Raw genomic sequence first — 57,671 nt, 5'->3', positions numbered from 1 at the left:
TTCCTGCCCACTCGGGCCCCACTTCCAGCCATGGCCGCCACCCCTGCCCCCCCTGTAGACAAACACAATTTCACGAATATTTTTAGTTTTCCAATATGCAAAAGGGAGCATCCCGCATGTGTCTTTCTATGGATGAACTATTTTGAAAAATGTATTTTTACTGGGCGGATATATTAGTTTATTTTAATTGGTACAACTCAGGTCTCAAGGGGGAATCGGGTTCATAGTACGTTTGCTAAGAAAATTTAAAAAGCAGGATTATCATATATTGGCACCGTGCTTTATACGACATCGTGTCGCGTGTCGCACTTGCGCCGCCGTCCTAGCGGCGCATGCCAATATATTGATAATCCTGCTTTTAATTTTCTAAGCGCACTCCCAAATCACCCAATTCCCCCTGAGCCTGAGTTGTACTAAATATAGTTTTTGATGTCCGCCCATAAAATACTTTTTTCAAAATTGTACAGGTCCATGATTTTCATCAGAAAATCATGAACCGGACATAGACCAATATTTTCTGAAAGAAAATATTGCCTGGCAAAGCCAGGTTCTTGTGGGCTTTTCATAAAGCAGCCCACAAGAAGTCACAGACATGAGAAAGACACATGCTAATAAAAGATGCGAGTCTTTGCATATTAGGAAAACAAAATATTCTTGTGAAGTGTTTGTCTACAGGGGGCAGGGGTGGCGGCCATGGTGGAACGCGGGGTCCGAGTGGGCAATATACCAAAATGGCAAGCAATAAAAAACGCTCCACAAAGGGAGCGCTTAAGAGCAATTTATTATGCAAAGAAAAAGTAGTAACAAGCCTGAAGCCAAAGGGCTGTAACTGCAAGTACGCTTACGATGATGGCACCTACGGCTCTAATGATGCAAGCTGTATCTTCTAGTGCAATAGAACGCTTTGCATAAGTTGCATTTTCTACGATAAAACCGATGAAAAATAATGTTGCTAAACTAAAAACTACTAACATAAGAATGCTTAACATAAAATAACCTCTCTACTTTCACACAAAAAACAACGGTCTATATGATATACAGTAGAGAGGTTATATTCAATTGTTATTATTCACAGATTTTTAACAATATTTTCACATTTTATAACAACATTAGATAACTACACTGAAAGCTTGTTGTCCATAATCCATGCTGTTATAAAGTACATAACTAATGATAATAGTGCGTAGATTACTATGTTAATTATATTATATGATATAGAAATGTACGAAGAGCTACTACCTGGATGAGCAACATTAGCAACTACATTGCTAACTACAATTAAGATTACAATGAAGATAATAAAGCTGAGAATCGAGCTGTGCTTTCTTCCATTTAATAATGTAGCTGCAATTACTTCTGCGAAGAATCCAAGTGTGATTACAAATAACCAAGAAACAAGCATTGAGAAGAGGCTAGTTATTACTACACCACTATCAAGTCTAACTAAGTCAGAGAAAAAGTATCCCAATGCATCAAACATTTCTTCTAATTCACCATATTTTGCTGAAATAAGTACTGCATCAAGCGCTCCAAGAGCGATGAAGAAGGATCCACCAATTATGATAGATGCACCGCTTTCGATAACCTTTGATCCAAGAATCTTGTAGCTGCTGTTAGGTGTCATAAAAAGCATATAGCTTTGTTTTGTATTTAAATCCTTATGTAGTAATCTAATTCCATAGATACCAATAAGTATGATGGCTACAAATGATTCTAAAACTAAAATGCATGTAGAAATTGCAAATGTATCTTCACTTTCTGTGTATAATCCAATTAAAACAAATGCCTCAATAACAGCTGTTATTGCGAGAATAATCATTTTTATTCCAAGTGTTTTACGAAATTCATATTTTAATAGCTTTCCCATTTTTGACCTCCCTTATCTAGCGTATACTTCACGATACTTGTCTGCAATAGATACTCCTGAGCCTGATCTCATAAGCTCCAAGTCATAGATACCCTGTAGCTTTGCTTCCTTAATAAAAATGGCTCTATCTACTACTGACTCAAGTTCTTCTACCAAATGACTAGAAATAATAAGAATATTATCCGGAGAAGTCTCTGTGAGAACAGCCTTCATAACCTGGTCGCGTGCTAATAAATCAATTCCATTTAAAGGTTCATCAAGCATGTAGATTTTTGAGTTACGTCCCATTGTTGCAGCAACTTTAAGCTTGGCCATCATACCTGAAGAAAGGTTTTTAAGTTTTAAATCCATGGATAATTCCATCAGATCAATCAATCTAGCATATTTATTAAAATCGAAATCTCCAAAGAAATCCTGATAGTATTTGCCAACATCTAAAACTGTCATCCAATCATAAAAATATGGCTCAGTAGACATGTAGGCAATTTCCTTACGAGACTCAATACTAACAGGAGCCCCCTTGTATAAAATTACTCCGCTGGTTGGTTTGATAAGACCTGCAACCATTTTCATCCATGTGGTCTTACCACTTCCGTTAGGTCCAAGTAGTGCATAAATATGTCCTGGCTCTAAAGTCATAGATACATTATCCACTGCCACTTTGTTAAGAAACTTTTTCGTTACATTAACACTCTCTAGCATTTCATCATCCTCCTAAATTAAGCAAATGTCATTTGCTTCGTTAATCATTTCAATTGCTTCTTCCTTGGTTATTCCAAGCTCCTTTAGGCCAATTAAAAACCTGTGCAAGGTTTCATCAGCCATTTGTTTTCTGCACTCAATTATTTTTTGGTGGTCTTCTGTGACAAAGGTACCCATACCTCGTTTTGTAAAGCATATTTCCTGACGTTCCAATTCCTGATAAACCCTAGCGGCGGTATTAGGATTTATAGTGTATTGAATCGCCAAATCACGACCTGATGGTAGCTTGTCTCCCGCTTTTAGCTTGCCATTGATAATGTCAAGCTTTATTGCATCAACAACCTGCAAATAAATTGGCGCGTTTGTTTCATACTTTAACATTTATAACTCCTCTTAATAACAATACCCTAGTGCACTATATGAATAGTACACTAGGGTATTAAAGTTGTCAATACAATTTTTAAAATTTTTTCAGATAATTAAAAAACCGGCTACAGGCCAATGTTTTTAGAATAATGATTTAACTGTAGGATAAAGCTTCTTAAATTCCTGATATCTCTCTTCGTATTTACGAATCAATTCTGGATCAGGCTCTATAGTTTCCTTTACTCGTACTATCGCCTGGCACGCTTCCTCAACGGAAGCGTACGTTCCGCAACCAACTGCTGCAAGTATAGCACCACCAAGTCCTGGTCCTTCCTCATTCTCGAGAATATCAAGCTTAAGATTCATAACAGAAGCTATAATCTGCTGCCATAATGGAGATTTAGCGCCACCACCGCAAATCTTAGAGCGCTCAATCTTGATGCCCTGTGAACGAGCTACCTCAAGGGAATCACGAAGTCCAAAGGCAACACCTTCAAGTACTGCCTGTGTCATGTCCTCACGTGTTGTATCCATAGACATGCCGATGAACATAGCACGAGCATCAGGATTGTTGTGTGGGCTACGTTCTCCCATAAGGTATGGAAGGTAAAATACATGATTCTCTCCAAGATTTTTGATACCAGCCTGTTCTGCAGGGTAATCCTTTGTTTTAAGGATTTCATCCATCCACCACTTATTGCATGATGCTGCTGAAAGCATACATCCCATAAGGTGATATCCACCATCAGCATGGTCAAATGAGTGAAGTGCATTTGCAGGGTCTACTGTAAAGTTCTTGCTAGAGATAAAGATTGTACCTGATGTACCGATTGAAAGGTTACATTTGCCCTCTCCAACTGTGCCTGTACCAACAGCAGCTGCAGCGTTATCGCCGGCGCCTGCGATAATCTTTACATCATTAGTAAAGCCAAGCTCTGATGCAACCTCTGGTTTGATTGTGCCTACTACCTCGTAGCTTTCATAAAGCTTTGGAAGCTGAGCTTCTGAAACATGGCAAATATCCATCATTTCCTTGCTCCAACAACGATTCTTTACATCCAGCAAAAGCATGCCGCTGGCATCAGAATAATCTGTGCAGAAGCTTCCTGAAAGCTTATAAGCAATGTAATCCTTTGGAAGCATAATCTTTGCAACCTTTGCCCAAAGCCCTGGCTCATTTTCCTGCATCCAAAGAATCTTTGGTGCTGTAAATCCTGCAAATGCAATGTTTGCTGTATACTGAGACAACTTATCTTTTCCTATTACAGTGTTAAGATAATCTGTCTCTTTTCCTGTACGTCCATCATTCCAAAGAATTGCTGGGCGAATCACATTATCATCTGCATCAAGAGTAACAAGACCATGCATCTGGCCACCAAATGAAATACCAGCAACTTTTGTCTTATCAACCTCTGAAGTGAGCTCCTTAAGTCCTGCAATTACCTGAGTCCACCAATCCTCTGGCTTCTGCTCAGACCAACCTGGATGTGGAAAGCTAAGGTCATATTCCTTTGAAACGATTTTCTCGATTTTTCCGTTACCTTCCATGAGAAGGAGTTTTACTGCGGAAGTACCAAGATCTACACCAATATAATACATTTTCCATTCTCCTTTTTCGTAAAACCACGCCTCAAGGCGTTATCTACTATAATCTTGTATAAATAAAAAGTGACTGACTCAAAGTCTTGGCAAGCGCGAGCAGGGGTGCTAAAGGTCCTGTGGACCTTTGTTAAGCACCGACCGTAGTGAAACGGAGACAGTATCGTACCGAGCTAGGAGGGCGCCGCATAGCGGAAAGTTGCCTAGCTCGAGTACGAGGGGTGCCCTGCGGGAGCATGAAAAACTACACGTCAGTCACTACTCAGTTTAAATTATCTCCAAGGATTCTCTGTAGGGTAACGTACGCCTGCAGGCTGGTTGTATCCGATTTCGTCTACGTCCACTCCGATGTACTTGAACACTTCGAAGAGTGACTTTCCGTAGTGACCAAATGCAACAGCTCCGTGATGTGGGAATCCCTTCTCGATTAACCAGTGACGATAGAATCTACCCATCTCAGGAATTGCAAATACACCGATTGAACCAAATGACTTTGTTCGAACATCAAGAACTTCACCCTGTGCAATGTAAGCACGAAGCTTGTTGTCAGCTGTAGACTGAAGTCTGTAGAATGTGATTTCACCTGGAGCGATATCACCTTCAAGTGTTCCGTTTGTAACCTCTACAGGAAGAGTACGTGCCATAATCTTCTGGTTTCTCATCTCGCAGAATGCAAGCTTTCTAGAGCATGTATTTCCGCAATGGAATCCCATGAATGTATCCTCAAGTGTGTAATTTGTCTTACCCTTGATTTCCTCATTGTACATATCCTTTGGTACTGAGTTGTTGATGTCAAGAAGTGTTACAACATCCTCTGATACAACTGTACCGATGAACTCTGAAAGACATCCGTAGATATCAACCTCACATGATACAGGGATTCCTTCACCTGTAAGACGAGAGTTTACATAACAAGGAACGAAACCAAACTGTGTCTGGAATGCAGGCCAGCACTTACCAGCGATTGCTACGTATTTACGATATCCCTTGTGATCTCTTACCCAATCCTTAAGTGTAAGCTCATACTGAGCAAGCTTTTCAAGAACCTCTGGCTTCTTATTTCCAGCGCCAAGCTCCTTCTCCATATCTGCAACAACCTCTGGAATACGGCTATCACCAGCGTGCTTGTTGAATGCTTCGAAAAGATCAAGCTCTGAGTTCTCTTCAATTTCAACACCAAGGTTGTAGAGCTGCTTGATTGGTGCATTACAAGCAAGGAAGTTCATTGGACGTGGACCAAAGCTGATAATCTTTAAATCTGAAAGTGCGATAACTGCACGAGCGATTGGCTCAAAGTCATGAATCATGTCAGCGCAATCCTCAGCATCACCGACTGGATACTCAGGGATATATGCCTTAACATTTCTAAGCTGAAGGTTGTAAGATGCATTAAGCATACCGCAGTAAGCATCTCCTCTACCATCTAATAAGCTATTGCCTGTCTCCTCTGCTGCTGCACAGAACATCTTAGGTCCATCAAAGTGCTTTGCAAGAAGTGTCTCAGAGATTTCTGGACCAAAGTTTCCAAGATATACACAAAGTGCATTACATCCAGCCTTCTTGATATCCTCAAGAGCCTGTACCATATGAATTTCACTTTCTACTATACATACAGGACACTCATAGATATGCTCTGAACCATACTTCTTTGTATATGCTTCGATGAGCGCCTTTCTTCTGTCTACAGATAAGCTTTCTGGGAAGCAGTCACGAGAAACTGCTACTACACCAATTTTTACATTTGGCATGTTTGTCATAGTTATTACCCTCCTTAATACTTTCAGTTGTTAAATCTCAACAAATTTTTCCTGATTTGTAAAATTATAATAGCAAACAAAAACATTTGTAGACTTTTAAATCTTTACTATGTGATGTCATTTTTTTGTCCTAATAAAAATTAGGAATAAACCATAAAGCTACACACAATGTGTAATATTGTGTATTTTTTTAGCAATATCTATTGACTTTTGTATGCTTTATCTATAGTATTTTGGTTTGTGGGAACCACAAGGAGGACATATATATGAAAAATTTATCTAGAATCTTAGTAGCATCATTAATGGCCGCTGTACTTTTAGTTGGATGCGGAAAGCCAAAGACATTAGAGGCTTATTTCGATGAGCATGATGATGAGTGGCAGGAAATCACTGAAACATACGGTGATATGTGTGACATCGAGGTTGAGGAAAACACAATGACTTATACTTTCGATATCGGCGGTTCATATGAGGGCGAAGAAAAGGATGCACTTGCAGAGCAGTTAGAGAGCACAATGGACAGCATGAGTTCTACATTCGAATCTTCAAAAGAGTTAATCGAAAAAGAAACAGATGTTGATGTTGAAATGGTTATCGTATACGTTGACGGTGACGGAAACGAAATCTACAGCGCAACATTCTAATTTAAAAAAGTTTGAGCATCGCAAATTGCGATGCTCTTTTTTTACTCAATATTATAATCTGCTAACCTATCTGAAATACCATTGAAAAACTCTGCCTGGTCAAAAGAGAGCTTTATGATATCCTGGGCTTCATACATTTTTCTGCCCTTTTCCAATTTATCCTTTTTAGAAGCACATTCATGTTCAGAAGGGACGTAAAGGAAATTAATATCCATTCCATCCTCAAGATAATCTATACTGCTGTTAATAAATATCTGTCCCGGAGCGTCATTCCTATTGTGAATGGCTTTGAACTTACCTGAATAATATTTTGCAGGCAAATTGTTGTCCTGATAAATACATACTTTTTCTAGGCCTTCTTTTTTGAAAATATACATTGCTAATAATGCCGCAAGCTCTTCTCCAGCAACATTTGATTGTCTAAAAAAGTCTTTGTATTCAATAGCTCTGTCCATTACATATCTATATAAAGTAATTGTTTTTTGCTTTAAATTACACAGTACAACTCCATATACTATTTTTGAGCTAGCGTATTCAAGGTTTTCTCCTTCAATTCCCAAATCAATAATATCATCGCCAGCGCCCTTATTTCCGCCGCCATCAACAAAAGCTACAGCATCAAACTCTTTGGCTATATCATCAAAAACAGCTGTTTCGTTAAGATTCATGCCATATTTACGAGCCAAATTCTGAACATCATTTCTATTGGCAAAATCCCGTACATCCACAGGGTTAGAATAGGCATTTTGAAGCATTTCATCTATCAATCTGCAGGTGTCCACCCATCTATTTCTAACCTTATCCGACCGAATGGAGCATTGTTCAACCCTTCCTTCAGGATTTTTACCAATATCCACTTTTACCTTTTTTAAGTTTTCTAAAGCTTCCTTAGGTGAAACTATATTAACATCAACGTTTCCTGCTGATGCCTTTGCAGGCTTTTTTACTCCAGAATCGACTGCTGCATCATTCATGAATGCCTCCGCCTCTTCTCTAGAAGTAAATCCTTTATATTTAGCGCCTGAATATCCTTTTATTAAAGGCTCCACCTGACTCCATTCACAACAGTAAATCCCAGGCTTCTTACCAACCTTTACAGCATAATACTTTTTTGCCATATTTAATCCTCGCTTTTATTTTTTCTGTATTCACTAGGCAAAACACCATATTTATCTCTAAAAGCATTTGAAAAAGCTTTAGAATTTGGGAATCCATTACCAAGAGCAATGTCCACTATCTGTCCACCAGTCTCCTCTAGCTCCCTAACTGCATGTTCTAGTCTAATGCTTAAAAGATAATCCTTGAAATTAATCCCAGCATCCTTTTGAAACATTCTAGACAAATAAGATGGAGAATAATTAAACTGATCAGCCATCATTTCAAGGGACAAAGGCTCAGCATAATGATCCTTCATATATCTAGTAATATTTGATAGTTTTTTCAGCTGTTTATTGCTGTTTAGTATTTCATCATTTACATTGAATTTGCGATATTTGGTAACAAGCAAATATAAAAGCTCGTAGTACAGGCTTAGGACCTGAAGCTTGTTTCCCTCTTCTCCGTTAGAATTAATCAAATACATTTCCTGAAGAAGTGTAAACACACGATGGTCAGATTCTCTGTCCCCATGGGAAAACCATATAAACTGATCATCTGTAAAATAATCAGCGAAAGTATCCTGCGGAATCTGAAGCACAACAGTCCTATTAGGATTCGGGGCAGAAATACTATGAACCTCGTTGCTATTTACAATTACAAACTCACCATTTGAGAGAGGAACCTTTTTGTCATGAAGGCAAAACTCCAAACGACCTTCCCACACCGCAAATATTTCTATAGAACGGTGCCAATGCTTATCTCTAACATAGCCACCGTTAGCCCCCTCAAAAGAAAACAATTTGAATGGCAACCCCGCATCTGTTACCACCACCTCATGCTGATAAGACTTTAAATCCATATCAAATAATCTCCCTATAGTAGCGAAAATCACCATCTGGCTCAGAGCCAATCTGATAAAAACCTAATTTGGTCAGCAAACCTCTACTGGCCTTATTATCAGGATCACATCGTGCGATTAAGCTAGTAAGCCCATACTTTTCTCTAGCGATTTTGATTATGCATGTGCAAACTTCGTAAGCCAGTCCCCTTCTCCACATATCAGAGGCAATGCAAAAGCCCAGCTCAGCCTGATTTTCCTTTTCACAGGTCTCACGCACCTCAATCCCAGCTCTACCTATTAGTTTATTGGTAGTTTTATCGAAAATCAACCACATTCCAAAACCATATAATTTATATACATATTCGATGTAGTTTTCCTCATATTGGCGCTCTCTTTCGTACTCAAAAAGAGGTTCCATATATTCGGTGATTCCCGGCTTATTATATAGCTCAAACAAATCATCCAAATCTTTCATAGCAAATTCTCTGATATAGGTTCTTTCAGTTTGGGCTATATCAAGAGGAATCCCCATATATCTACGATAAATATTTTCGAACTCGATATCATCTACATCATCCACATCCATAAGAATATAATCGCATTTTAGATTAGAAACGCTATCATGCTCAAAAGCAGCAACCGGTAGCTTTCTCCTGAGGCATTCATCAATAACAGCCTGGCTATCTGTTATTACCAATGTTCCACTGGGATAGTCAGGCTGCAATAGTTCTTTTTTAGTTATTCTTTGAATGTCCTGCAAATAAGTCAAGCTATTCTCCAACTTTCGCTAATCTCTGCTTCTGCTATTAACAATCAAAACCAATCTAGCAAGCTGTAAAATTGTAGTAAATAAAGCTGCTACATATGTAAGGGCCGCAGCCTTTAAAACCTTTTTAGCTCCTGCATGCTCTTGGCCTTCTAATATATTGTACTGATCGAGAATTCTAAGGGCTCTAGCACTGGCATCAAACTCAACAGGAAGTGTAATCAGCTGGAAGAACACTACAAATGCAAAAAGGAAAATACCAAACTGTGCAAGTGGTGTAGAACCAATGAGTAATCCAATTAAAATCACAGGCCATGATACCCATGAACCAATATTAGCAAGTGGAACTGATGCTGCTCGTAAATTAAGTGGGCCATATTCTTCCTGATGTTGAATCGCGTGTCCACACTCATGAGCTGCTACTCCAATAGCTGCTACACTAGTCTGACCATAAACTGCATCAGAAAGTCTAAGCACCTTTTCCTTTGGCGAATAGTGATCAGTAAGGTTACCACGAATTCTTTCTATTCTAACATCATAAATTCCAGCAGAATGCAAAATCTGCTCTGCAACCTGGTTAGACGTAAGACCACGATAGTTTCTCATTTTATTATATTTACTAAATGTACTCTTTACGTTAATTGTAGCAAGACCACTAATCAATGCTCCCACTAATACAAGTAAAATAGTCCAATCAAATCCATATCCGTAACCGTATCCATAACCGTAATACATTTTAAGTCCTCCTTATGTATATGAACCTTTTCTATACATAGTATATAGCTTATGACCTTGGATTACTAATAAAAAAATATTAAATATCTATAAAAAAATCCTGCCCCATTTGGAGCAGGATGAAAAAAACTTTGCTACGTAACATCAATTCGGCAGGTCATTGTATAGACTTTTCCATTTGATTTTTTCATTCGAACTGTAAGCGTTGCCGTTCCCTTACCAGCAGATGTTATTACTCCATTTGAATCAACTGTAAAAACACTTGCATTCGAGGACGTATAAGTCACATTATATTCCTTATCAGTGCTATTTAAATAATCGGTGTTCAACGCCACTTGAGCAGATGAACCTGAGGATAATTCATAGGATGCATCATCAGGCAAATTAATATTGCCTATATTAGTAGCATTGTTGGCATAACTTCGACTACTTCCACCGCTAGCTTTCTGAGTTGTAGAGGTAGTTGCTGCAGTACTTGTAGTAGTGCTAGCAGTTGTAGTTGTATCACTTGTTGAATTAGTAGTTGTTGTATCCGCCGTAGATTTTGTGCTAGCTGTATCAGTTGTTGTAGCAGTTGTGCTTGTACTATCCGTGCTACTATCAGTTGTAGCTTCAGGCTCTCCTAGCTGAATGTACATAGCAGGTCTGATTCCAGTTCCCATATAGAAAAACTGTCTATCGACAAGCTTTGTTGTGTCATTTACATATAGACCTTTAGCTGGGTCATCATAAGAATTAGTTCTAAGTGGCCACTGGGCGGTGGTTTCAAATTTTATTTTATCAAGATTATCAGTAAATTCATCCGATGAAAGGAAGAAAATATAGTCATTGGTTGGTGTTTGGTTATTATAAATATTCATATTTAGTGAATTCTTTACACCATTTGCCACATAATATGAATCCAATGTTGTGTCATGATAGAAATTCATAATACTCTTTTGAGCATCTGCAGTAGTAAGAGGTGTCTGCTGAATCATGGCACGCTCAGCTTCTGTAAAGGAATTATAGTAAAATACCTGATTTAACCAACCTCTCCAGTAGCTGTCGGCCCATTGTACATATCCTGCCGAAGTACCCGACTGAAGATAACTATTTATAATTGCCTGCTTATAGGAGGTGATAGAATTTGATGTAAGTGTTTTTCTAGCAACAACAAAGGCAATCTTTGTAGTATCGTCATATGTAAGAATGGTCCAGTTAATAATGGTGTTGTCTAGTGTACCAAAAGCTATGTCATCACCCTCAGCATATGTTGAGGAACTGGCCTTTTTCTTAGCATCAGCATTTAAAGAAACACCTATTAACGCTGTACCCATGAAAATCACCAAAGTGAGTGTTAATATACGTTTTAATCTATTTATTGTTTTTCTCATATGCGCACCTCCAAAAAGGCATAAATCTACTTACACCTTCATACTATATGTCGGCACTTTTGAAACTAAGTAAATAGCAAACATAAAATTAAAATGTCACGTTTTTGTGAAACTGGTAATTGTCTGTGTATAAATTCCTTGCTATACTTGATTGCAGTTCGTTTTTTAAGGAGTATGATAATGACTAAAAAAGATATGCTAAAATTATTGCACGATGAAGAGCCTATTCTTCGTGCTGAAATAACTGCTCTTTATTCAGTTCTTGATCACAAATTAGGCTTACACGGAGCTGAACTTCCAATCACCTTTGGCATGGATGAGAAGGCTCTCGGTTCTTACTTACCAGCATCTTATGATAATGAAGAACAATTTCAATTCTCACTCTTTTTCATTGGCTTTTGCATGAATGAGCAAATCAGCAAAAATGATCGCATTAATCTTTACAAGCATGAATACGCACACTACATGGCACACCACCTTAGCATCCCTGACAAATATAATTGGCAGCCAGGTGTACACGGCAGTGCATGGAAGTATTGCTGTTCATTAATTGGTGCAGTTCCTTCTGATTACTACATCGAAGATGCAAGCATCAAAAAGATAGATTATGAATCAGTTCTCACACGTCCAAATGTAGACCACAATCAGGTTCGTATGTTAGATACTTACCGCACACAACGTGCTTACAAAAATATGGAAAATGCCAAAATTAAATACGAAGTTGGTGACACTGTTAGTCATCCAAAATTCGGCGAAGGCACTGTTAAAGAAATCGAGCAGCAGCCATCATCTGTAAGACTTCACATTTTATTTGGCGAAGAAATCAAAATCATTGACCAGAAATGGTTAGTAAAGACTGGATACAAAAAAGTTGCAGAGCGCTAAGCGTTCTGCAACTTTTTTAATACCTCATCAAGAGTTTGCTCTAAATCAAGACCTCCCTCATCAACAATTACATCTGCATATTTTTCATATAGCGGTATGCGTTCATTGTAGAGAGCCTGTAAATCCTGTCCATCCTTTAAGACAACACCACGTCCCTTAAGGCTGCCAAGTCGACTATCAAGAGTTTCATAATCAAGCTTTAGGTATACAACAGTTCCAATTTTCCTTAGATGCTCCATAGCTTCCTTGCCATAAATAACGCTTCCGCCTGTTGCAATAACTGTCTTAGTAGTTTGAATGTTGGCATTTACTTGATTTTCAATTGCCAAAAATCCATCCACACCCTTGCTTGCAATAATATCCTTTAACAGCTGCTTCTCCTGCTTTTGGATAAGCAAATCTGCATCAACGAACTCGTATCCTAACTCCTTTGCAAGCACTACACCAAGTGTGCTTTTGCCAACTCCTGGCATTCCGATTAAAACTATGTTGTCTCTCATGGCCTAATACTCCTGTACAAATTTAAGAAACATTATGCCATAAAGGACTTAGGTCTTTCAATAATAAATAATTAAAAAAATCCTAGGATTGCTCCTAGGATTTAAATCTGTTTATTGCTGTAGTATTGCCTGAACCTGATCTCTCTTTTCAAATAAAACACAACCACCTACATGGTCATCCATTAATATATCTGTATCCTGCAATACCTTGAACAAACGTGAGGAAATAGCCCCCTTAAGAGATGCTTCTCTAACATTTGTATCTGAATAAGGTGAAAATGGACAAGGCTCTGCTCCACCATGAGAATTGATATGGAAGAAGCCTCTACCTGCTGCCACACAGCCTCCTGAAGATTTTTCATCTCCTGGGAAGGAAATAAACACCATTTCCTGATACTGTTCTCTTAGCTCAGCTATTCTCGCTCTAAGCTGCCCCTCTTGCTCCTCTGAAAGCGCCAAATTCTTGCTCTCATCCGACACTGGAACATATTCTACATATATTACAGCCTTGCAGCCATAACCGCCCAGCATTGATACAAAGTCGTCAGAAAGAACATCATCAAAATTTTCGGTAGTTACTGTAACTGAATTTCCAAAAATCAAATGCTTTTCTTTAAACTTTTCCATATTGGAAATTAGTTTGTCGTAAATGCCCTCGCCACGACGATTATCAGTAGCTTCCTTGTGTCCCTCAATACTCATTATTGGAACAAGATTGCGATGCTTATTAAACATCTCAAAATACTCATCACTAATGAATACACCATTTGTAAAGATTGGGAAAAGGATATCCTTGTATTCCGCCGCAGACTTTATAACATCCTTGCGGAGAAGTGGCTCACCGCCAGCTAAAAGAATAAAGCTAATTCCTAATTCTTTTGCTTCAGCAAATACTTTTCCCCATTCCTCACCAGTCATCTGGTCAACTGGCGCACAATCCTTAGTTGCTTCATTTTGTCTAGAGTAGCAACCTGCGCAGTGAAGATTGCAGTTGCTTGTAATGGAAGCAATCAAAAATGGGGGTACGTGTAAGCCCTCATTTTTGTATCTAAGTCTTGTGTTTGATGCCTTTTTAGAGGCTGCCGCAAAGGTAGCCATAAAAATACTCTCAGCTGGGTCCTTTAACGTGGCACGAAGGGAATCCTTCACTATTCGCTCTACGCCCTTTGTCATGTAGCCCTGAATGTCAAAATTTTTATCTTTCATAATTCAAAAAATGTCTGCATACTCTCCTAATAAATCAACATTACCTCTCAGTGAATCCGCCTCTGTTATTTCTCGAATAACCTTGCAAGGAACACCTGCAGAAAATGTCCCTGAGGGAATATCCTTTGTTACCACTGAACCTGCACCTATGACACAATCATCTCCTATGCTAACACCTGGACATACTGTGACATTTGCACCGAACCAACAGTTATTACCAATTGTGACCGGCTTTGCATAGCAAAAGCCCTTTCTCATTCCATTTGGTAATTCTCTGGCCTTTCTCTCCTGGGCAATCATTGGATGAACGGGAGTAGCAATTGTAAGCCCTGGGCCAAAATTATTGTTATCTCCTATGGTCACTGATCCATCATCCTGAATAGTAGTATTAAAATTGAAAAAGCAGCCTGAGCCAATATGAGTATGACGACCATAATGTATGTAAATTGGTCCTTGAAAGAAATTTTTCTCTCCCATATCCGGAAACAAAGCTCTAAGAATCTCGTTCCTTTTTTCGGTCTCATCCTCATGAAGAATATTGTAATCCATGCTGAGATTATGTGCTTTTAGCTTCATCGCTACCAGTTCTGAATCACCAGGTGTGTACAGCTTCCCGCTGAGTATCTTTTCTTCCTCATTCATATTGCTCTGTGCCCCCTATTTAATACCTACTCTTTTGCAATATCTATTGTGCACAATTATATTTTATCACGTTGATTTATTTTTTCAAGTAAGAAAAACTGTTTATTCTGACTACAATTTAAATATTCTATCTACCGCCTGCATTACTCTGCTTAAATTTCTGATGTCCTCTACAACATCACCAGTCTCTAGTGAATGATTAGCATTAGGAATTATGGCATAAGTAAGCGACATCTGATCACACAATTGCTCAAGCATCTCTGTATCACAGAGGGGATCAGCACTACCATGGAAAATAAGTCCTTCGCAGGCACCTAAAAATGCAAATGTCTCTGGTATAGGTGTATAAACAATCATTTCAGCGTCAATTTCGTATGTCATAGCATATTTAGCCATAAGGGCTGTGCCAATGCTTTTTCCCACAAAAATAACTCTATCATACTGCTCAAAGTTAATATCCTTAAGTGTCTTATCCACTTGCAAAAAAGCAGCATCCAAGGCAGCCATTGCCTTTTTGGCATCAAACTCTCTAGATGATTTAAACTCTGCTATATCGTATTTCACTTCACGAATTTCGTAGTCATAATTCTTTGCTATTTTCTTTGTGTAGTAAAGCAATGGTTTATCACTGTGATACCCAACTCCAGGGAAAACTACTACTAACTTCTTTTCCATGATTTCTCCTATTATTTAAACTATTGTTAAAATCTTAATCTTACTGATGGCATGAACCATGGTGGCAAGTATGACCTGCCTCATGCTCGTGATCATGATGGCTACAGTTAGCCTCACCAACAGCAGCAAGTGTTCCATTAATAAATGAAGCTACTACCTCGTCTGTGTTTCCAGAAGCTCCTGCATAAAGCTTAATGCCAGCCTCCTGAAGTGCCATTACAGCACCGCCACCGATACCACCACAGATAAGTGTATCTACATCAGCGATACGAAGAACACCAGCTAAAGCGCCACAGCCCTCTCCATTTGTGCTAACAATAGTAGAGTTAACTACCTTGCCATCCTCAATATCGTATACCTTGAACTCTTCTGTTCTTCCAAAATGTCCAAATACGTTTCCATTATCATAAGTTACTGCTACTCTCATTATTTTATCTCCTTTTACCTCTACATTTATATCAGAAAACTCTGGATTAGGATTCATCTCCACATTACCACCGGAAATACGAATACGCATTCCATTTACCAATGCTTTTGCAATTTTCCTTCGAGCGCTCTCATACATAGCAGTCACAGTTGTACGTGACACACCCATACTAGCCGCGCACTCCTCCTGATTCATGCCCTCTGCATCCAATAGTCTAACTGTTTCATACTCATCAAGAGATAAGGTCACAGTCTCAAACTCTAGAGCATCTGTATTCTCAGGCACAAAACTATAGTGGTCTGGAAAACTATTAATTTTTCTACGCTTTGGTAATCTAGGCAAAACTATCCCTCCATTTTCTGACATATGTCAGATTAAAATATATCATTTATATTGACATATGTCAAAAACCTTTAAAGCCTTATTACCTATTACAACACGAAAAAAAGAGCCTTCATATTGAAGACTATTTTTCAAACAACTCTGGCTCTGTTTCTTTTAGTATATCTGCTAGTACCTTATAGTCTAGATACTGCATTCCTTCCTTTCCTTGATGTATTTTATTTGAAAGCTTACTACCATAATAGATAGCCATTGCTTTCTCTAGAGAAATATTGTTTTCTTTTGCTATATAAGAAATCAATCTCTCTTCCAAGCTTTCCTGGTATACCTGTTCTAATACTTTATCATCCATTATTTAACCTCATATGAAGAACTATAAGACAAAAGATTATCTATAGCTTTTTGTGATATAAAAGCTATCTGGTCATAAGTTTCATATACCTTGATTTCTTTCAAAGCTCTATCTCTATCCCAGATGCCTTGATGATACATATCTACAACTCTAAAAACCTTATCATCAGCTACTTTTCCAATGATAATATCATATTGTTTATATTCTTCATTTCCATCTCTACATGAGCATACAAAATCTATCCACTCTATCAAATCATCTGGAAATGTCTTTACGTTAAAGGAATCATAATCAGCTTTCAGTTCGTAACAGTTAACTATAGACATTTCCTTATCAAAGATATCAGCCTTTCTTCTAGCCCATTTTTCAGCCTGTTCCTTAACTGTAGTAATATAAAAACCTTTACCAAAATCTAATGGTCTATATGAGTGATTAATATCTGGCTTCTTAATTACATCAATTCCGCCATGGTAAACAATCATATTTTAACACCTCTTGCATTTAAATAATCTGTAATGTCATCAATAACATAGGATGTGCTTTGAGTATGAATTATATCAAAATGCTTAACTAAATAATTATTTATACAATCAACACTACTAAGCATAGTATAAACCTCGGATGGTAGTTTCCCCCACTTATTAGCACAAGCATGAATCATGTAGATTACAAACGAAAAAGATTCTTGATTCATCTATTTAATCTCCTTTGTTAAATTAACTCCTACATAAATAATATAACAGATTCCTACATAAAAGAAAAAGCCTTCAGACATAAGTCTGAAGGCTTTCATTGCTGAGGCTGAGGAGGCTCGAACTCCCGACAACCTGATTAAAAGTCAGGTGCTCTACCAACTGAGCTACAACCCCATATTTAATTAGTTGACTGACCAAGCCGCAATAAAAAAGGCATAGACCAGAAACTGGGCTAGCTGGATTCGAACCAGCGAATGCCAGAATCAAAATCTGGTGCCTTACCGCTTGGCGATAGCCCAACGTGCGATGTTGCTATCGCAACAGGGTGGGTAGAGGGGTTCGAACCCTCGACCTTCGGAACCACAATCCGACGCGCTAACCAGCTGTGCCACACCCACCATATCATTAACTTGTTTAATAAAACAAGAATGTTCGCCTGTCACAAAACAGTAAACTGTTTTAGGCTCAACAATGTCTTTGCGATAGTAGGCTTTCAAAAACATTGTTAAATGTGCCAGAAGGGATTCGAACCCCCGACCCACGGCTTAGAAGGCCGTTGCTCTATCCAGCTGAGCTACTGACACATATTCAGATATCTTAGAAAATAAAAAGCGGGTGATGGGAATCGAACCCACGTATTCAGCTTGGAAGGCTGATGTTCTACCATTGAACCACACCCGCATAACAATTATTTATTTCTAAGTCGGGGTGACAGGATTCGAACCTGCGACCCCCTGGTCCCAAACCAGGTGCTCTAGCCAAACTGAGCCACACCCCGATAGGTTGTTGTCCGCTCGTTTCTGATATCTCGCTTGCGAACAATAAGGAGTATATATGAGAAACAAGCTAATGTCAACAACTTTTTGGAAATTTAATTGTTAGAATTTTGGTCGAAATATCTGATTTTCCGACAAATCATTCGAGGATATGACTAAGTCCTTGAGCTATGATTGTTACTACATGTTCATCTGCAAGACTATAGTAAATTTGCTTGCCTTCACGACGACTTTTTACTAGTTTATTAGAGCGCAAAATTTGGAGCTGATGTGACACTGCAGACTGAGTCATTCCAAGGCTCTCTGAGATATCACAAACACATAACTCTGACTCAAATAAAGCCACAAGTATTCTCACTCTCGTGCTATCTCCAAAAACCTTGAATAACTCTGCAAGATCATATAGCGCATCTTCATCCGGAAGCTCCGCCAAAACCTTATTTACCAAATTTGTATGTACACATTTTTCGTCACAACACTCTGCGTGTTTTACCATTATTTTATTCCTTTCACTCTAAGTGCTCTGATAGCATTAAGCACAGCGATTACCATTACACCAACATCTGCGAAAATTGCAATCCACATATTAGCGACACCGATTGCGCCAAGGATAAGACATGCCACCTTTATACCTATTGCAAAATAGATATTTTCATATACGATTCTCATACATTTCTTTGAAATACCAATAGCCTTTACTATGCTATTAGGATCATCATCCATAAGAACTACATCAGCTGCTTCAATGGCTGCATCACTACCTAATCCACCCATGGCAACGCCAATATCAGCTCTAGAAAGAACAGGTGCGTCATTAATACCATCACCTACAAATATAAGCTGTTCCTTTTCTGACTTTGACTCTAAAAGGCGCTCCACATTAGAAACCTTATCTGCAGGTAATAGCTCTGCGAAGACCTCGTCTAAACCTAATTCTGTAGCCACTATATCTGCAACATTTTTGCTATCACCTGTAAGCATAACTGTTTTTCTAACGCCAATTCTCTTAAGGCCTGATATTGCCATCTTTGAGTGTTCTTTTAGCTTATCAGATATTAATATATATCCACAATAATTTCCATCCATTGCCACATGGATAATTGTGCCTGGCTCTCTAATTTCTTCTACCTGAATGCCAATAGATGTCATAAGCTTTTGATTTCCTACATGGACCTCTGTTCCTGAAACTGTAGCTTTGATGCCGTGACCAGATATCTCCTGTACATCAGTAACTACAGATGTATCGATAGGCTTGCCATATGCTTCTTTTAAGCTTTTAGAAATAGGATGGTTAGAGAAAGCCTCTGCCATTGCAGTTTTCTCCAGAAGCTGGTCCTTAGAAATGTTTTTTGCTTCTATTTTAGTAACTTCAAATACACCCTTTGTAAGAGTGCCTGTTTTATCCATTACAACAATTTTGGCACGAGACAATGCGTCCAAGTAGTTGGAGCCCTTTACCAAAACTCCTGCTCGGCTGGCACCACCAATGCCTGCAAAGAAGGTAAGTGGAATGGAGATAACAAGGGCGCATGGACAACTAATTACCAAGAATGTAAGAGCTCTATAAATCCACTGTGTCCACAATGGGTCAATTCCCATAATCAATCTAACAACTGGCGGAAGCACTGCCAATGCAAGAGCTGAATAACATACTACTGGAGTATATATTCTTGCAAATTTTGAAATAAAGTTCTCTGGCTTAGATTTCTTTGATGATGCATTTTCAACCAAATCAAGAATTTTTGATGCTGTAGACTCTCCAAATTCCTTTGTAGTTCTAATTGTCAAAACCCCTGACATATTGATGCATCCTGATATAACTTCGTACCCTATTTTTGCTGAACGAGGAACGCTCTCTCCTGTAAGGGCTGCTGTATCTAAAGTAGCACTGCCATCTATTACAACACCATCAATAGGTATCTTCTCGCCTGGCTGAACCACTATCTCGCTGCCAATTTCTACTTCGTCTGGGTCAACCTGTTCTAATGTTCCATCAACCATGACATTAGCAAAGTCAGGTCTAATATCCATAAGCTGTGAAATATTTCTGCGGCTCTTGCCAACTGCATAGGATTGGAAAAGCTCTCCAATCTGATAGAACAACATAACCGCTACACCTTCGGTATATTCTCCTAATGCTATAGCACCAACTGTGGCAATTGCCATAAGGAAATTCTCGTCGAAGACCTGCTTATTTTTGATTCCCTTAAAAGCTTTTAGTAGGATATCATATCCCACAGTGAAGTATGGAATCATAAATAGAATAAAGCGCGCCAGCGGATAGTTATCAAGTGGTGACAAAACAAGGATAATCATCAGCACTGCTGCGATCAATATTCTAGTTAATGCCTTCTTTTGTTTTTTATTCATAGTAGACTCCTAATAAATACTAATTAAAGAAAAATCTCGCAATCGTCCTCTACCTTTTTGCAGTTCTTAAGGACCTCAGCCATAACAGCCTTTGCATCAGCGCCCTCTTCGAACTCTACAGACATCTTTAATGCCATAAAATTAACAACAGCATCAGCTACTCCAGCTGTCTTTTTAGCTGCCTCTTCCATTTTGTTAGCACAATTAGCGCAATCAACCTCAATCTTATATGTCTTTTTCATATTTTTCCCTCCTAATATAAATCATATTGTTTGAACGCATGAATAATTGTTCATATGTTTAAATAAAATATAAACCTGCCAACAATATATGTCAACAGGTTTATTGTGAATTTTTTATTAACTACTATTCCTCTATTTCTTCTAGTAAGTATTGATATATAGTAGATGAGAAAAGCTCATATCCTGATTTGTTAAAATGAATTCCATCGGATGTATATAGTTCATTTTGTCCATCTGTTACAGAATATAAATCAATAAATGAAACTCCTTCTTCCTCTGCTAATGTCTTTGCAATGGCACCAATCTCATTTTCCACCACCGAAGGTTGGATGGTATATTCTGCAATATCTGAGCCATCAACTGCGAAGCAATATGGACTTCTAATCAGATATACTGTAGGAGCATTATCAAGAGCTATATAAGACTCTAAAAGCTTACGTAAGCCTGCTTCGTATTCCACCGGGTCCCAATTGCTGATTTTGCTATCATTGGTGCCTAGCATAAGAATTACGATATCTGGATTACTTTCTAGAGACTGAGCATATTCCTCAGATTCCAAATAAGGTAAATCTCCTTGTGCAGAAGCTGTAGCATTTCTCAATCCAAAATTTAAAACTTCATATGAATTTCCAAGCTTTTTCTGCAATTTTGCTGGATAGCTATTGGTCTCGCGAGTTTTTAAAACACCGCTGCCATAGGTCAAGCTGTCGCCAACGCATGCAATTCTCACTTTATTACCCTCACCTAGATAGCCAGTTTTAAAAAGTAACAGTATAACAAGCAATATCGAAACTCCGACTACCACCATTTTTCTCTTGAAAAAACTTCGCGCATATTTTTCCAAAAACATTACTAAAAGTATCCCCTTTATTAAAGGTTTTTGATTAGCTCAATAGCTCTAGCAGTATTCTCTGCTGAACCAAAAGCTGTAAGTCTGAAATAGCCTTCACCAGATGGACCAAATCCAGCTCCTGGAGTACCAACTATTTGAACTTTCTCTAATAGATAATCAAAGAAATCCCATGATGTCATCTTGTCAGGTGTTTTTAACCAAATATATGGAGCATTTACACCACCATATACTTCAAATCCTGCATCCTTAAGACCTGTGTAAATAGTCTTTGCATTGTTCATATAATATCCAACCTGCTCTTTGATCTGAGCCTGTCCTTCTGTAGAATATACAGCCTCTCCTGCACGCTGAATAATATAAGGTGCACCATTGAATTTTGTCCCGTGACGGCGAGCCCACATTCCGTGGAGCGCAACTCCATCGAATACCAAATCCTTAGGTACAACTGTATAGCCGAGACGAACGCCTGTAAATCCTGCATTCTTTGAGAATGAGTGAATCTCGATAGCACAAGTCTTTGCTCCTGCACATTCATATATAGAATGAGGAACATCAGACTCAGAAATGTATGCTTCGTAGGCTGCATCAAAAATAATTAAGCAGCCATTTTTGTTTGCATAATCAACCCAGAGCTGAAGCTGTGATTTTGTAAGTGTTGTTCCTGTTGGGTTGTTTGGAAGACAAAGATATATAACATCTGGAGTCTCCTTAGGAAATTCTGGAACAAATTTGTTCTCAGCTGTTGTTGGCATATAAATGAGGTCAGACCATTTACCTGTAGCTTCATCAAATGTACCACAACGGCCTGCCATAACATTAGAATCAACATATACTGGATAAACAGGATCACAAACAGCAATTTTAGCATCAGCTGAAAATAACTCCTGAATATCAGCAGAGTCAGACTTTGCTCCGTCGGAAACAAAAACCTCATCAGCAGAAATATTGCAGCCTCGTGACTGATAGTCATTTTTTGCAATGGCCTCACGAAGGAATGAGTATCCTAAATCTGGTGCATAACCGTGGAAAGTATTTGCATCAGCCATCTCATCAACAGCCTTATGAAGTGCTGAAATCATAGCTGGAGCAATTGGTTGAGTGACATCGCCAATACCAAGTCGAATAATATCCGCATTTGGATTAGCCTGGTTGTAAGCCGCAACCTTTTTCGCTATGGTTGAGAAAAGATAGCTGCCTGGTAGCTTTTGAAAGTTAGTGTTTACCTTGAACATTGTTGCCTCCTATGTCGCATAAAACGAAAAAACCTATCTCGATACTATTCTTTTGACAATTCTCTCATATGAAAGATTACCGCCAAATAAATCGAGACTTGAACCAACGGTGAAATCCATACCATTATCAGAAAGATAACTAATAAGCTCGATATCACCATAATCTGAAACGCCACCGGCATAAGTGATTGGCACTTTCGTGTAGCCTGCCAAAAGACCAACAAGGTCTCTGTCTATACCACTCTGTCGTCCCTCTACGTCTGCCGCATGAATCAGAAATTCATCGCAATAAAATGCGAGTTTATCTAAGAAATTATATGTAATAATTTCCTTAGAAACCTTTTGCCAACGATCAGTAACAATATAAAATTTATCATCGATTCTGGTGCAGGATAAATCAAGCACCAAATGTTCTCTACCAACTATATGGGATATTTCAGAAAGAGCATCAAAATCAACTCTTCCGTTATTGAATACATAAGAAGTTACGATTACGTGACTTGCTCCCTCTTCAATATACTCTCTTGCATTTTCAGCATTTACGCCGCCGCCGTACTGCAAGCCTCCTGGATAGGCTCTAAGAGCTAAAATAGCCTCGTTTTTAGAAGCTTCGTATTCTGGAGTGCCTATCATGTTAAGGTTAATAATGTGGCCACCTTTGAGTCCATCTTTCTGATAGAGCTTCGCGTAGTAGGCAGCACCCTTGTCTGCCACGAAATTCTCCTTTGGATGGCCATCCTTTTTCCCTAAATCAGAAATAGTCGAACCAACAATTTGTTTCACTTTTCCATTATGAATGTCAATACAAGGTCTAAACTTCATATCCCTTCCCCCAAACATCTAGTAATTTACTTTAGTAAAAACAAAAATCACTTCAAAGTATAGTCAAGGGATGCTGTATTTTCAATAATTGTTTCATAAAAAATCTTTGCTAATTTCACTAAATAATCAGTATCTTTTGCACCTGCTGTTTCATATGGAGAATGCATAGCCAATTGAGCCAATCCAATGTCCACTCCGTTAATCGAAACATGGGCATTTGAAATGTTTCCAAGAGTAGAACCACCAGCTACATCTGACCTATTTACAAAGGTCTGATATGGAACCTTTGCCTTTTTGCAAATCTCTGAGAAAATGCCAAATGCAAGTCCATCAGTCATGTACTTTTGGTTTGCATTGAATTTAATTACGATTCCCTCATTCATGTAAACCTTATTAGTCGGGTCGCTTTTCTCTGAATAATTAGGATGAAGGGCATGGGCATTATCTGCTGATACCATAAATGAATTAGCAATAGCTGCAAGGAGTCTAGAATTGTTGCCGCCAACTGCCTCATTTATCCTTGTTAAAACATCAAATAAGAATGTAGAATCAGCACCCTGCTTTGTACCGCTACCTACCTCCTCGTTATCAAAAGTAGCATGTACCTGAATTGCTGTTTTAGAATTCTTTGCAGCTAACAAGCCAACCATTGAGCTGTAAGAGCACTGCAAATCGTCAAGACGTCTGCAAGAAATAAACTCCTCATCAGCACCCCAAACCTTGCCCGGCTCACGATTGTAAAGGAACAAATCAGAGCCTACGATATCTTCCGCCTTTACCAAAAGAGACTTGGCCACAAGCTCCTTAAGGTTGAATTTCTCATCCATAGAGATAAGTGGGAGCATATCCTTTTGTGCATTGTATTTGTAACCATCGTTTGCCTCTCTATTCATGTGAATTGCAAGGGATGGAAGCATGCACAAATCTCTGTCTAAATCCACTAGGCAAACCTTAAGCTTGCTGTCTCCATTTTTAACTATAGCTCTTCCTGCAATGGAAAGAGGTCTATCAAACCATGGGGCCATCAGCATACCACCATATTTTTCAGTGTTAAGCTTAACATAATGCCCCTCTTTCATCTCAGGCATTTCCTTAATTCTAAATGTAGGGGAATCACTATGGGAGGCCATAATCATAAAGCTGGTATAGTCATTTGTAGGCATTCTAAAGGCAATAATAGAAGAGCCATTTCTTGTAACAAAATAGCTCTTTCCTGGTAAAATCTCCCACTGCTTTGATTCCTGAAGTTCTTCAAAGCCCGCTGTCAAAAAAGCCTGTCTCTGATTCTCAATAGCATGAAACTGTGAAGGACTCTTTTCGATAAAATCAAATAACCCCTTTACTGTCTTATTCATTTTTTCTTTCCTTCTTTCTTTACTGAATATCCAAAGGTACCTTGAGGGCTGGTTAATCCAAAATATGTGCCATGAGAATATGCTAATGGCTTTGAATTTTCCAGCTCAAATTTACCATTTTCATTCATGTATTTTTCGTCTGCATGAACGCACAAAACATCAGCCACAAACATTGTGTGACTGCCATATTCGTGTATTTCTCGCACTTTACACTCAATGTTGACTGGCGATTCAACAATCATCGGAACATTTACTTCATCTGCCTCCACCTTGTGCAAGCCGCATTTTTCAATTTTATTTACATCCCTACCGCTGGTCACACCACAGTAATCAGTAGCAAAGGCTATCTCCTCTGTTGTAAGGTTGATGACGAACTCGCCTGTCTCCTTAATCATTTCATAAGAATGTCTGCTAGGTCTAACAGAAATATAAGCCATAGGTGGATTGGTGCAAACTGTACCAGTCCAAGCTACAGTCAAAACATTATCCTCCCCAGCTTTACTTCTACAAGTAACAAGTACTGCTGGAAGAGGATAAATCATATTACCTGGTTTCCATTTTTGTTTGCTCATTGTATCTCCTAATTATTATGCTCCTCAGTGTTCTCAGCCATCATCTCAGCAAAGGTTCCCATATAAACGTCTCCCTTACCTATGATGTAGCCCAAATCGTCCATAAAAGCCTTTGTTTTTGGGTCGTCCTTAAAATTCATTTTCTGAATTTCTTCGTAGAATTTCTGGCCATATTTAGATTTAATAATATAACCTTCGTCCTCTTCCTCACCGAAGCTACGATTTTTCACGTATTCTCCACGGAACTTTTTATATTCTGCTGCTTTGACGCCATCATATTTCATCTGATCCGTCTCTATAAGACGAATACACTCCAGCATATCCTCAGCATCCTGCAATGCATTATGTGCTACATATCCGCCTAAGCCACAGATTGTTTTCATATCTGCAAGAGATAGGTTTGCATCTAATCCACCTGTGACGTCTAAGCTCACTTCCTTTTGAATGTTTTCAAAGGTGCTTATAAATTTGGCCACACCTCGTTTGAGAGGCTTCTCCAATTCTCTGGATTCAAAGTCTCTCTGGAAACTGTTTTTGTCACCACCCCAAACGCAAATCTTTCCAACCTGCCATTTCTTGATTCTAGAAAGAAGCTCTGTCATAACCTCCTCATAGGAAGGTGCAAATTCAAGCTCTTCGTTTGTAAGCCCTGTAAGCTCCACAATAAGAGGTGGTAATTTGTGACCTCTAGTCAGCTGTATTGTGGAATAATACCTGTCCAACTCCACATGCTCTGGAGTCGTAATAACCACACCAACAGAGATAACATCCTCTATAGAGCCCTTTTTATAGCGCATGCTAAGATACTCAGCATCTAGAAATGCCTGATTCTTTCCCTTAAACCCAGCAGGCGCAGTTTGGCTTGGTCCTTTTTTCTTTGTAGTTGTTTTAGTTTTATTGTCTTTTGTTGCCAAGTTCATCTCCATAAAAGTAATTTGTTACATTCTAACATAAAAAGTTCCCGAAAAAAATGGACGGCAGGTCCGCCGTCCATAAAAATTATCTCACATCCGTTAGTGGAGCAATTTGTTCCAGTACGTTATTCATATCCTCGAACATGAATCCCTTTTCTGTAATCTTAACTTTGATATCTTCAATATCATTTGTAACTGCATCGAAGTAACTTCGTGAGTCCTCAATATTATTGGAAATATCATTGATTGAAGAATTACAATTCTCAAATACTGCCGCCATCTGCTCGCTTTGTTCTGTAACCTCATCAGCTACAACTTTTATCTGGCCTACAATATCTTGAGTTTCAACTACTCGCTCATGAGATGCATCAATTGCTTCTTTTGTATGATCTACAGATTCAACAAGTCTATTATTGTTTTCATCCAATTCCTTCATACTATCAAAGATAGATGTAACAACACTTTGAATCTCTGTAGAAAGGTTTGTAACCTCATCTGCAACTACCGCAAAGCCTCGTCCAGCCTCTCCGGCTCTAGCAGCCTCAATAGAAGCATTAAGAGCAAGAAGATTGGTTTGCTTTGCAAATCCGCCGATTAACTCAACCTTTTCTCTGATATCATCAAAGCTCTTCTGGAAAGCATCAAAAACTTCCTCAACCTGCGCAATTGTATCAGCAACAGTTCCAGAACTGCTATCAACTCTCTCCATTCCATCATGAGAGTCATCTGCTGTTACCTTTAATTTCTGAACAATCTCATCAAAAGCTCTAGAAATTTCTTCTACATTTCTAAACTCTTCCTGGAAATTGGTAACAGATTCAGATATTGAACTGTATTTGTCCTCTACCACAGAAAATGATTCTCTGATAGTCTCAATACCTACGATTGTGTTAGCCTCTTCATCCTGAAGCTTTTCCTTTTGCTCAATGGCAAATCGACCAACCTCACGAAGCGCTTTCATTTTTTCTTTTAAGCCAGCTTTCTGCTCCTGTTTTTCAGCTAAAACATTTACCTGTTCAGCAGCAGCTTTTTTATTTCCAAAAAGTCCCATACCTTTACCTCCAAATTAAGGATTTATTCAAAGACCGCGCAAACCATTGTCTGATTTACATGTTGCTTTTTATACTGTTCTCCACCACCTACAATACCTACATGTGGTCCCAATGCTTTCATGTTACCAATGAGAGTATTTAGATATCCTTGATTCGTGAACAGCAGATGTCTATAAATACAGTTAACTGAGAATATGAATGAAATCTTATTATTCTCATCCTTTATAGCACGTCTTGTATCAGCATTAATTGCATCGTAGTCTTTTAATTCCAAAACCTGGATGGCATCATTTTCATTTATTTTTTTGTAGCAGGTTAGTGAACCATTGTTTCCAACCACGTATGGGCTAGAAATAAATATCTGATCACCAATTACACGTCCTAATGGATTTGTAAGTACATTGTCTACAATCTGGCCTCGGCTAACATCTGCATCTTGGCAATATACATCAGCTGCAGGTCTTCCATCCAAGGTAATAACTTCCTTTGTTGCCAAATTAACCTTTGTTGCTGTATGGATTTTTGCACCTTCCATTGGTCCGAAAATATTCTCAGAATATGTTCTAATTTTTCCGGATTTGTTCTTAATCAGTGCATAACAGCAAGCATCTGGGAAAAGCTCTCCGTTCATCATTACCTTTGGAGTGTAGTTCTGTGGGTAACCGAAAACGGTTCCACCTACAATTGGAATTCTTGCCTTTTCCAAAGCTACATTAAGTGAAGTAACTAAGCGTTCCTCATCATTTGTGCAAAATTCCAAGCAAATAGTGTTGTTATCTCCAGCCTGTACCTTTGAGATTTTCTCCATTAATGTAGGAATATATGCCATTGGAACAGTAGAAAGGTTGCGAACAACTCCGACTTCCACTTCTGCGTCATTGCCAAAGCCTATAAGCATTAGACGTTTATCAGAGGAATCCGTATCATAATATGAAATTGTTCCTGTACCGATTTTCGGTACGTTAGGATACTTACCCTCAAGTAATTCTGTAGCCTTTTCAAACTGATCAAAGGACGATAGCATTATAATTAACTTAGGGTCCGATAATTTTGTGCTGGCCTCTGCGAAAGCTGCAGCAACATCTGGTTTTGTAGAAGTACCTATTGTTATTTGCATAGAACAAACCCCTCCTGTTAGGTATATAATCTCATTTAAACAACTAACATTTTATCACAGGTGTCGTTTATTGTGTGATAATTCACACATTTTTAATGAATAGTACATATATATCCCAAACTTTGTGACAATTCATCGTTCAATGCAAAATATTCACTTAATATTGCGAGCTTTTTATATCAATTCTACCTCTATACTATTATATTTTTCATACCCTTCATGTAGCATATCTGTATCTAATTGACCATTTTCATAGGTAAAGCTATATAGATTATATTGACCATCCATATATTCAAAGTCCTCACCATTGTCCTGATAATGACTGCCCCATGCACAGTCTCCTGCTACTAAAAGCTTCAATTTATCGTATTTTTTCTCACCTACATACTGAACATCCTCATACATAGGAATGATGCTGCCTTCCTTTATGAAAATTGGCATTATATCAAGAGGTGCATCTACAATAATATGTTTATTTCCAGTAATTCTTTCCTTTGTCCAATAATTAATCCAGTTTCCTGCAGGTAAATATACAAGGCGCTTAGTAACACCCTGCTCTACGATTGGTGCCACTAACATATTCTCACCTACTAAGAATTCATTATTAAGATTAAACGTATTCTCGTCATCCTCATAATGAAGCACAAGTGGACGCATTACAGGAAGTCCAGTAATCTGACTTTCAAATAAAAGATCATAAATATAAGGTAAAAATCTGTAGTGGAGTTCTACGTATTTACGATAAATATCCAAAACCTTTTCGCCAAACTGCCAAGGCTCCTGCATTAATTGGCCCTTAGCACAATGATTTCTGTAGAAGGTGCAGAAGGTTGCAGCCTGCACCCAACGAACCAAAAGCTCTGGATTTGTATCTCCACCAAAGCCACCAATGTCAGTACCTGCTATTGTAAATCCACTCATTCCTAGGTTACATATTTGCGGAATAAGCATTTGCAAATGAGACCATACACTTTGATTATCTCCAGTCCATACTGCTGCATATTTTTGAGTTCCAGCATAGCAAGCTCTTGTGATTACAAGTGGTCTTTTGCCTGTTATTTCAGCCATGCCCTCATAGGTGGCCATACTCATAAAATGTCCGTACACGTTATGAGCCTCTTCGTGAGTAGTGAGCCTATCATTAATAGAAAACTGAACGTCGTTAGGTAGTGGTCCATTAAAGCTGGCTGGTTCGTTCATATCGTTCCAGATTCCTTTAACCCCCATATCCGTTAACTTTAGATGATTATTTGCCCACCATTGTCTAACCTCTTCTCTACCAAAATCCGGAAAAACGGATTTGCCTGGCCATACCGTATTTACGTAGACATTGCCATCCTTATCCTTGGCAAAATAACCATTCTTTATTCCCTGGTCATACATAAAATATCCCTTATCTTCTTTTACGCCAGGATCAATAATGCAAATAGCCTTGAACCCTTTCTCTTCCAGCTCAGAAATCAGTTCACCCTTTTTGCCATATTCCTCTTCGTTCCAAGTGAATACCCTATAACCATCCATGTAATCAATGTCATATTGAACACTTTCACAAGGAATCTGATGTTGACGCATTTTCATTGCCACATCGCGAATATCCGCTGCGCTATCATAGCCCCAACGGCACTGATGATATCCCAGTGTCCATAGCTGAGGCAAAGGAGCTCGACCTGTTAAATATGTATAGTGTTCAATTACGTCTGGTATCTTTTCACCAGAAATAAAATACATATCGAAATTGCCGCCATCTGCCCCATAGAAGAAATATTCAGATGACTCCTTGCCCATATCCATATAACTGTGGAAAGTATTGTCAAAGAAAAGACCGTAAGTGTAGCCTGGCCCTTTTCCAATCACAAATGGAATTGATTTATAAAGGGCTGGCATATTTTCATGATGTATTTGAGGAATGTCCGAGTTCCAATTCTGATAAGCATAACCTCTCTTATTTAAGAAGCCTGTTTTATCACCCATTCCATAGAATCTATCTTCAGAATTTAGTTTAAACAATTGTTGCACAACATGCTCTTTTTGCATAAATGCCATCTGATGGCCTTCTGATTCGACTAACCCTAAATCTTCTTCGCTAAGGGCCTCGTATTTCTTTCTGTCGCCATCATAGCTTGATAAAATCTCGTCACCGTATTTATCCGTAAATACGAATTTGAAATCATCGCCTAAGGTAAGAATTACTGCAGGTGTTTTAATCTGAACCTGTCCCTGCTGCTCTATTACGTCAAAATCGCAAGGAACTGCAGGCTCCCCTTCTATAGCAACAGACTCATATTCTTTCATCCAGCAAGGGACAAAGAGTCTGACTATCTCCTCTGTAATAACCTGAACAATTACTTCTTGCTGCTCATATTTAATGAGGACCTGATTATCCTCAGTTGTTGTGCCTAAAACTTTCCCAAAATACATTGTGCCCCCTCCTATTATCTCTATCTATACAAGCATTATATAAATAAAATACATAACAATCAAAAACAATATATTTGCTACAGTAAATACCACCATATACTTCTTTTTATCTGCACCGTCGATGTAGCCATATTGCTTAAAGGAAATCAAACTTGCCATGGAAGCAATTAGCGTTCCAAGTCCTCCCAGATTTGTTCCAATTATCAGTTTGTCAATTTTGTCCGTAAAGCCTGAGCATAGGATTGCAGCTGGCACATTACTAATAATCTGGCTAAGTCCTATAGAAACTGCCACTTCATTTTTAGATACCAAACTATTAATAGCACTGCTAACCTCAGGAATTCTTTTCATATTTCCAATGAAAATAAATAGAAAAATGAATGTAAATAAAAGTGAATAGTCCGGTTTACTCAAAACCTTCCTATCGAATATCAAAGTTATCGCAATTACGATAATAAGCCCCTGTGGGTAATCTATTAATCTAGCCACTACAAGAATAGAAATAAAAAACGTAAATACGTACATTAATATCTGAGCTTTATCTCTTTTTGTTCTCTCGTATGAGGTTTTCTCTTTGAGAACAACTGGCGCTGATTTGACTGCCCAAATAGTTGTGGCAGCAAGCATCACAAAAGCTACCACGCTATAAGGTAGCATGAGCTTAATAAATTTAATCAACGACATTCCTGCTAATCCATACAAATATAAATTCTGAGGATTACCAAGAGGAGTCAACATACTTCCTAAATTAGCCGCTATAGTCTCAAGTACAATAACTATTATGAACAGATCCTTTCGTCCAGAAATAGATAAGGTAACAATTGTAAATGGGACAAAAGTAAGAAGAGCCACATCATTAGTAATAAACATTGCTGAGAAAAAGCAAAGAGCTATTAATACTAAAGTAACTCCTCTGATTGAATTCATTTTTGCCACTAAAAGCTCACCAATCTGCCTAAACACATGAAGTCGTTGTAGGCCTGCCATAGTAATCATAAGAGCCAACAAAATACTTAATGTTCTAAAATCAATATAGCCAATATATTGTTTGTCTGGATGTACGAAAAAGCTGGATATCACAGCCAACACAAAGGCTACACATAAAACTATTTCATTATTGATAAATCTTTTAACTGCTTGCATTTTATTTCTCCATAAATATAAAGGAAAAAGGAGCTCCTTGGAGCTCCCAATTATCGATTATTATAATTCCCTAGACTTGTCAATGCAAACCCTCTCGGCCTCAATTACTGCATTTCTAAATCCAAGTGCCTCTAGTGTGGCAACGGCCTCGATTGTGGTGCCACCTGGTGAACAAACTGCATCCTTGAGTGCTCCTGGATGCTCACCTGTTTCAAGAACCATTTTTGCAGAGCCAAGTACTGCCTGTGCAGCAAATTTGTATGCCTGTGTTCTAGGCATTCCCTCTGCAACCGCACCGTCTGCAAGTGCCTCAATAAACATATATACATATGCTGGTGAAGAACCGCTGATTCCAACAACTGCATCCTGTAATTTTTCAGGAACAATCTCCGCCTCACCAAATGACTCGAAAAGTTTGAGCACTGTCTCAGACTCATCATCTGTTACTAATTCATTAGGGCTAAGTGCACTCATACCCTCACCAACTAAAGCAGGTGTATTTGGCATTACTCTGATAAGTTTAAGTTCCTTACCAAACATACCATTAAGCTTTTCGAGGGACTGACCTGCAGCAATGCTTACTACAACCTTGTCAGAAAAATCCATATCCTTAATACCATCAATAGCTCCAGCCAAATACTGAGGCTTTACAGCAAGGAAAATAATATTTGCAAAATCAACAACATCACGATTATCCGTGCTAGTGTTTACATTATATTTTTCAGCCACATCATCAACAACCGCTTGGAAGATATCGCTAGCCATTACATTTTCAGGCTCAACGACTCCTGCCTTTATCATGCCACCCATCATGGCAGATCCCATATTACCAGTTCCAATAAAACCAATTTTCATGTCGATTTCCTCCATTAATAAAGCCCTAAAATAACACACTTAGTGTATCATTTTAGGGCTTTTTTGTACATGTAACAAATATATAAGCTTCAAAATTTTATTGTGCTTTTAATAGAAGTTTCTCAACATATGCAATTCTCGCACATACTGTAAATACCTCAGCAGCCTGCTCAAGCTCTTCGATTGGAGGAAGAGATGGAGCGAATCGGATGATTGAATCGTTAGGGTCCATGTGATATGGGAATGGTGCACCAGCTGGTGTAAGCTTAACGCCTGCTTCTGCAGCCAAATCCACAATACGTGTAGCAGTTCCCTTTGGAGCCTCAAATGTGATGAAGTAACCACCCTTTGGAGAAATCCAGCTACCGCAACCTGGTTCTGTCAAATCTCTTTCCATTGTTTTGATAACAAGCTCAAACTTAGGACGAAGGATTTTAGCATGCTTTTCCATATGCTTTGAAACAGATTCAACATCTGCAAAGTATCTAGCATGACGAAGCATGTTGATTTTATCAAATCCGATTGTCTGAACTGTAAGTGTCTTTTTAAGTTCCTCACGATTGTTATGATTGCAAGCAATAGCAGCGATACCGCCACCTGCAAATGTAATTTTTGATGTAGATGCAAACTCAAATACAAGGTTTGGATTGTCAGCTTCCTCACACTCGTGAAGGATATTTAAAATCTTGCTCTTTTCTTTGTATAAGTGATGTACCGCATATGCGTTATCCCAAAATACTCTGAAATCCTTTGCAGCCGGCTTGAGATTGGCAATTCTGCGAACAACCTCATCCGAATATACAATACCCTGAGGGTTAGAGTATTTAGGCACGCACCACATACCCTTGATACTGTCATCTGCTGCAACAAGTCCCTCAACTACATCCATATCTGGACCATCCTCATTCATAGGGATGTTTATCATATCAAATCCAAAGTGCTGTGTAATAGCGAAATGTCTGTCATAGCCTGGTACTGGGCACAGCCACTTAACACGGTCTAATTTGCACCATGGTGTGCAACCGTCGAATCCAAACATGTATCCTCGTGAAACTGCATCAAACATAAGGTTGAGTGATGAGTTGCCTCCTACGATAACCTGTTCTGGCTGGCAATCCATAATCTCTGCCATAAGATGCTGAGCCTCTACAATACCCTCGAGCTGACCATAATTTCTAGTCTCAACTCCGTTCATACATTTCATGAGTGATTTACCATCAAGAATATCAAACAAAGGCATAGAAAGATTGAGCTGCTCTACTGATGGCTTTCCACGGCTCATATCAAGCTTGAGCCCTTTTGCCTGCCAATTTTTATACTGGGCAGTGAGCAACTCCTTCTCTGCTGCTAATTCTTCTGGTGACATTTCGCTGTACTTTTTCATTGTTGGTCCTTCCTTAATAAAAATATATTGACGCAAATTATTTTGATGCGTCTTTATCATTTCTTACCTTATCAAGGTAATCATTGATAACTCTCTCATAACCGAGATTGCCTGGCTGGTAAAAATCACCAACTTCTAATCCCTCAGGCAAATATCTCTGATGTGAAAAATGATTAGGAAAATCATGGGCATATTCATATCCAATTCCATGACCCAATTTCCCAGCGGATTTGTAGTGAGCGTCCTGAAGGTGAGTAGGTATTGGTCGCGTGGTATTATTTCTCACCTCAGCCATTGCCAAATCTATGGCTCCGTAGGCCGCGTTTGACTTTGGCGCACAGGCAACGTATGTAGCCGCATGGGATAAAATAATCCTAGACTCAGGCATGCCAATTCGCTCTACTGCAAGAAAAGCTGATGTAGCAACAACAAGTGCCTGTGGGTCTGCATTTCCAACATCCTCTGAGGCACAAATACAAATACGTCTAGCAATGAATTTTGGATCCTCACCGGCGTATAACATCCTAGCCAGATAGTAAACTGCTGCATCTGGGTCCGAGCCTCTCATACTTTTAATGAATGCTGAGATGGTGTCATAATGATTATCGCCATCTTTGTCGTATTTGATTACACGACGCTGAATACACTCACTTGCAACATCTATTGTAATATGAATTTTGCCATCCTCTGAACGGTCAGTAGTAAGAACACCTAGCTCTATAGCAGTAAGCGCTGAGCGAGCATCTCCATTTGCAATATCTGCTAAAAAGTCAAGGGCATCATCATCAATCACTGCGTCAAAGCTACCAAGTCCCTTAGTCTCATCAGTCAAAGCTCTGTTGATCAGTGTTTTGATGTCGCTGGCCTCAAGTGGCTTTAGTTCGAAGATAATTGAACGAGAAAGCAAAGCCCCGTTCACCTCAAAATAAGGATTCTCAGTGGTAGCACCAATAAGAATGATAGTGCCATCCTCAACAAATGGAAGCAGGTAATCCTGTTGACCTTTATTAAATCTATGAATCTCATCTATAAAAAGGATAGTTTTTTTGCCATAGGCTCCAAGAGTCTGCTTCGCAGCCTCAACCACTGCCTCCATATCCTTTTTACCGGAAGTAGTGGCATTTATAGATGTAAATTCTGCTGATGTAGTATGGGCAATTACCTGAGCAAGAGTAGTTTTGCCAGTGCCAGGTGGCCCGTAAAATATTATAGAAGAAAGCTTGTCAGCCTTTATGGCTCTATAAAGAAGCTTGTCCTTGCCTATGATATGCTGCTGTCCTACAACCTCATCAAGTGTGGTAGGACGAAGCCTTGCAGCAAGAGGTGACTCCTTTTTCTTAGCTTCCTGTCTCATGTAATCAAATAGATCCATGTAAAACCTTCCTTGTCTTGATACTCTAATACGCATCCATGATAGCACATCTGTTCTGTATAGGATAGAGTTTCCATAACAAAAATAGTATCAAGAGGTCACTTTACTTTACTAAAGTAATCGCTCTTGATACTATACTATAATTTTTTCAGTATTACAATAAAAAATTTTCGTAGGGCGGACATTTGTCCGTCAGTGAGCATAATTCAAATACAGCCTTATCAATCAGCCTTTCTTGCCATCAATTGTGTTCCGTCTGAATCAATTGTGATGGTTGAGCCTTCACTTATATCTCCAGCAAGTATAATTTTTGCAGCCATTGTCTCCACATTCTTCTGAATGTATCTACGAAGAGGTCTTGCACCATATACTGGATCATAGCCTTGATCGATAACAAACTGTTTTGCTGCAGGTGTAAGGGCAATTGTAAGTTGTCTGTCTGCAAGTCTTACGTTGAGTTCTGCAAGAATCAAATCTACAATTCCACCAATGTTGTTCTTTGTAAGTGGCTTGAACATGATAATCTCATCTAATCTGTTCAAAAATTCTGGTCTGAATGAATTTCTAAGCTCGTTCATTACTAACTCATTTGTGGACTCTGTAATCTCCCCTGTAGCTTCATCAATACCTTCAAGCAGATACTGTGAGCCAAGGTTTGAAGTCATTATAATGATTGTATTTTTAAAATCTACTGTACGCCCCTGTGAATCTGTAATTCGACCATCATCAAGCACCTGCAATAATACGTTAAATACATCTGGATGTGCTTTTTCTACTTCATCAAAAAGTACTACCGAATATGGCTTGCGGCGCACTGCCTCTGTGAGCTGTCCACCCTCGTCATATCCTACATATCCTGGAGGCGCTCCTATAAGACGACTCACACTAAACTTTTCCATGTACTCGGACATATCAAGTCTAACCATAGCATTCTCATCATCAAATAATGCCTGCGCAAGAGTCTTTGCAAGCTCAGTTTTACCAACACCAGTAGGTCCTAAGAATAGGAATGAACCTATTGGCTTACTAGGATCCTTGATGCCTGCCTTTGAACGAATAATAGCCTCAGATACAAGCTTTACAGCATCATCCTGACCCATAACTCGTTTGTGAAGCTCCTCATCAAGGTGCAATGTCTTGCTGCGCTCCGTCTCGTTTAGCTTTGCTACAGGAATGCCAGTCCATCTAGAAATAATACGGGCGATTTCATCCTCTGATACATTTTCATGAACTAAGCTGGCATTTCTGCTTTTTAGTTTTTCCTCTGCATCTGCAAGCTGTGCCTGTAGCTGTGGCAATCTACCATACTGAAGCTTTGCTGCTTCCTCTAAATCATATTTCTGCTGAGCAATCTTGATTTGTCCCTGAACATTATCAAGCTCCTCTTTTGCTTTTGCCACATCCTCAACAAGCTTTTTCTCATTATCCCATGCAGCTTTTTTTGTATTAAATTCATCACGGAGCTCTGACAATTCCTTTTGTAAGTCAGCAAGTCTATCCTGTGAAAGCTTATCAGTTTCCTTTTTAAGAGCAGCCTCTTCTATTTCAAGCTGCATTACTCGTCTGTTCATTTCATCAAGCTCTGCTGGCATTGAGTCAAGCTCTGTTTTGATAAGGGCACATGCCTCATCCACAAGGTCGATTGCCTTATCCGGAAGAAATCTATCCGAGATGTATCTATTTGAAAGTGTTGCAGCAGAAACAAGAGCTCCATCAGTAATTTTAACTCCATGGAACACTTCGTAGCGCTCCTTCAGTCCTCTAAGTATTGAGATTGTATCTTCCACTGTAGGCTCATCCACCATTACCGGCTGGAATCTTCTCTCTAAAGCTGCATCCTTTTCAATGTATTCTCTATATTCATCAAGTGTGGTTGCTCCGATACAATGAAGCTCGCCACGAGCAAGCATTGGCTTTAACATATTGCCTGCATCAAGTCCGCCGCTTCCATTTTTACCTGCTCCAATGATTGTATGAAGCTCATCTATAAATAGGATAATTTCGCCGTCGGAATTTTTAATTTCATCCAAAACAGCTTTTAATCTTTCCTCAAACTCACCCTGATATTTTGCACCAGCAATCATTGAGCCGATTTCAAGAGAGAATACCTTTTTATTTTTAAGTGCGTCAGGCACATCACCTCTGACGATACGCTGTGCCAAGCCCTCAACTACTGCAGTTTTACCTACACCAGGCTCACCGATAAGCACTGGATTGTTCTTTGTTTTACGGCTAAGAATTCTGATAACATTTCTGATTTCCTCATCACGTCCAATAACAGGATCAAGCTTGTTATCTCTGGCTCTTTCCACCAAATCATAGCCATATTTTTCGAGGGTATCATAAGTAGCCTCTGGGTTATCCGTGTTTACTGTTTGATTGCCTCTAACAGTGGCAAGTACAGCAAGGAATGAATCTCTTGTGATGCCAAAGTTCTTAAAAATATTCTTAATTGGGGCGCTAGGCTTTTTAATCATGGCAAGCATCAAATGCTCAACAGACACGTAGCTATCCTTCATAGCCTTGGCCTCGTCCTCAGCATATGTAAGAACAAAATTCAAATGCTGGCCTACTCTAAGGTCGCCACCCTGTACCTTTACTCTAGCGTTAAGAGCTGCATCAACTGCATTCTCAAACTGATTAGTGTCAATGTTCATTTTACTAATCAACGAAGGAATCAATCCATTCTCCTGTTTTAACAATGCCATCAAAAGATGCTCTTGCTCTATTTCTTGGTTACCATATTCCATAGCTATTTTTTCGCAGGAATTAATAGCCTCTATTGATTTCTGTGTAAATTTTTGGATGTTCATATAATCACCTCCTGTCGAAAATTCTCCCTGAATTTTCCATCAGTATTCCTTGTTACTTTTGTTATAAAACAAAAATTAGCACTCGTCAACCACGAGTGCTAATAATTTATAAATATTTTAGATTTTACTTGTCTTTATGATGGATAACCCTTCAAATTACAATCAAAGGGAAAAATCAACATGAGCCACAGTTCCAGCTTGCCCTGTACTTTCCTTCAGATATATACCAGTTTTCCTAAGGACGCCATCAGTCTCACCATCAGCATTTTTAAATGAAAACTCAGTATCTGCATTATGTAAATAAATAGCGCCCACATCAGCCTTCTTTAAATCCAGTAGTTTATCATTTCCATTTTCATCCTTTGTCCATACCTTTAGTTTTGAAAAAATAGAATCATTCTCATCAATCCACCCATTTCTGTCCTCATCATAGGCTGCAAGGTCCTTGAAACCATCACCTGATTTTGTGCCAAACAATTCTGAACCATCATTTATTTTGCCATCGTTATTTTTATCTAATGCAAGGAATCCACTTCCTGCACCTGTAAATGATATTTCATCCTCTTTACCATCAGAGTCCAAATCGAATTTAAATTTCTTATCAGATACAGAGGTGATATTGCTATCCATGTTAATAACCAAAGGATCAGTTAATATTCTTGTGTAGGTTTCGCTGGTAAGGGAGTTTATTTTCTGTGATAGACTTCTTCCTAAAGATACCTCAACATTGAAATTCAAACTTCGTCCATCTGCTGTCTGAACAGTTCCCTGGCTGGCGAAGGTTGTGTTTTCATATTCTAAATGCTCACCTTCTACCGCAGTAACCCTCTGCCAAACTTGGACTCTGGATGCTGCTTCCAAACTTGATAAATTCAAGGTTTTTGCACTTACACCGTTAACATTAAAATGAACGTCGTCACATCCGTCTGCTGCAGCCCCCATTATTCTGCGCTGCCATTCCTTAAAGGCATTTTGTTGTTCTGCCATCTTCTTATCCAATTCACTTTTGGCACCAGGCTTTCCGTTTAGTAAGTCTAAAATTTTTTTAACTATGCTGACCTCTAAATCCTCAAAATCCCATTGACTTCGGCCGCCATTAGCCTCACGAATACGCTTTTCCTGTTCTGCCATGTTGTTAAACATATTCTGTAGATTCTGCTGATTAACCTCTTTTTGCCTCTGCTGGTTTTCCTTTTGATATTGTTCAATTGCCTCTTTGTAGGATTTTTCCCCTTCCTCAGAAATTTTCATAATTGCCCCAAGAGTTTTTTCGTCTACTCTTTGATCAATTGTTGCAACTTCTACATGGGAATACGAGTAAGAATTGTGACTAGATGCCATGTTTACATGGCTGTTTTCAATCTTCATAGCGGACTCCTTTCCACAAATAAAGAATCTAAATGGACCAAACGCGAAGACCTTATACACTTCCCTGTGCCGAGTCTTCGTTTAGTGTATCGGATCATACAAACTTATAATAAATAGTAATATTACATAAAATACATATGCCAATGTAATGCATAATCATGGTACAATAATCCTACTATGAATGAACAAGATACTATTTTATATAACAGAATAATAGAACTATCAAACAGGGCATACCGAAACAATATATATGTATTCAGTGATTTCCTTAGTCTTAGTCAGCAGGATGTATTCTATCAGGCTACAAAAGACAAAGCATTTGCGCCAATTAAGTATGATTTATTCGGCGGATATAGCAATTGCGAGAGAAAAATGGTTCGTTTCGGTAGCGAATATGATTTCGGCTATGAAGTAGAATTTCCTATTAAATGTATAAAGGTTGAACCACTGGCCAAGAAATTTGCCAAGGAATATACACACCGAGATTATCTTGGCAGCCTTATGGGGCTTGGCATAGATCGTAAAAAGTTCGGCGACATTTTTGTAGATGGAATGGAAGCTTACATTTATGTTGATGAATCAACTGCAGATTATTTGTTGGAAAACTTTGTGTCTGTAGGACGTAACTCAGTAAAGTGCTCCTTTTCGCAGTTGCCAGAGTCTTATAAGCAAGCAAATCTAAAGGAAGTTACCATTCAGGTAGCATCACCTCGAGCAGATGCAGTTATTGCAAAGGTTTATAACCTTAGTCGTAAGGATACTATTCCATATTTCACCGAGAAAAAGGTTTCTGTTAATGGTCATATTGTTGAAAATAACGACAAGATTCTTGCAGCTGGAGATACTGTTTCTGTTAGGGGCTATGGCAAATTCAATGTTATAAGTGAGGGAGGCCTTTCCCGCAAAGGCAAGCTAAATCTTAATATAGAAATATTTGGCATACTGCAAAATCGCTAATCCCCACTATCTGTTTTTAGTAGATTTTTATAAAAATATCTAGGTATTGTGTTATTTATAGCAAACCACCACCAAATATGGTATTATTCCATATAGTGGAGGGGGATGCTATGGTTATAAAAGAAATACAATTCAAAACACATCTTAATTATCAGATTCAGGCTAGCTCCAATGAAAAGGATGAAGCCACACTTACCGTTAGCGATGTTGAAAACATCAATCTTCGCAAATGTCGTTTTGATGATTTCAAGGACGCTCTCATTTACATTCGCAACAACAATCCTGAAATTTCATTTAGTGATGCCGTCATCGACACTGTTAAACCAGCGGGATTTTCAGAGGATAAAATTTACAACTTTATTGAGTTAATCGAGTTTGCAAAACATACAGCCATCAGTATAGGAAATATGGCTCTATTTGTAGAGCTTCAAAAACTAGCTAGAGCTGCTGACACTTTCACATTAGAAATACGTCATAAAATAACCAGAAAGCCAACCAATATTATTCCATTTGAAGATTATAATGATTATGAAATAAAAGAGCCTCCTGTTATTACAGATGAGCTGGGAAGCTGTGTAATTGGCGGTGGTAATGATGAACCAGTTAAAATCACTGCCACTTTCCATGAAAGTGCAACACCTGTTACTCCCATAGTTTCCATTAGGGTATTTTCGTTAGCTACTAACTCATATTTACCAAATGTAGATATTATTAATTTAGACACTATATTTAAACCTAATGCTACATTGATGGAGGCCTTTGCTTACCTAAGTTATCAAGATTATCAGAAGCATACCTTTAATCATTCATTTGATCAGCTACTGGCAAATGGTGTCGTGTCAGTTAATAATTTGGAAGATATGTATTCTAATCATTATGACCTAAATTTAGCCGATAACTAGTATATATAATCTGACAATTTATAAACTAAATATTAAATAATTATAAATTATTAGCACTCGCTGTTGACGAGTGCTAATTTTAGGTGTATAACATAATCACAACAAGGGAACAAAAAGAATTGCTTCCAAACCAACAAAGAAAACGGGTTTATTTCAAATCAATTTTTTTTCATATAAGGAGGTAGTTATTATGTTAATGCCTAGTATTTTTTCAAATGATTTTGTTGATGACTTTTTCGGAGTACCACGTGTAACAGGTTTTGGTAACAGAATCGATAGTGATTTCTCACGTATGATGACTACAGATGTAAAAGAAACAGATAACGCTTATCAGGTTGACATGAATCTTCCAGGTTTTGCTAAGGAAGACATCAAAGCTGAATTGAAGGATGGCTATCTTACAATCAAAGCTGAAACAAATCAGAATAATGATGAGCAGGATGATGATGGCAAATATATCCGCAGAGAGCGCTACACAGGTTCTTGCAGCCGTAGCTTCTATGTAGGCGATACAGTTACTCAGGAAGACATTCATGCTGCATTTAAGGATGGTGTTCTTACACTCAGCATTCCAAAGAAAGAGGCAATTCCTCAAAAAGATGAAACAAAATACATAGCTATTGAAGGCTAAGTTATAAATCTAAAAAGTCCCAAAGGTTAATCCTTTGGGACTTTCGTTTTATCCAATAATATCTATATATTCACCGTTCAAGGCTTTGTTCATACTGCGAACCGCACAGAATTTTCCACACATAGAGCAGGTATCATCAAATTCTGGTGCACGATCTTCTCGAATTGCCTTTGCTGTTTCTGGATCAATTGCACATTCCCATTGCTTTTCCCAATCGAAGCACTGTCTCGCCCCAGCCATAGCATTATCAATATCCATAGCGTGTGGCACCTTCTTGGCAATGTCCGCTGCATGAGCTGCAATTTTCGATGCAACAATGCCTTGCTTCACGTCATCAACATTTGGTAATGCAAGATGTTCTGCAGGTGTCACATAACATAGGAACGCAGCACCATTTTGTGCGGCAATTGCACCTCCAATAGCAGATGTAATGTGGTCGTAGCCTGGAGCTATGTCTGTAACAAGTGGTCCTAAAACATAGAAAGGTGCACCCATACATATCTTTTGCTGAATTTTCATATTTGCAGCAATTTCATCCATTGGCATGTGACCAGGACCTTCTACCATTACCTGTACATCCTTCTCCCATGCACGTTTTGTAAGCTCACCAAGTCTAACAAGCTCTTCTATCTGACATACATCTGATGCATCCGCCAAGCAGCCTGGTCGACAAGCGTCACCTAATGAAATAGTCACATCATACTCCCGGCAGATTTCAAGAATCTCATCAAAATATTCGTAAAAAGGATTCTCCTCTCCTGTCATTGTCATCCAAGCAAATATAAGAGAACCACCTCGGCTTACAATGTTCATCTTACGCTTGTGCTTTTTAATTTGCTCGATTGTTTTTCTTGTAATTCCGCAGTGAAGGGTGACAAAATCTACACCATCCTCTGCATGCAACCTAACTACATCAATAAAATCCTTCGCCGTAAGTGTAGCCAAATCTCTCTGATAATGAATAACACTATCGTAAATTGGTACTGTACCAATCATAGCTGGACACTCAGCTGTAAGCTTGCGACGGAAAGGAATTGTATTTCCATGACTGGATAAATCCATTATAGCCTCAGCGCCCATGTTTACAGCAGCCATAACCTTTTCCATTTCTACGTCATAATCCTTGCAATCACGAGATACACCAAGGTTAACGTTTATCTTGGTGCGAAGCATGCTTCCAACGCCCTCTGGATTAATGCATTTATGATTCTTATTTGCTGGAATGGCAACCTGCCCCTTTGCCACTAGCTCTCTGATTTCCTCTGGTTGACGATATTCCTTCTTTGCAACGATTTCCATCTCAGGTGTAATGATTCCCTGACGGGCTGCATCCATTTGTGTTGTGTAATTTCCCATTCTTATTTCCCTTCCATTAACATATGATTAAGTGGACCATGGCCCTGGCCTAAATCCAAATTTGCTCCAATTGCCTTTGATAAATAATCCTTTGCTCGCTGGATTGAATCCTTTAAATCGTGTCCTAATGCCAAGTTACAAGCAATAGCACTTGATAAGGTGCATCCTGTTCCATGAGTATTAGGGTTTTCTATTCTTTCTCCATAAAACCAAGTTAGGCTGCCAGCTTCATACAAAACATCATTGGCATCCTCTATAGCATGGCCTCCCTTTACCAAAACACTACAGCCATACTTTTCTCCAAGGGATTTTGCCACCTGCTGCATATCCTCTTTTGACTTTATTTCCTGGCCTGACAGAGCTTCGGCCTCTGGAATATTAGGAGTGATTACTTTTGCTAGCGGAAAGAGTATTTCCGCCATTTTCTCACTTGTTGAATCCTTCATCAACTTACTGCCGCTAGTAGCAACCATGACAGGATCTACCACTAAGTTTTCAATTCCATATTCTTTTATATTATTTGCAACAATCTCTACCTGCTCAGGAGTAGGCAGCATACCAGTTTTTACAGCATTAGCTGGGATATCTGATAAACATGCCTTTATTTGAGCATCTAAAAACTCAGGAGTGGACTCTAAAATATCGGTGACTCCTAAAGTGTTTTGGGCTGTAAGCGCAGTGATTGCACTCATACCATAAACACCATGAACTGTCATAGTTTTTAAATCTGCCTGAATACCAGCGCCACCACTACTATCGCTACCAGCTATAGATAAAACTACTTTCATAGGTTTCCAAAGGCCTCCTTCATATTCTTAGCTGCCTTCTTTGGAGAATCAGCCTTCATGATTGCAGATACAGCGCAAATACCATCAATATTTATGCCCTTTAAAACACCAAGGTTTTCTGCATTAAGCCCACCAATTGCATTTACCTTTATTGGGACTGCATCACAAATTGCTTTTAGGGTATCTGTTGAGGTAAGAATTGTTTTGACCTTTGTGGTAGTAGGATAAATTGCTCCTACTCCAAGGTAATCTGCTCCGGCTTCATAAGCAGCCTTTGCCACTTCAACTGTTTTTGCTGTTGCTCCTAGGATTTTATCAGGTCCAATTAGTTTTCTTGCAGTAGCTACAGGCATGTCTTCTGCGCCCACATGGACTCCTTCTGCATCAACTGCCAACATAACATCCACTCTGTCATCAATAATCAATGGCACATTGTATTTCTTAGTAATTTCATGAACTGCCTCTGCCAATTCAATATATTCTCGAGTGGTTTTGTTTTTTTCTCGTAGCTGCATTATGGTAGCTCCACCTTGTAGAGCCTGTTCGACTCTCTCCAAAAATTCAGCCATATCATAATTGCTACTATCAGTTATAAAATAAAGTGTTGTATCAAAATCCATTATATTCACCAATCCTATCAATAAGATTTACCATGAATGTCCCGCCCCCTTTTGGAGTACTAGCTTTGCATCCACATTCCTTGAAAAAATCACATGCCTTTTCAACAGATTTCACTGTGTTTTCAAAAGCTAAAAATGTAGCCATTATAGCTCCTAACATACAGCCGGTTCCTGTTACTGTGCCCATTTGTTCACAACCACCCTCTACCGTATATAGTTCATTACCAAAAGCTACGTAATCAATAGGACCTGTTGCAACTACTATACAGTTGTAATACTTAGATACTGCTAAAACCGCTGATTTTACCTGGTTTATATCCAAGTTTATTTCTGAATCAACTCCACTAGCTCTGTAGTAATTGTTATTTATGGCAAGGATTTCAGAGTAATTTCCTTTGATTACTGTGGCAGAATTTTCAGCCATAAGTTTCTCAAAAAATTCTATTCTAAGCTTTGAGCAGGCCACGCCTACTGCATCAAGAACTACAGGGATTTTCTTCTGGTTTGCTACAGCAATAGATTTTTCCATTGCTGCCATTCTTGTATCTGAAATATTTCCAAAGTTTAAAAGTAATGCCTCTGCTGTTTCTGTTATTTCACTAACCTCTAAGGGATGTTCCGCCATAATAGGTCTTCCGCCTAGAGCCAATATGGCATTAGCCGATTGATTCATGGCTATCGGGTTAGTTATACAATGAATTAAAGGCTTTGTTTCTGAGTTTTGTGCCATACACTATCTTCTCCTGAAAGCTTTGATTGAATTTCCCTGAGTGCTCCCATTCTCTGAAGCTGATATAAAAATACAAAAGCAATACTTCCGCCAATTAATGTTCCGCAGATAAATGAAGGTACATAGAATAACCAGCTGAGGCCTTCTCTACCCCAAAGGAATGTCATTACTGGATAAGAAACAATTGCACCAATAATACCTGTTCCAATTATTTCACCAAGAACAGCTGCCCATATTTTTCCTTTTGATACCTTGTAAAGAACTCCAGACAAAAGGGCTCCGAAAACTGCTCCAGTAAGAGCAAGTGGTGGAATTCCCATAAGCGCCATTCTTATAACACCAATCATTACTGCCACTGCAAATGCATCAATAGGACCTAAAAATACTGCTGCCGTAATATTGATTAAATGAGCCATAGGACACATTCCCTCTACTCTTAGTAGTGGTGAGATAACAACTCCAATAGCAACCAACATAGCCATCATAACCATTCGTAATAAATTGTACCTTTTCATTTTTATCCTCCTTAACTGGTCCGTTTGCTTGTAGTCTGAGGATCCGAATTCACATCATTATTTTAAATAACAAAAAATGGAGTACCCAATTTGGGTACTCCATACAACTTCAATGTTTTTCCTATAGTGCGCTACAGGCATCCCTACGTTGGCATTATCCAAATCAGGTTCTCGGTCGAAGGTCACACCTTCCTCTCAGCCTGTATACAAGCTCCCGTTTATTAAATTTTAAACACCTACATTGTATCGTATTTACGAAGTAATGCAAGCATTATTTTTCGAAACTATTTACTTTAAAAATTCAACATGCTTAATCGGACACTTTTCCTTTAGGTCCATAACAAGGCTATTCAAATCATCCTCTGTTTTATCAAACAAGGCAATAATGTATTGGGTCTCTGTATAATGAAGCTTGATATCATGAGCATCAGTGTGCTTTTCAACCACATCCGATAATACATTTTTGATTTCTGCCGCATCAAAGAAAATAACTCTGTAGTCCTTTCCCTTTTTCTCCATTAACTTCATAACATAGCAAAGCATACGAATATGAGATGGATTTTCCACCTTTACATTGGCAAGCATGTCTTTTTGTAGTTTCTTTTCCAAGAGTGCTGAAGTTCTAACAGTTCCTTGGTCATCCACCGCCACACCGCCAATAGTGTATGGCGAAATTTCCTTTGAATCAATTAACCTTACAAATATCTCTGTAATAGCAGGATCAAACTGAGTACCTGAACACTGTATAAATTCCTGTCGAACAATTTCATCTGCCAATCTGTCTCTATATACACGATTAGATGTCATGGCATCATAGCTATCTGCCAGGGCCAATATTCGTGCTATCAAAGGAATGTCTGTATCTGATAAACCATCAGGATATCCTTTACCATCGAATCGTTCGTGATGATATCTAATACCATCTAATAGCCCTTCCACACTTCCGCCGATGGCACTCATAATTTCGTAGCCAATCTCCGTGTGCTTTTTCATCAAACTAAATTCTTCATCGTTCAATCGACCTGTTTTGTTCAAAACACTGTCAGCCACACCGATTTTTCCGATGTCATGTATCAATCCAATATAATGAATTCTTAAAATATCCTCCTCTGTAAAGTCATAATCCGCCGCCATCTCTCTGGCCAATCGCTGTGCATAAAGTCCAACTCTCTCCGAGTGACCACCAGTATATTCATCTCTAGCATCAATGGCTCCAGCAATAGTCTCAATAGTATTGATTGTCATCTTAGTATAGTTAATGGCGCGATTTTCATAACCCTTGACCTCATCATAAACCGTCTGGACAACGGTTCCTCCAATAAGCATCACTATGGCCAAGCAAATCTCTGTACCAGATGTATGGAAATGATTCGTGTAGTAGCTTATCAATTCCCAAGTAGACATTATGATAAAGCAAATCATTCCTACCATTGTAAAAATGTACTCTTTAACTCTACCTGTAATAATGTCGGTGATAATATTTATAATGACCATGATTGCACACAGCATCGTCCATGCGTGAGACAAATGCATGGTTGTATACAAATCAGCTATTCCCAGTGTGTGCAACATGATATTCACATTTATCTGTAGCATAACCAAGGTCTCTAATACTACATATCTGACATGATATACCCTGTGTTGAACCTCATCAAAAAATAGGCAGGCCAATGCTCCCATTAATTCAACAAGTAAATACGAAAAGTACTGGGTCATTGTTGCTCTGTGAAAAATAAACTGCCTAAGCGGAGACTCGCTGATTACCCAGAGTGCTATAGTGATAATTAGAAGACCTAGATTTCTAGGAGCCCTTACATTAAATACATTTTCAATGAAAAGTGCTGCAACAACAAGAACTATACCAATTATCAAAACAAAAAATACAATAACAATAACAGGAATTCCATTTTTAATTATTTCAAACCAAACATTATTTCCATTGCCAATCCTTACCTCATTAATAACTGGGTCATGCTTGAATCTTAAATGCATGACAATAGTTTTGCCGGAATCAGCTGCATCTAGACCGGTAACCACATATGCGCTAGGAATGTAATAGGACATGTTGTCAATCCTATCTGATGAATAGGCACTTCTTAATTCATTATCCACGTAGATAAAGATATCCTCGATGGATGTACGAATCATCAAGCTCATTCCATCGCTTAAGTTCTCAGGGAGTGTATTGTAAATATACACCTCATTTCCCTGTTCAGCCCCAACTGTAATAGGCAAAGAAAACTCGTCCTCAGGATTATCTGCGTACTTCCAGCCCTGATTAAAATCCATAGTTTCAAAAGAGCCCATGGTGGCCTCTTGGGAAGTGCTGTTATCGAAAATTGCAATTGTCATTATTACAATAATCAAGGTCAATATGAATAAGACCATGATTCGAATAATATTTTCTACAGCCTCTATTATTTTTGATTTAGAACCATTCTGAGCTTTCTTTTTATCCATAAAGAACTACTCCTAAAATAAAGTGGTTCATCTGAGAACATCCGTAAGATTAGACACCTTTATATAATATCCTCTTATGCTACTGCCTTTCCTTAAAAGCACTCCGATATCGTAGCAATACAATTCCCCCTTATATTCGTAGGTTTTTCCTTTTGTTGCCTCGATTTTGCCTTCCTGCACATATTTCATCAAGGATTGTCTAAGGAAGGTGTTAAATCGACCGCCATTTCCCGGGATTTTTTTCTCTAATTCCCATGAGTTTAATTCAGGATAAAGCTGTCTAGCTGTATTGTTTGCCCCCATATATCTGAGATTTTTGTCAAACATTATATATCCGTTTTTAATTATCTCATCCTCAAACATATTCTGATTGTAATATACCGAGAAGAAATAAACTCTTATTACGATGGATGAAATAATTATTATAGAAAAAGTGGAAACAAGTGGCATCATCTCATACTTTAGATGCAGCAATCTCTCTAACAGATACAAGCCGACAGTCAATATATCTGTAAACAAAATCATATCCAAATTTCTTCTACTAACTAGTGCTGTCCTTTTGTTAAGGGCATAAATAACAACTACAATTCCCGATGCAGTATAAACTAACACGGAAAGCAGATATAGATCATGAACTGGTCCGTATGTCTTTGTAACATAGCTTCCAGCTTCACCAAAATGTAATTCAATTGACTGATAAAAAATTGTGAGATGACCTGTAGTACATACACAGAAATATATAAGAATTTGTACTCCTATGAGCACGGCTTTTAGAATATTCGGAAATGCAATTCTACAAATATTGCAAATTACTAATAAAACAAGAATTGGAGAAAACAAACCTATGCCATAAGTAATATTATTGGCAAGGATTGCTTCCTCCAAATTAGATGCTTTTGAAAGCGCAAAAAAACCACCATTGCTAACTGCAATAACAACAGACAAAAGTACTATATCAACACTAACTGTTCTCCCGTAAGCAAGTAGAAATAAGAGCACCAGAAGTGTTATGCAAAAGCAACCAAAATAGATAATTTGCAGCAATTTCTACCTCGTTTCTTGCGATATAACGTGTCTGACTTCATTATATACAATAACAGGCTGAAAATCCACAGCATTGTCTTGGCTTTACTTAAGGGACTCTATCTGATTTAGGATATTTTTCTCATTAAATGTAAAGAATATACATGCACCTATGAAGCATGTAATAAATGCGATAAGTGCTGATGTTCTGTAGCTTGCCTCTGTACCAGACACTGTAACAGAGGTAAATACAACAAGCGCTAATGCTTGGCCCATTTTAAATGCAAATGTACGAGCTGCGAAGAACATTCCGCTTCGATCCTCTCCTGTTTGGAGACGAGTAAGTTCTGAAATATCAGCAACACATGCCTGTGGAAGTATACCAAGAATAGCCATTGGAACAGCTGCTGTAAAGGCAACGATAAATCCCCATATCAAACCTTGGCCACATAGTGTTGTAATCAAAAATACCACGCTGTATGCAAAAAAGCCTGTGATGATAAGCTTTTTCTTTCCAACCTTTTTAGCAATAATATTTACTGGTGCATAGAGACATACACTGATAAATGTCATAGTTGCTGTAAGTAAGAATGTGTATGTATCTTCTATTTTCATAAGCTTTGTCTCATAGAAAGCAAGACCTGTTTGGAACAATGTAAGTGCAAAAAAATATATAACATCACTTGCTACAAAGCGTCTAAACTGTCCATTGGAGAATGTCTTTACCAAGGATGTAAATGGCTTTGTCTCGCTAGGCTTGCTATCGATGTAATCACGTTCCTTTATATAGAATGCAGGAATCAACATTGCTATACATGCCACTGTAGCCATGATAGCCACTGCTATTCTGATTCCGCCCTCTAAACCAAATGTGCCTTCAAGAGCACCAGCTAAGTTTGGTAGCATAAACGAAAAGCTCTGTCCAACAATAAATGTAAATGAAATATATGTAGAAACATTAATTCTATGCTGCTGTGTGTCACCAAGCTCTGCGATAAGAGCATTGTATGGTGTGCAGAACATTGTCATGAACAGATAAAATATCATCAACAGGATAAAAAGAGCAAAATCATTTGCAATTACATTACCAGTCTGAGGTATTACGAACAGGCCAATTGTGCAGAGTGAAAATGGAATTGCCATGACACGCATAAATGGAAGTCGTCGACCACCTTTATAGTTACTTCTATCTGACCATCCTGCTATAAGAGGATCTGTTATGGCATCAAATATACGTCCTACCGCAAGGACGAGACCAAACAATGTCAATTTAAATAGTATAGGGTTTTGAGTAATTCCTGAGGCGAAAATACCTGTAGTAGGATTCTTTGCATCTGGTGTGCCGCTGTAGTAATACACCATCCAGTTGGTTACTACTCCTGATAGTAAACTCCATCCAAACTGACCTAGAGCAAAAATCCAAAGAAGTTTGTTAGTGATAGGTTTTAGTTGTTTCATTATTTATTCCCCCTAAATAATACAAAAAGTAGCTCAATACCTTCGTATTTAAGCTACTTTGATTATACCTTATGCGGAACTAGTTTTGCAAATATTAGTTTCCTATTTTCCAGGATGCACAATGTGCATTTCTACATGATTTTGAACTTCTTCACTTGGATTAAAAGAATATACAATTTCAGTAACTATATTTTCAAGTATTGCAAGTGATATATTGTTATCAGTTTCTCTTATATCAAATTGTTCCCCTTTGTAATCAATGTATACAACACATTGATTTTCCACAGCAGAATACTCTGTTTTGATATGGATATAGGGATTTTCATATTTTGGAAAAAGTATCTGCTGCAATGTTTCTTCAATAGCTAGTCTAATTCTATTTTTCTCTATGGATAACACATCATTTTTAATCAGATACATCTCTAAATTTGTATCCATTTCAATGAAATCATAGTCTCTACTATCTATTTCAGTCTCGAATACTCTTAGACCTTTTATAAACCTTCGCGTAAGTTCTTTTTGAGGAGCATCAAAAATTTCTTCCGGTGTACCTTCCTCGTATATTCCACCTTCATCCATGTAAAATACACGATTAGATATAGACCTTGCGAAGTTCATTTCATGAGTAACTATAATCATAGTCTTTCCGCTCTTAGATAGGCTCTTTATTACAGACTGTACTTCTGAAACCATTGTAGGATCAAGGGCTGATGTAGGTTCATCTAGCAAAATCACCTCTGGATCCATGCATAGAGTTCTGGCAATAGCCACACGTTGCTTTTGCCCACCCGAAAGTTCATCAGGATAGGAAAATGCTTTTTCTTTTAATCCTACTTGTTTTAATAGTTCAATTCCCTTTTCGTAAGCTTCCTGCTTATTGCGGTCCATCAAATCCATTTGTGGAATCATCAGATTTTCTATTACAGTCAGATGTGAAAAAAGATTAAAGGATTGAAAAACCATTCCAATCTTCCTTCTCGCCTCCTTCACATCAAAACCTTTTTCTGTTATATCCTGTCCATCCAAAATAATCTTACCGGATGTAGGTTTTTCCAATAGATTAATACATCTTAGAAATGTACTTTTTCCAGTTCCGGAAGGACCTATCACAGCTATTACATCTCCATCATTTATAACAGTATTTACCTCTTTAATAGGTACCACACTTGGAAATTCTTTTTTTAAATTAACTATCTCAATCATCAACATTCACCCCCTTTAATATATCAGCTGTTAGTCGCCTCTTAGGGTCAAAATGTCTACTTAGTCTTCCTACTATAAATTTTATTACTCCTCCAAGTATAAAATACATAATAGCAACAGCTATCAACGGAAAAAATGCTTCGTAAGTGCGTCCCCTTACAATATCACCCATTTTTGTCAAATCTTGCACTGCAATATATCCTACTATTGCTGTTGCCTTTACAAGTGACACCACCTCGGCCTTATATGCAGGTAGAAAGTGTGGTATTGCCTGGGGTAATATAATACGGAAAAAGGCTCTGATATCGCTGTATCCAAGAGATAAAGCTGCCTCCATTTGTCCCTTGTCGATAGCTCCAACCCCCATTTTCAACATTCCAAATACACTGGCTCCAAAAATAAGAGTAAACGCTATAATAGCAACAACTGTTCCACTTAAATCAGATTTTGCGAAAACTATATAATATAAAATCATAAGCAATACCACAACAGGTATTCCTTGAATAAACCATAATACAAATGCCGATACCTTTTTCGTTACCGCGTTTTCTCTGCGACAAATCAAGTATGACAAAAATCCAAGAATAGAGCCAAATACTATTGCAGAAACCGTAATAGTAAGTGTAGTAATTATTCCATCTATAAATAGCTTATAGCGTTTTTCTCTAATAAAAGTCTTTTTAAAACTCTCTTTTACTTTTGAAAAGAATGAATTATCAACTGTGTCTACATCTTTTGCCCTCACAACAAATACAAATGATGCCGGCTGATATTCCAAAAAATCCATACTTTCTTTTCGTTCCTCGGTAATTACGATAGAGCCACAAGCAATGTCTGCCTTCCCCGCTTCTATTGAAGACAAAACTGCTGAAAAATCCATCGGTATAAAGTTTACATGAACATCCAACTCCTTTGCTATAAGAAGTATTGTCTCTATATCAAGTCCTAATATTTCGCCATCCTGTCCCACATAGCTCATAGGCTCCACGGTATCGCAAGCAGCAACATTTACTGTACCATTACTTCCTGGCCAATCCTGAATTGGAATTGTTTTAATACTATCATCAGCACTAGTCCATTTTTCCCACAGTTCTTTCTTTGTTTCATCCGATATACTTTCGTATACCTTTGCCCATTCATCACATCTTTCATCCCCCTTCGCAAAAGCCAATCCGAAGGCAGTTTCTCCCAAATGTTCAGGAAATACTGCAAGTTCAGAATCTCTGTTTGCCACTAAGTCAGCTATAGCATTGTTCATAAGCCCTGCATCAGTTTTGTGTTCTTTGATTGCAAGCATCATATCAGGAGCAGATTGAAAATATGTAAACTCTTTTACATTTTGAACTTTAGAAGAAATCAAACTTTCAAATGGGGCACCTGTCAACATTGAAATTGTTGTTCCATTTAATTCCTCAAATGTCTGATATTCAGGTACAGACTTTGATGAGATTTCATTTGCTGATTCTAAGTCTGCTGTAGGCACTGCAAGTACTACACCACCATAATAAGTTGGCTCTGAAAAAAGCACCTGTTCTTTTCTCTCGTCGGTAACATTCATATCTGTTGAAAAATCGCATTTTCCAGACTGCACAGCAGGAATGCGTCCTGAAAAATCTGTATCCATAATTTCAAGAGCATATCCTCTATCTCTACAAAAACGAACTATCAAGTCGATATCATAACCAACATTTTTTCCATCTTTTATATATGACCAAGGCATATCTGTAGAAGTGGTGACAATCTTTATTGTTCCATTTTCGCCAGTAAGATCAGACATATCAATAGTCTTTTTTTCTTCATCTATTCCTAGCCATATATCTCCAATTTCTTCAAAAGTACCATCCGCTTTGATTTCATTTAAAAAATCATTAAATTCAGAACAAAGCTCTGCACTCTCACTACTATTTTTATTAAAAGCAAAGCTCTGATCCTGTTTTGTAATTTTATCATTTATATAACTTATTTTAGGCTGCTCGTAATTTATTGACCTAATATTAGCTTCATCGGATAAAAATGCATCAATTTTCCCAGTAGTAAGCGCTGTACATAAATCAGGATAGGAATCAAAATACAAATATTCACTGTCTGGAAAATTATTAGCAGCAATATCTTCCATTAGCGTTCCTGTTAAGACACCAATCTTTTTTCCGTTATAATCCTGCCAATGTATAGACATATCATTAGTCTCACCTTCGGCAGATACAATTTTTGAAAAAGTTGGTAACAGTAATACAGCCCCAATAATCATTAAAACTAAATACTTTTTAATTTTCATATCTCTTCCCAGCAACCCCCGTTTTTTTTCAATTTTATATTTTTAACGACATCAATACAATAAATGTCCAATAAAAACACAGAAATATCATAAATATCGTAACGTTCTATAAATAAAAATTTATAATCAATAATTATTACTATTTTATTATTGACATATTGCTTGAACATGTTATTATATAAATAATCATTATTGATTTTGTGATTTTTAAGGCGGTGTTTTATGAATTACAGTAGACAAAGAGAATCCATTAAACAATATTTAATGTCTACCCATGAGCATCCTACTGCTGAGGTTGTTTATCAGCATGTTAGGGAAGAATATCCTAAAATCAGCTTAGGTACTGTATATAGGAATCTTACACTTTTGGTTGAGCTAGGCGAGGCCAAAAAGATTTCAACTGGCGACGGTACCGACCATTTCGATGGTGACACCTCTGCACATAGCCACTATTACTGCAGGTGTTGCAAGCGTGTAATGGATTTGGATATTACACCTAGCATTGAGCAGATTTTGGCAGCTTCAAGTGCTGGGCTAGGTACAGTCGAAAATGCAAATCTAATATTCACTGGCATTTGCAAAGATTGCATTATCAATAACCAAAAACAATAATCATTTTTATTTTTGAAAGGAGATTAATTATGGCAAAATATGTATGTCCTGTATGCGGTTACATTCATGAGGGAGACAATCCACCAGAGGAGTGTCCAGTATGTCACGTAAGTGGTGATAAATTCAAGAAGGTTGAGGGTGAAATCGCTCTCGCTGCTGAGCATGAGTTCGGCGTATACGCTACAACAGTTAAGAATAATCCAGAGATTTCTGATGAAGATAAAAAATACATTTTCGACCAGCTCAAGGCTAACTTTGAGGGTGAGTGCTCTGAGGTTGGTATGTACCTCTGCATGGCACGTGTTGCTCACAGAGAGGGCTACCCTGAGATTGGTCTCTATTGGGAAAAGGCTGCTTACGAAGAGGCTGAGCACGCAGCTAAGTTTGCTGAAATGCTCGGTTCTGAGTTAGAAAAGAATATGACAGACTCTACAAAGAAGAATCTTGCTTGGAGAGTTGATTGCGAGTACGGCGCCACAGCAGGTAAGGTTGATCTCGCTAAATGTGCAAAGAAGAACAACCTTGACGCTATCCATGACACAGTTCACGAGATGGCTCGTGACGAGGCTAGACACGGCAAGGCACTTGAAGGTCTTCTTAACCGCTACTTTAAATAATAAGAAAATACCGAAATAAAAAATGGGGCCTGCACTTTGAAGTGCAGGCCCAGTGTTTACTCTATTTCATCAGAGACATCATTTCCTCTGGATTGTTCAATGCATTCTCGATAATTGCTGCTAGAATGCTAGTATAACCTTTGCCCAAAGATTTGGCTTTTTTAATAGTTTGAGGACTTAATCTAAGAGTAATATTCTGCTTACGATTCTCCCTTTTATAATTTTCAGCATATGTCAGTATTCTTTTAAACTGTGCTAATTGTTCTTCTGTAAATTCTGGTGCATCTTCATCAAATACTATTGGATTTTTAGAAGCTCTCTCCACCTCCATAAGCTGTTCTTTTGAAGGCTTCTGATTATTTTTTAAAACCATTGTTTTAGTTGCCATAATACGCACTCCTTTCTGCTTTGGTAGCAATCCTCGCTGATATGATTCTATATCTTTCACCTCGAATAGTATATATAACTGTCAGCACCTTACCTACCATGCCTATGGTAGCATATCTATCTTCAAAATCACTATGATTTACATCAAAATACTCTAATCTATTTGGATCATTAAACACAAAAGCTGCGGTAGAGAAGGATATTCCATGCTTTCTTATATTTATTTTCTCCTTCTCGTCATCCCACTCAAATATAACCTCTTTCATAATTACAATTTAACATATGCATTACAATATTGCAATACATTTGTGCAATACATCTTGTTAGATAATTTAGTTCATTACAGCAAAAAACTCCAAGCCCACAAACAGGACTTGGAGTTTTTATCTCTTTAGAATTCAATTCAATACTGTTATAGCACTATTTAATTCTGCATAATTCCGCGATACTTTCGATTTGCGAACCATTGTCCAAACTTATCTTCATATCCAAGTTTTTATTTCTTAGTTGCTCTTTTTCTCTTCTTCACTTCTTTTTCCAGACCTTTTACACTTTTAAGATACTCTTCTTCCACCAGAGATAATGTATTCTCCTGAAAAGGAAGTTAATCCCATAAAAGGCTTATTAGCATCTGCTCTTTCATAGATCACTTCTGCCGCAGTATGACCGTGTGCCGCGTAATGAAGCTTGTTCTGAACAATCTTAAAAAACTGTATAGACTCATCACTCTTCGGATTATAATCGACGCTGGTTGCATACAAATCCAGAACCTGACGATAAAGAACCTTTTCTGATGAATGGATATCTCGAATTCTGTCAAGAAGTTCTTTCCAGTAATTACCACCGCCATTTTCCTTTAGACGCTCGTCATCAATTGTGAATCCCTTGATTATATATTCTTTCAAACGTTGCGTTGCCCACTTACGGAAATGCGTCGCTGTTGAAGATTTAACTCGATAACCCAAAGAAATTATCATATCAAGGTTATAAAATGGAAGTTCCCTTGT

Annotated in this window: 55 protein-coding genes, 6 tRNA genes, 2 pseudogenes and 1 riboswitch; of the genes and pseudogenes, 7 read left to right on the top strand and 56 right to left on the bottom strand. The window is 38.2% G+C overall.

Annotated elements, in window-relative coordinates:
* Window positions 1–782: 782 nt before the first annotated feature.
* The 6 genes from E7276_RS06015 to E7276_RS05990 form a co-directional block, all read right to left on the bottom strand.
* Window positions 783–989, bottom strand: a complete 207-nt coding sequence (locus tag E7276_RS06015; protein WP_294214984.1) for a hypothetical protein — start codon at window positions 987–989, stop codon at window positions 783–785.
* A 128-nt stretch (window positions 990–1,117) separates the two neighbouring features.
* Window positions 1,118–1,867: a hypothetical protein gene (locus E7276_RS06010; RefSeq protein ID WP_294214982.1), complete on the bottom strand. Its 750-nt coding sequence runs from the start codon at window positions 1,865–1,867 to the stop codon at window positions 1,118–1,120.
* 12 nt (window positions 1,868–1,879) lie between these two features.
* The gene (locus tag E7276_RS06005; RefSeq protein WP_294214980.1) at window positions 1,880–2,569 is read right to left on the bottom strand and encodes an ABC transporter ATP-binding protein; all 690 of its coding nucleotides are present in this window, start codon (window positions 2,567–2,569) and stop codon (window positions 1,880–1,882) included.
* Window positions 2,570–2,581: 12 nt separating this feature from the next.
* Window positions 2,582–2,950 carry a GntR family transcriptional regulator gene (locus tag E7276_RS06000; protein ID WP_294214978.1) on the bottom strand — a complete coding sequence of 123 codons (369 nt, stop codon included), beginning with the start codon at window positions 2,948–2,950 and terminating at the stop codon, window positions 2,582–2,584.
* A 126-nt stretch (window positions 2,951–3,076) separates the two neighbouring features.
* On the bottom strand, window positions 3,077–4,534 hold the full coding sequence (gene xylB / locus E7276_RS05995; protein ID WP_294214976.1) for a xylulokinase: 1,458 nt from the start codon (window positions 4,532–4,534) through the stop codon (window positions 3,077–3,079).
* 272 nt (window positions 4,535–4,806) lie between these two features.
* Window positions 4,807–6,291, bottom strand: coding sequence for an L-fucose/L-arabinose isomerase family protein (locus tag E7276_RS05990; RefSeq protein WP_294214974.1), 1,485 nt, complete (start codon window positions 6,289–6,291; stop codon window positions 4,807–4,809).
* A gap of 266 nt (window positions 6,292–6,557) precedes the next feature.
* Between E7276_RS05990 and E7276_RS05985 the strand changes: the two genes are divergently transcribed.
* Window positions 6,558–6,935 (top strand): DUF4854 domain-containing protein, encoded by a 378-nt coding sequence (locus E7276_RS05985; protein ID WP_294214972.1) that lies wholly within the window; start codon window positions 6,558–6,560, stop codon window positions 6,933–6,935.
* Window positions 6,936–6,976: 41 nt separating this feature from the next.
* On the opposite strand, the gene E7276_RS05980 is transcribed toward E7276_RS05985, so the two are convergent.
* From E7276_RS05980 to E7276_RS05960, 5 genes are all read right to left on the bottom strand, one after another.
* Window positions 6,977–8,053, bottom strand: coding sequence for an RNase H1/viroplasmin domain-containing protein (locus tag E7276_RS05980; RefSeq protein ID WP_294214970.1), 1,077 nt, complete (start codon window positions 8,051–8,053; stop codon window positions 6,977–6,979).
* 2 nt (window positions 8,054–8,055) lie between these two features.
* On the bottom strand, window positions 8,056–8,892 hold the full coding sequence (locus E7276_RS05975; protein WP_294214969.1) for an AraC family transcriptional regulator: 837 nt from the start codon (window positions 8,890–8,892) through the stop codon (window positions 8,056–8,058).
* Window position 8,893: 1 nt separating this feature from the next.
* Window positions 8,894–9,643, bottom strand: coding sequence for a GNAT family N-acetyltransferase (locus tag E7276_RS05970; protein WP_294214967.1), 750 nt, complete (start codon window positions 9,641–9,643; stop codon window positions 8,894–8,896).
* Between the two features lie 18 nt (window positions 9,644–9,661).
* Window positions 9,662–10,375, bottom strand: a complete 714-nt coding sequence (locus E7276_RS05965; protein WP_294214965.1) for a zinc metallopeptidase — start codon at window positions 10,373–10,375, stop codon at window positions 9,662–9,664.
* Window positions 10,376–10,509: 134 nt separating this feature from the next.
* The gene (locus tag E7276_RS05960) at window positions 10,510–11,748 is read right to left on the bottom strand and encodes a DUF6273 domain-containing protein (RefSeq protein WP_294214963.1); all 1,239 of its coding nucleotides are present in this window, start codon (window positions 11,746–11,748) and stop codon (window positions 10,510–10,512) included.
* A gap of 180 nt (window positions 11,749–11,928) precedes the next feature.
* Between E7276_RS05960 and E7276_RS05955 the strand changes: the two genes are divergently transcribed.
* The gene (locus E7276_RS05955) at window positions 11,929–12,633 is read left to right on the top strand and encodes a hypothetical protein (RefSeq protein WP_294214961.1); all 705 of its coding nucleotides are present in this window, start codon (window positions 11,929–11,931) and stop codon (window positions 12,631–12,633) included.
* On the opposite strand, the gene E7276_RS05950 is transcribed toward E7276_RS05955, so the two are convergent.
* From E7276_RS05950 to E7276_RS05795, 32 genes are all read right to left on the bottom strand, one after another.
* The gene (locus E7276_RS05950; RefSeq protein ID WP_294214959.1) at window positions 12,630–13,133 is read right to left on the bottom strand and encodes a shikimate kinase; all 504 of its coding nucleotides are present in this window, start codon (window positions 13,131–13,133) and stop codon (window positions 12,630–12,632) included. The genes E7276_RS05955 and E7276_RS05950 overlap by 4 nt on opposite strands.
* Window positions 13,134–13,244: 111 nt before the next feature.
* A complete protein-coding gene (locus E7276_RS05945; protein ID WP_294214957.1) occupies window positions 13,245–14,339 on the bottom strand; it encodes a radical SAM/SPASM domain-containing protein in 1,095 nt (364 codons plus the stop codon).
* A gap of 3 nt (window positions 14,340–14,342) precedes the next feature.
* Window positions 14,343–14,981 carry a sugar O-acetyltransferase gene (locus tag E7276_RS05940; protein WP_294214954.1) on the bottom strand — a complete coding sequence of 213 codons (639 nt, stop codon included), beginning with the start codon at window positions 14,979–14,981 and terminating at the stop codon, window positions 14,343–14,345.
* A gap of 111 nt (window positions 14,982–15,092) precedes the next feature.
* A complete protein-coding gene (locus E7276_RS05935; RefSeq protein WP_294214950.1) occupies window positions 15,093–15,656 on the bottom strand; it encodes an alpha/beta hydrolase in 564 nt (187 codons plus the stop codon).
* A gap of 40 nt (window positions 15,657–15,696) precedes the next feature.
* Window positions 15,697–16,425, bottom strand: coding sequence for a NifB/NifX family molybdenum-iron cluster-binding protein (locus E7276_RS05930; RefSeq protein WP_294214947.1), 729 nt, complete (start codon window positions 16,423–16,425; stop codon window positions 15,697–15,699).
* A gap of 124 nt (window positions 16,426–16,549) precedes the next feature.
* The gene (locus tag E7276_RS05925) at window positions 16,550–16,777 is read right to left on the bottom strand and encodes a hypothetical protein (protein ID WP_294214944.1); all 228 of its coding nucleotides are present in this window, start codon (window positions 16,775–16,777) and stop codon (window positions 16,550–16,552) included.
* Window positions 16,777–17,259 carry a DUF3990 domain-containing protein gene (locus E7276_RS05920; RefSeq protein ID WP_294214941.1) on the bottom strand — a complete coding sequence of 161 codons (483 nt, stop codon included), beginning with the start codon at window positions 17,257–17,259 and terminating at the stop codon, window positions 16,777–16,779. The genes E7276_RS05925 and E7276_RS05920 overlap by 1 nt, the downstream gene beginning before the upstream one ends.
* Window positions 17,256–17,471, bottom strand: coding sequence for a DUF3791 domain-containing protein (locus tag E7276_RS05915; protein ID WP_028248494.1), 216 nt, complete (start codon window positions 17,469–17,471; stop codon window positions 17,256–17,258). Before E7276_RS05915 ends, E7276_RS05920 begins: the two co-directional genes overlap by 4 nt.
* Before the next feature lie 102 nt (window positions 17,472–17,573).
* A tRNA-Lys gene (locus E7276_RS05910) sits at window positions 17,574–17,646 on the bottom strand.
* A 53-nt stretch (window positions 17,647–17,699) separates the two neighbouring features.
* Window positions 17,700–17,771: transfer RNA gene (locus E7276_RS05905), tRNA-Gln, on the bottom strand.
* A gap of 25 nt (window positions 17,772–17,796) precedes the next feature.
* A tRNA-His gene (locus E7276_RS05900) sits at window positions 17,797–17,870 on the bottom strand.
* A 112-nt stretch (window positions 17,871–17,982) separates the two neighbouring features.
* A tRNA-Arg gene (locus E7276_RS05895) sits at window positions 17,983–18,056 on the bottom strand.
* Window positions 18,057–18,082: 26 nt separating this feature from the next.
* Window positions 18,083–18,153 (bottom strand) — tRNA-Gly (locus E7276_RS05890).
* A gap of 22 nt (window positions 18,154–18,175) precedes the next feature.
* Window positions 18,176–18,250, bottom strand: a tRNA-Pro gene (locus E7276_RS05885).
* Window positions 18,251–18,387: 137 nt separating this feature from the next.
* Window positions 18,388–18,744, bottom strand: a complete 357-nt coding sequence (locus E7276_RS05880) for an ArsR/SmtB family transcription factor (protein WP_294214927.1) — start codon at window positions 18,742–18,744, stop codon at window positions 18,388–18,390.
* A complete protein-coding gene (locus E7276_RS05875; protein ID WP_294214924.1) occupies window positions 18,744–20,618 on the bottom strand; it encodes a heavy metal translocating P-type ATPase in 1,875 nt (624 codons plus the stop codon). Before E7276_RS05875 ends, E7276_RS05880 begins: the two co-directional genes overlap by 1 nt.
* A 23-nt stretch (window positions 20,619–20,641) precedes the next feature.
* Entirely contained in the window at window positions 20,642–20,860 is a 219-nt protein-coding gene (locus E7276_RS05870; RefSeq protein ID WP_294214922.1) for a cation transporter, read from the bottom strand.
* Window positions 20,861–20,984: 124 nt separating this feature from the next.
* Window positions 20,985–21,590, bottom strand: a complete 606-nt coding sequence (locus tag E7276_RS05865) for a GDSL-type esterase/lipase family protein (protein ID WP_294214919.1) — start codon at window positions 21,588–21,590, stop codon at window positions 20,985–20,987.
* A gap of 140 nt (window positions 21,591–21,730) precedes the next feature.
* Window positions 21,731–22,945 (bottom strand): LL-diaminopimelate aminotransferase, encoded by a 1,215-nt coding sequence (locus E7276_RS05860; RefSeq protein WP_294214916.1) that lies wholly within the window; start codon window positions 22,943–22,945, stop codon window positions 21,731–21,733.
* A 33-nt stretch (window positions 22,946–22,978) separates the two neighbouring features.
* A complete protein-coding gene (hisA, locus tag E7276_RS05855; protein ID WP_294214913.1) occupies window positions 22,979–23,767 on the bottom strand; it encodes a phosphoribosylformimino-5-aminoimidazole carboxamide ribotide isomerase in 789 nt (262 codons plus the stop codon).
* A 47-nt stretch (window positions 23,768–23,814) separates the two neighbouring features.
* Window positions 23,815–25,122 carry a M18 family aminopeptidase gene (locus E7276_RS05850; protein WP_294214910.1) on the bottom strand — a complete coding sequence of 436 codons (1,308 nt, stop codon included), beginning with the start codon at window positions 25,120–25,122 and terminating at the stop codon, window positions 23,815–23,817.
* Window positions 25,119–25,694 carry a flavin reductase family protein gene (locus tag E7276_RS05845; protein ID WP_294214907.1) on the bottom strand — a complete coding sequence of 192 codons (576 nt, stop codon included), beginning with the start codon at window positions 25,692–25,694 and terminating at the stop codon, window positions 25,119–25,121. Before E7276_RS05845 ends, E7276_RS05850 begins: the two co-directional genes overlap by 4 nt.
* An 8-nt stretch (window positions 25,695–25,702) precedes the next feature.
* Window positions 25,703–26,608, bottom strand: coding sequence for an exonuclease domain-containing protein (locus tag E7276_RS05840; protein ID WP_294214904.1), 906 nt, complete (start codon window positions 26,606–26,608; stop codon window positions 25,703–25,705).
* A gap of 85 nt (window positions 26,609–26,693) precedes the next feature.
* Complete coding sequence (locus E7276_RS05835; RefSeq protein WP_294214902.1) at window positions 26,694–27,659, bottom strand: methyl-accepting chemotaxis protein; 966 nt, start codon at window positions 27,657–27,659, stop codon at window positions 26,694–26,696.
* A 23-nt stretch (window positions 27,660–27,682) separates the two neighbouring features.
* Window positions 27,683–28,777 carry an FIST C-terminal domain-containing protein gene (locus E7276_RS05830; RefSeq protein ID WP_294214899.1) on the bottom strand — a complete coding sequence of 365 codons (1,095 nt, stop codon included), beginning with the start codon at window positions 28,775–28,777 and terminating at the stop codon, window positions 27,683–27,685.
* Between the two features lie 174 nt (window positions 28,778–28,951).
* Entirely contained in the window at window positions 28,952–31,195 is a 2,244-nt protein-coding gene (locus E7276_RS05825) for a glycoside hydrolase family 31 protein (RefSeq protein WP_294214898.1), read from the bottom strand.
* Window positions 31,196–31,219: 24 nt separating this feature from the next.
* Window positions 31,220–32,338, bottom strand: a complete 1,119-nt coding sequence (locus E7276_RS05820) for an SLC13 family permease (RefSeq protein WP_294214894.1) — start codon at window positions 32,336–32,338, stop codon at window positions 31,220–31,222.
* A gap of 60 nt (window positions 32,339–32,398) precedes the next feature.
* The gene (gene proC, locus E7276_RS05815) at window positions 32,399–33,193 is read right to left on the bottom strand and encodes a pyrroline-5-carboxylate reductase (protein ID WP_330598941.1); all 795 of its coding nucleotides are present in this window, start codon (window positions 33,191–33,193) and stop codon (window positions 32,399–32,401) included.
* Between the two features lie 97 nt (window positions 33,194–33,290).
* Window positions 33,291–34,577 (bottom strand): aminotransferase class I/II-fold pyridoxal phosphate-dependent enzyme, encoded by a 1,287-nt coding sequence (locus E7276_RS05810; protein ID WP_294214892.1) that lies wholly within the window; start codon window positions 34,575–34,577, stop codon window positions 33,291–33,293.
* A gap of 37 nt (window positions 34,578–34,614) precedes the next feature.
* The gene (locus E7276_RS05805; protein WP_294214890.1) at window positions 34,615–35,949 is read right to left on the bottom strand and encodes a replication-associated recombination protein A; all 1,335 of its coding nucleotides are present in this window, start codon (window positions 35,947–35,949) and stop codon (window positions 34,615–34,617) included.
* A 221-nt stretch (window positions 35,950–36,170) separates the two neighbouring features.
* Window positions 36,171–38,762, bottom strand: coding sequence for an ATP-dependent chaperone ClpB (clpB, locus tag E7276_RS05800; RefSeq protein WP_294214887.1), 2,592 nt, complete (start codon window positions 38,760–38,762; stop codon window positions 36,171–36,173).
* Window positions 38,763–38,924: 162 nt separating this feature from the next.
* Window positions 38,925–40,130, bottom strand: coding sequence for a hypothetical protein (locus E7276_RS05795; protein WP_294214885.1), 1,206 nt, complete (start codon window positions 40,128–40,130; stop codon window positions 38,925–38,927).
* 177 nt (window positions 40,131–40,307) lie between these two features.
* On the opposite strand from E7276_RS05795, the gene E7276_RS05790 reads away from it, so the two are divergent.
* The 3 genes from E7276_RS05790 to E7276_RS05780 all read left to right on the top strand — a co-directional run bounded on the left by E7276_RS05790 (window position 40,308) and on the right by E7276_RS05780 (window position 42,620).
* Window positions 40,308–41,087 carry a YlmH family RNA-binding protein gene (locus E7276_RS05790; protein WP_294214883.1) on the top strand — a complete coding sequence of 260 codons (780 nt, stop codon included), beginning with the start codon at window positions 40,308–40,310 and terminating at the stop codon, window positions 41,085–41,087.
* 110 nt (window positions 41,088–41,197) lie between these two features.
* Window positions 41,198–41,989 (top strand): hypothetical protein, encoded by a 792-nt coding sequence (locus E7276_RS05785; RefSeq protein ID WP_294214880.1) that lies wholly within the window; start codon window positions 41,198–41,200, stop codon window positions 41,987–41,989.
* Between the two features lie 190 nt (window positions 41,990–42,179).
* A complete protein-coding gene (locus E7276_RS05780) occupies window positions 42,180–42,620 on the top strand; it encodes an Hsp20/alpha crystallin family protein (RefSeq protein ID WP_294214879.1) in 441 nt (146 codons plus the stop codon).
* 48 nt (window positions 42,621–42,668) lie between these two features.
* On the opposite strand, the gene thiC is transcribed toward E7276_RS05780, so the two are convergent.
* The 10 genes and pseudogenes from thiC to E7276_RS05730 form a co-directional block, all read right to left on the bottom strand.
* Complete coding sequence (gene thiC, locus E7276_RS05775; protein ID WP_294214877.1) at window positions 42,669–43,976, bottom strand: phosphomethylpyrimidine synthase ThiC; 1,308 nt, start codon at window positions 43,974–43,976, stop codon at window positions 42,669–42,671.
* A 2-nt stretch (window positions 43,977–43,978) separates the two neighbouring features.
* Window positions 43,979–44,764: a bifunctional hydroxymethylpyrimidine kinase/phosphomethylpyrimidine kinase gene (thiD, locus tag E7276_RS05770; protein WP_294214875.1), complete on the bottom strand. Its 786-nt coding sequence runs from the start codon at window positions 44,762–44,764 to the stop codon at window positions 43,979–43,981.
* Window positions 44,761–45,384 carry a thiamine phosphate synthase gene (thiE, locus tag E7276_RS05765; protein WP_294214872.1) on the bottom strand — a complete coding sequence of 208 codons (624 nt, stop codon included), beginning with the start codon at window positions 45,382–45,384 and terminating at the stop codon, window positions 44,761–44,763. Before thiE ends, thiD begins: the two co-directional genes overlap by 4 nt.
* Window positions 45,374–46,114: a hydroxyethylthiazole kinase gene (gene thiM / locus E7276_RS05760; protein WP_294214871.1), complete on the bottom strand. Its 741-nt coding sequence runs from the start codon at window positions 46,112–46,114 to the stop codon at window positions 45,374–45,376. Before thiM ends, thiE begins: the two co-directional genes overlap by 11 nt.
* On the bottom strand, window positions 46,084–46,629 hold the full coding sequence (thiW, locus tag E7276_RS05755) for an energy coupling factor transporter S component ThiW (RefSeq protein WP_294214869.1): 546 nt from the start codon (window positions 46,627–46,629) through the stop codon (window positions 46,084–46,086). Before thiW ends, thiM begins: the two co-directional genes overlap by 31 nt.
* A gap of 123 nt (window positions 46,630–46,752) precedes the next feature.
* A riboswitch (TPP riboswitch) is annotated at window positions 46,753–46,857 on the bottom strand.
* 60 nt (window positions 46,858–46,917) lie between these two features.
* Window positions 46,918–49,089, bottom strand: coding sequence for an HD-GYP domain-containing protein (locus E7276_RS05750; protein WP_294214868.1), 2,172 nt, complete (start codon window positions 49,087–49,089; stop codon window positions 46,918–46,920).
* Between the two features lie 27 nt (window positions 49,090–49,116).
* The gene (locus E7276_RS05745) at window positions 49,117–50,133 is read right to left on the bottom strand and encodes a histidine kinase N-terminal 7TM domain-containing protein (RefSeq protein ID WP_294214866.1); all 1,017 of its coding nucleotides are present in this window, start codon (window positions 50,131–50,133) and stop codon (window positions 49,117–49,119) included.
* An 84-nt stretch (window positions 50,134–50,217) separates the two neighbouring features.
* Window positions 50,218–51,570, bottom strand: a complete 1,353-nt coding sequence (locus tag E7276_RS05740) for an MFS transporter (protein WP_294214865.1) — start codon at window positions 51,568–51,570, stop codon at window positions 50,218–50,220.
* Between the two features lie 495 nt (window positions 51,571–52,065).
* Window positions 52,066–52,773: pseudogene (locus E7276_RS15165) on the bottom strand (amino acid ABC transporter ATP-binding protein); the annotation flags it as partial.
* The gene (locus E7276_RS05730; RefSeq protein ID WP_294214863.1) at window positions 52,766–55,048 is read right to left on the bottom strand and encodes an ABC transporter permease subunit; all 2,283 of its coding nucleotides are present in this window, start codon (window positions 55,046–55,048) and stop codon (window positions 52,766–52,768) included. The pseudogene E7276_RS15165 and the gene E7276_RS05730, both read right to left, overlap by 8 nt.
* Before the next feature lie 222 nt (window positions 55,049–55,270).
* Here E7276_RS05730 and E7276_RS05725 point away from each other — a divergent pair, with 222 nt between their 5' ends.
* Window positions 55,271–55,660: a Fur family transcriptional regulator gene (locus E7276_RS05725; RefSeq protein ID WP_294214860.1), complete on the top strand. Its 390-nt coding sequence runs from the start codon at window positions 55,271–55,273 to the stop codon at window positions 55,658–55,660.
* 29 nt (window positions 55,661–55,689) lie between these two features.
* Complete coding sequence (locus tag E7276_RS05720) at window positions 55,690–56,277, top strand: NADH peroxidase (RefSeq protein ID WP_294214856.1); 588 nt, start codon at window positions 55,690–55,692, stop codon at window positions 56,275–56,277.
* Window positions 56,278–56,338: 61 nt separating this feature from the next.
* Here the strand turns inward: E7276_RS05720 and E7276_RS05715 are convergent, their stop codons facing one another.
* The 3 genes and pseudogenes from E7276_RS05715 to rhuM all read right to left on the bottom strand — a co-directional run.
* Entirely contained in the window at window positions 56,339–56,665 is a 327-nt protein-coding gene (locus E7276_RS05715; RefSeq protein ID WP_294214854.1) for a BrnA antitoxin family protein, read from the bottom strand.
* A complete protein-coding gene (locus E7276_RS05710) occupies window positions 56,655–56,930 on the bottom strand; it encodes a BrnT family toxin (RefSeq protein ID WP_294214851.1) in 276 nt (91 codons plus the stop codon). The genes E7276_RS05715 and E7276_RS05710 overlap by 11 nt, the downstream gene beginning before the upstream one ends.
* Window positions 56,931–57,251: 321 nt before the next feature.
* Window positions 57,252–57,671: pseudogene (rhuM, locus tag E7276_RS05705) on the bottom strand (RhuM family protein); the annotation flags it as partial.

Source organism: Pseudobutyrivibrio sp. (assembly GCF_015057185.1).
In the GTDB taxonomy this organism is placed as follows: Bacteria; Bacillota; Clostridia; order Lachnospirales; family Lachnospiraceae; genus Pseudobutyrivibrio.
The sequence above is the reverse complement of the archived record's forward strand: the minus strand, read 5'-3'. Positions and strand labels throughout refer to the sequence as shown.

What these genes read in the sequence shown, in the direction of transcription:
- E7276_RS05925 (WP_294214944.1), bottom strand. Translation starts at nt 16,777, where the DNA reads ATGGATGATAAAGTATTAGAACAGGTATACCAGGAAAGCTTGGAAGAG.
- E7276_RS05805 (WP_294214890.1), bottom strand. Translation starts at nt 35,949, where the DNA reads ATGGATCTATTTGATTACATGAGACAGGAAGCTAAGAAAAAGGAGTCA.
- E7276_RS05990 (WP_294214974.1), bottom strand. Translation starts at nt 6,291, where the DNA reads ATGACAAACATGCCAAATGTAAAAATTGGTGTAGTAGCAGTTTCTCGT.
- E7276_RS05935 (WP_294214950.1), bottom strand. Translation starts at nt 15,656, where the DNA reads ATGGAAAAGAAGTTAGTAGTAGTTTTCCCTGGAGTTGGGTATCACAGT.
- thiW (WP_294214869.1), bottom strand. Translation starts at nt 46,629, where the DNA reads ATGAAAAGGTACAATTTATTACGAATGGTTATGATGGCTATGTTGGTT.
- E7276_RS05950 (WP_294214959.1), bottom strand. Translation starts at nt 13,133, where the DNA reads ATGAGAGACAACATAGTTTTAATCGGAATGCCAGGAGTTGGCAAAAGC.
- E7276_RS05715 (WP_294214854.1), bottom strand. Translation starts at nt 56,665, where the DNA reads ATGGCAACTAAAACAATGGTTTTAAAAAATAATCAGAAGCCTTCAAAA.
- thiD (WP_294214875.1), bottom strand. Translation starts at nt 44,764, where the DNA reads ATGAAAGTAGTTTTATCTATAGCTGGTAGCGATAGTAGTGGTGGCGCT.
- thiM (WP_294214871.1), bottom strand. Translation starts at nt 46,114, where the DNA reads ATGGCACAAAACTCAGAAACAAAGCCTTTAATTCATTGTATAACTAAC.
- proC (WP_330598941.1), bottom strand. Translation starts at nt 33,193, where the DNA reads ATGAAAATTGGTTTTATTGGAACTGGTAATATGGGATCTGCCATGATG.
- E7276_RS05835 (WP_294214902.1), bottom strand. Translation starts at nt 27,659, where the DNA reads ATGGGACTTTTTGGAAATAAAAAAGCTGCTGCTGAACAGGTAAATGTT.
- E7276_RS05875 (WP_294214924.1), bottom strand. Translation starts at nt 20,618, where the DNA reads ATGAATAAAAAACAAAAGAAGGCATTAACTAGAATATTGATCGCAGCA.
- E7276_RS05825 (WP_294214898.1), bottom strand. Translation starts at nt 31,195, where the DNA reads ATGTATTTTGGGAAAGTTTTAGGCACAACAACTGAGGATAATCAGGTC.
- E7276_RS05975 (WP_294214969.1), bottom strand. Translation starts at nt 8,892, where the DNA reads ATGGATTTAAAGTCTTATCAGCATGAGGTGGTGGTAACAGATGCGGGG.
- E7276_RS05870 (WP_294214922.1), bottom strand. Translation starts at nt 20,860, where the DNA reads ATGAAAAAGACATATAAGATTGAGGTTGATTGCGCTAATTGTGCTAAC.
- thiE (WP_294214872.1), bottom strand. Translation starts at nt 45,384, where the DNA reads ATGGATTTTGATACAACACTTTATTTTATAACTGATAGTAGCAATTAT.
- E7276_RS05955 (WP_294214961.1), top strand. Translation starts at nt 11,929, where the DNA reads ATGACTAAAAAAGATATGCTAAAATTATTGCACGATGAAGAGCCTATT.
- E7276_RS05710 (WP_294214851.1), bottom strand. Translation starts at nt 56,930, where the DNA reads ATGAAAGAGGTTATATTTGAGTGGGATGACGAGAAGGAGAAAATAAAT.
- xylB (WP_294214976.1), bottom strand. Translation starts at nt 4,534, where the DNA reads ATGTATTATATTGGTGTAGATCTTGGTACTTCCGCAGTAAAACTCCTT.
- E7276_RS05785 (WP_294214880.1), top strand. Translation starts at nt 41,198, where the DNA reads ATGGTTATAAAAGAAATACAATTCAAAACACATCTTAATTATCAGATT.
- E7276_RS05730 (WP_294214863.1), bottom strand. Translation starts at nt 55,048, where the DNA reads ATGAAAATTAAAAAGTATTTAGTTTTAATGATTATTGGGGCTGTATTA.
- E7276_RS06000 (WP_294214978.1), bottom strand. Translation starts at nt 2,950, where the DNA reads ATGTTAAAGTATGAAACAAACGCGCCAATTTATTTGCAGGTTGTTGAT.
- E7276_RS05720 (WP_294214856.1), top strand. Translation starts at nt 55,690, where the DNA reads ATGGCAAAATATGTATGTCCTGTATGCGGTTACATTCATGAGGGAGAC.
- hisA (WP_294214913.1), bottom strand. Translation starts at nt 23,767, where the DNA reads ATGAAGTTTAGACCTTGTATTGACATTCATAATGGAAAAGTGAAACAA.
- E7276_RS05860 (WP_294214916.1), bottom strand. Translation starts at nt 22,945, where the DNA reads ATGTTCAAGGTAAACACTAACTTTCAAAAGCTACCAGGCAGCTATCTT.
- E7276_RS05790 (WP_294214883.1), top strand. Translation starts at nt 40,308, where the DNA reads ATGAATGAACAAGATACTATTTTATATAACAGAATAATAGAACTATCA.
- E7276_RS05820 (WP_294214894.1), bottom strand. Translation starts at nt 32,338, where the DNA reads ATGCAAGCAGTTAAAAGATTTATCAATAATGAAATAGTTTTATGTGTA.
- E7276_RS05965 (WP_294214965.1), bottom strand. Translation starts at nt 10,375, where the DNA reads ATGTATTACGGTTATGGATACGGTTACGGATATGGATTTGATTGGACT.
- thiC (WP_294214877.1), bottom strand. Translation starts at nt 43,976, where the DNA reads ATGGGAAATTACACAACACAAATGGATGCAGCCCGTCAGGGAATCATT.
- E7276_RS05915 (WP_028248494.1), bottom strand. Translation starts at nt 17,471, where the DNA reads ATGAATCAAGAATCTTTTTCGTTTGTAATCTACATGATTCATGCTTGT.
- clpB (WP_294214887.1), bottom strand. Translation starts at nt 38,762, where the DNA reads ATGAACATCCAAAAATTTACACAGAAATCAATAGAGGCTATTAATTCC.
- E7276_RS06015 (WP_294214984.1), bottom strand. Translation starts at nt 989, where the DNA reads ATGTTAAGCATTCTTATGTTAGTAGTTTTTAGTTTAGCAACATTATTT.
- E7276_RS05850 (WP_294214910.1), bottom strand. Translation starts at nt 25,122, where the DNA reads ATGAATAAGACAGTAAAGGGGTTATTTGATTTTATCGAAAAGAGTCCT.
- E7276_RS05725 (WP_294214860.1), top strand. Translation starts at nt 55,271, where the DNA reads ATGAATTACAGTAGACAAAGAGAATCCATTAAACAATATTTAATGTCT.
- E7276_RS05845 (WP_294214907.1), bottom strand. Translation starts at nt 25,694, where the DNA reads ATGAGCAAACAAAAATGGAAACCAGGTAATATGATTTATCCTCTTCCA.
- E7276_RS05810 (WP_294214892.1), bottom strand. Translation starts at nt 34,577, where the DNA reads ATGAAAAAGTACAGCGAAATGTCACCAGAAGAATTAGCAGCAGAGAAG.
- E7276_RS05985 (WP_294214972.1), top strand. Translation starts at nt 6,558, where the DNA reads ATGAAAAATTTATCTAGAATCTTAGTAGCATCATTAATGGCCGCTGTA.
- E7276_RS06010 (WP_294214982.1), bottom strand. Translation starts at nt 1,867, where the DNA reads ATGGGAAAGCTATTAAAATATGAATTTCGTAAAACACTTGGAATAAAA.
- E7276_RS05940 (WP_294214954.1), bottom strand. Translation starts at nt 14,981, where the DNA reads ATGAATGAGGAAGAAAAGATACTCAGCGGGAAGCTGTACACACCTGGT.
- E7276_RS05830 (WP_294214899.1), bottom strand. Translation starts at nt 28,777, where the DNA reads ATGCAAATAACAATAGGTACTTCTACAAAACCAGATGTTGCTGCAGCT.
- E7276_RS05740 (WP_294214865.1), bottom strand. Translation starts at nt 51,570, where the DNA reads ATGAAACAACTAAAACCTATCACTAACAAACTTCTTTGGATTTTTGCT.
- E7276_RS05780 (WP_294214879.1), top strand. Translation starts at nt 42,180, where the DNA reads ATGTTAATGCCTAGTATTTTTTCAAATGATTTTGTTGATGACTTTTTC.
- E7276_RS05945 (WP_294214957.1), bottom strand. Translation starts at nt 14,339, where the DNA reads ATGAAAGATAAAAATTTTGACATTCAGGGCTACATGACAAAGGGCGTA.
- E7276_RS05750 (WP_294214868.1), bottom strand. Translation starts at nt 49,089, where the DNA reads ATGGATAAAAAGAAAGCTCAGAATGGTTCTAAATCAAAAATAATAGAG.
- E7276_RS06005 (WP_294214980.1), bottom strand. Translation starts at nt 2,569, where the DNA reads ATGCTAGAGAGTGTTAATGTAACGAAAAAGTTTCTTAACAAAGTGGCA.
- E7276_RS05980 (WP_294214970.1), bottom strand. Translation starts at nt 8,053, where the DNA reads ATGGCAAAAAAGTATTATGCTGTAAAGGTTGGTAAGAAGCCTGGGATT.
- E7276_RS05960 (WP_294214963.1), bottom strand. Translation starts at nt 11,748, where the DNA reads ATGAGAAAAACAATAAATAGATTAAAACGTATATTAACACTCACTTTG.
- E7276_RS05920 (WP_294214941.1), bottom strand. Translation starts at nt 17,259, where the DNA reads ATGATTGTTTACCATGGCGGAATTGATGTAATTAAGAAGCCAGATATT.
- E7276_RS05795 (WP_294214885.1), bottom strand. Translation starts at nt 40,130, where the DNA reads ATGAAGATTGAAAACAGCCATGTAAACATGGCATCTAGTCACAATTCT.
- E7276_RS05880 (WP_294214927.1), bottom strand. Translation starts at nt 18,744, where the DNA reads ATGGTAAAACACGCAGAGTGTTGTGACGAAAAATGTGTACATACAAAT.